The sequence below is a fragment of the Planococcus sp. VCh962 genome, assembly GCF_057748275.1.
This window is the reverse complement of sequence record NZ_JBYLHS010000011.1, coordinates 1-57671: the sequence shown is the minus strand read 5'-3', so window position 1 is coordinate 57671 and position 57671 is coordinate 1. Positions and strand designations below refer to the sequence as shown.

At 42.1% G+C, this 57671-nt stretch carries 57 protein-coding genes and 1 riboswitch (1 of these 58 running past the window's edge); of the genes, 10 read left to right on the top strand and 47 right to left on the bottom strand.

The genetic code is table 11. The features are described from left to right. From AC3AQ9_RS18920 to AC3AQ9_RS18900, 5 genes are all read right to left on the bottom strand, one after another. On the bottom strand, positions 1 to 349 hold the beginning of the coding sequence (locus tag AC3AQ9_RS18920; protein ID WP_488309046.1) for a phosphoglycerate dehydrogenase. The gene continues 596 nt to the left of window position 1, outside the view; 349 of the gene's 945 nt are visible here — the first part of the coding sequence; it begins with the start codon at positions 347 to 349; its stop codon lies beyond the left edge, outside the window. Positions 350 to 536: 187 nt separating this feature from the next. Further along, positions 537 to 1547: an SMI1/KNR4 family protein gene (locus AC3AQ9_RS18915; RefSeq protein ID WP_488309045.1), complete on the bottom strand. Its 1011-nt coding sequence runs from the start codon at positions 1545 to 1547 to the stop codon at positions 537 to 539. A 976-nt stretch (positions 1548 to 2523) separates the two neighbouring features. Continuing rightward, positions 2524 to 2838 (bottom strand): hypothetical protein, encoded by a 315-nt coding sequence (locus tag AC3AQ9_RS18910; protein ID WP_488309044.1) that lies wholly within the window; start codon positions 2836 to 2838, stop codon positions 2524 to 2526. Between the two features lie 185 nt (positions 2839 to 3023). Next, positions 3024 to 3362 (bottom strand): hypothetical protein, encoded by a 339-nt coding sequence (locus tag AC3AQ9_RS18905; RefSeq protein WP_488309043.1) that lies wholly within the window; start codon positions 3360 to 3362, stop codon positions 3024 to 3026. A 461-nt stretch (positions 3363 to 3823) separates the two neighbouring features. Further along, on the bottom strand, positions 3824 to 4510 hold the full coding sequence (locus tag AC3AQ9_RS18900) for a helix-turn-helix domain-containing protein (RefSeq protein ID WP_488309042.1): 687 nt from the start codon (positions 4508 to 4510) through the stop codon (positions 3824 to 3826). Positions 4511 to 5193: 683 nt separating this feature from the next. On the opposite strand from AC3AQ9_RS18900, the gene AC3AQ9_RS18895 reads away from it, so the two are divergent. After that, the gene (locus tag AC3AQ9_RS18895) at positions 5194 to 6201 is read left to right on the top strand and encodes a GNAT family N-acetyltransferase (protein WP_488309041.1); all 1008 of its coding nucleotides are present in this window, start codon (positions 5194 to 5196) and stop codon (positions 6199 to 6201) included. Between the two features lie 107 nt (positions 6202 to 6308). Here AC3AQ9_RS18895 and AC3AQ9_RS18890 read toward each other — a convergent pair whose 3' ends face one another. From AC3AQ9_RS18890 to AC3AQ9_RS18870, 5 genes are all read right to left on the bottom strand, one after another. Then, positions 6309 to 6743, bottom strand: coding sequence for an Hsp20/alpha crystallin family protein (locus tag AC3AQ9_RS18890; RefSeq protein WP_488309040.1), 435 nt, complete (start codon positions 6741 to 6743; stop codon positions 6309 to 6311). Between the two features lie 287 nt (positions 6744 to 7030). Further along, positions 7031 to 7507, bottom strand: coding sequence for a DinB family protein (locus tag AC3AQ9_RS18885; protein ID WP_488309039.1), 477 nt, complete (start codon positions 7505 to 7507; stop codon positions 7031 to 7033). A gap of 131 nt (positions 7508 to 7638) precedes the next feature. Then, positions 7639 to 9156, bottom strand: a complete 1518-nt coding sequence (locus tag AC3AQ9_RS18880; RefSeq protein WP_488309038.1) for a dihydrolipoamide acetyltransferase family protein — start codon at positions 9154 to 9156, stop codon at positions 7639 to 7641. Between the two features lie 22 nt (positions 9157 to 9178). Next, a complete protein-coding gene (locus AC3AQ9_RS18875) occupies positions 9179 to 10201 on the bottom strand; it encodes an alpha-ketoacid dehydrogenase subunit beta (protein WP_488309037.1) in 1023 nt (340 codons plus the stop codon). Between the two features lie 21 nt (positions 10202 to 10222). Beyond that, positions 10223 to 11182, bottom strand: a complete 960-nt coding sequence (locus AC3AQ9_RS18870; RefSeq protein WP_488309072.1) for a thiamine pyrophosphate-dependent dehydrogenase E1 component subunit alpha — start codon at positions 11180 to 11182, stop codon at positions 10223 to 10225. Between the two features lie 482 nt (positions 11183 to 11664). On the opposite strand from AC3AQ9_RS18870, the gene AC3AQ9_RS18865 reads away from it, so the two are divergent. After that, on the top strand, positions 11665 to 12804 hold the full coding sequence (locus tag AC3AQ9_RS18865) for a CapA family protein (RefSeq protein ID WP_488309036.1): 1140 nt from the start codon (positions 11665 to 11667) through the stop codon (positions 12802 to 12804). Between the two features lie 129 nt (positions 12805 to 12933). On the opposite strand, the gene AC3AQ9_RS18860 is transcribed toward AC3AQ9_RS18865, so the two are convergent. The 7 genes from AC3AQ9_RS18860 to AC3AQ9_RS18830 all read right to left on the bottom strand — a co-directional run bounded on the left by AC3AQ9_RS18860 (position 12934) and on the right by AC3AQ9_RS18830 (position 20852). Further along, positions 12934 to 13122, bottom strand: a complete 189-nt coding sequence (locus tag AC3AQ9_RS18860; protein WP_488309035.1) for a glycine zipper domain-containing protein — start codon at positions 13120 to 13122, stop codon at positions 12934 to 12936. A 295-nt stretch (positions 13123 to 13417) separates the two neighbouring features. Continuing rightward, positions 13418 to 15709, bottom strand: a complete 2292-nt coding sequence (locus AC3AQ9_RS18855; RefSeq protein WP_488309034.1) for a glycoside hydrolase family 65 protein — start codon at positions 15707 to 15709, stop codon at positions 13418 to 13420. Positions 15710 to 15769: 60 nt separating this feature from the next. Further along, entirely contained in the window at positions 15770 to 16453 is a 684-nt protein-coding gene (gene pgmB / locus AC3AQ9_RS18850) for a beta-phosphoglucomutase (protein ID WP_488309033.1), read from the bottom strand. 46 nt (positions 16454 to 16499) lie between these two features. After that, positions 16500 to 17198, bottom strand: coding sequence for a YesL family protein (locus AC3AQ9_RS18845; protein ID WP_488309032.1), 699 nt, complete (start codon positions 17196 to 17198; stop codon positions 16500 to 16502). 45 nt (positions 17199 to 17243) lie between these two features. After that, a complete protein-coding gene (locus tag AC3AQ9_RS18840; protein ID WP_488309031.1) occupies positions 17244 to 18080 on the bottom strand; it encodes a carbohydrate ABC transporter permease in 837 nt (278 codons plus the stop codon). Next, positions 18080 to 18955 carry a carbohydrate ABC transporter permease gene (locus AC3AQ9_RS18835; RefSeq protein WP_488309030.1) on the bottom strand — a complete coding sequence of 292 codons (876 nt, stop codon included), beginning with the start codon at positions 18953 to 18955 and terminating at the stop codon, positions 18080 to 18082. The genes AC3AQ9_RS18840 and AC3AQ9_RS18835 overlap by 1 nt, the downstream gene beginning before the upstream one ends. A gap of 643 nt (positions 18956 to 19598) precedes the next feature. Beyond that, entirely contained in the window at positions 19599 to 20852 is a 1254-nt protein-coding gene (locus AC3AQ9_RS18830) for an ABC transporter substrate-binding protein (RefSeq protein ID WP_488309029.1), read from the bottom strand. Between the two features lie 510 nt (positions 20853 to 21362). On the opposite strand from AC3AQ9_RS18830, the gene AC3AQ9_RS18825 reads away from it, so the two are divergent. Both AC3AQ9_RS18825 and AC3AQ9_RS18820 read left to right on the top strand, forming a co-directional pair. Continuing rightward, the gene (locus tag AC3AQ9_RS18825; protein WP_488309028.1) at positions 21363 to 22187 is read left to right on the top strand and encodes an STAS domain-containing protein; all 825 of its coding nucleotides are present in this window, start codon (positions 21363 to 21365) and stop codon (positions 22185 to 22187) included. Positions 22188 to 22225: 38 nt separating this feature from the next. Beyond that, entirely contained in the window at positions 22226 to 23443 is a 1218-nt protein-coding gene (locus tag AC3AQ9_RS18820) for an EAL domain-containing protein (protein WP_488309027.1), read from the top strand. 141 nt (positions 23444 to 23584) lie between these two features. On the opposite strand, the gene AC3AQ9_RS18815 is transcribed toward AC3AQ9_RS18820, so the two are convergent. The 6 genes from AC3AQ9_RS18815 to AC3AQ9_RS18790 form a co-directional block, all read right to left on the bottom strand. Further along, positions 23585 to 24709, bottom strand: coding sequence for a zinc-dependent alcohol dehydrogenase family protein (locus AC3AQ9_RS18815; RefSeq protein ID WP_488309026.1), 1125 nt, complete (start codon positions 24707 to 24709; stop codon positions 23585 to 23587). A 53-nt stretch (positions 24710 to 24762) separates the two neighbouring features. Further along, complete coding sequence (locus tag AC3AQ9_RS18810) at positions 24763 to 26211, bottom strand: aldehyde dehydrogenase family protein (RefSeq protein WP_488309025.1); 1449 nt, start codon at positions 26209 to 26211, stop codon at positions 24763 to 24765. 82 nt (positions 26212 to 26293) lie between these two features. Continuing rightward, positions 26294 to 27127, bottom strand: a complete 834-nt coding sequence (gene ahlS / locus AC3AQ9_RS18805) for an AhlS family quorum-quenching N-acyl homoserine lactonase (protein ID WP_488309024.1) — start codon at positions 27125 to 27127, stop codon at positions 26294 to 26296. 81 nt (positions 27128 to 27208) lie between these two features. Further along, complete coding sequence (locus AC3AQ9_RS18800; protein ID WP_488309023.1) at positions 27209 to 28312, bottom strand: zinc-binding dehydrogenase; 1104 nt, start codon at positions 28310 to 28312, stop codon at positions 27209 to 27211. A 161-nt stretch (positions 28313 to 28473) separates the two neighbouring features. Then, the gene (locus AC3AQ9_RS18795) at positions 28474 to 29055 is read right to left on the bottom strand and encodes a hypothetical protein (RefSeq protein ID WP_488309022.1); all 582 of its coding nucleotides are present in this window, start codon (positions 29053 to 29055) and stop codon (positions 28474 to 28476) included. 181 nt (positions 29056 to 29236) lie between these two features. After that, positions 29237 to 29812 carry a hypothetical protein gene (locus tag AC3AQ9_RS18790; RefSeq protein WP_488309021.1) on the bottom strand — a complete coding sequence of 192 codons (576 nt, stop codon included), beginning with the start codon at positions 29810 to 29812 and terminating at the stop codon, positions 29237 to 29239. 278 nt (positions 29813 to 30090) lie between these two features. Here AC3AQ9_RS18790 and AC3AQ9_RS18785 point away from each other — a divergent pair, with 278 nt between their 5' ends. After that, positions 30091 to 30618, top strand: a complete 528-nt coding sequence (locus AC3AQ9_RS18785; protein WP_488309020.1) for a DinB family protein — start codon at positions 30091 to 30093, stop codon at positions 30616 to 30618. A gap of 65 nt (positions 30619 to 30683) precedes the next feature. Here AC3AQ9_RS18785 and AC3AQ9_RS18780 read toward each other — a convergent pair whose 3' ends face one another. Beyond that, positions 30684 to 30839, bottom strand: coding sequence for a hypothetical protein (locus AC3AQ9_RS18780; protein WP_488309019.1), 156 nt, complete (start codon positions 30837 to 30839; stop codon positions 30684 to 30686). Between the two features lie 261 nt (positions 30840 to 31100). Here AC3AQ9_RS18780 and AC3AQ9_RS18775 point away from each other — a divergent pair, with 261 nt between their 5' ends. Both AC3AQ9_RS18775 and AC3AQ9_RS18770 read left to right on the top strand, forming a co-directional pair. After that, positions 31101 to 31589 (top strand): hypothetical protein, encoded by a 489-nt coding sequence (locus tag AC3AQ9_RS18775; protein ID WP_488309018.1) that lies wholly within the window; start codon positions 31101 to 31103, stop codon positions 31587 to 31589. Positions 31590 to 31747: 158 nt separating this feature from the next. Further along, positions 31748 to 32632: a GNAT family N-acetyltransferase gene (locus AC3AQ9_RS18770; RefSeq protein WP_488309017.1), complete on the top strand. Its 885-nt coding sequence runs from the start codon at positions 31748 to 31750 to the stop codon at positions 32630 to 32632. A gap of 62 nt (positions 32633 to 32694) precedes the next feature. Here AC3AQ9_RS18770 and AC3AQ9_RS18765 read toward each other — a convergent pair whose 3' ends face one another. The 6 genes from AC3AQ9_RS18765 to AC3AQ9_RS18740 form a co-directional block, all read right to left on the bottom strand. Further along, positions 32695 to 33156, bottom strand: a complete 462-nt coding sequence (locus tag AC3AQ9_RS18765; RefSeq protein WP_488309016.1) for a GNAT family N-acetyltransferase — start codon at positions 33154 to 33156, stop codon at positions 32695 to 32697. A gap of 89 nt (positions 33157 to 33245) precedes the next feature. Beyond that, positions 33246 to 34304 carry a Gfo/Idh/MocA family protein gene (locus AC3AQ9_RS18760; RefSeq protein WP_488309015.1) on the bottom strand — a complete coding sequence of 353 codons (1059 nt, stop codon included), beginning with the start codon at positions 34302 to 34304 and terminating at the stop codon, positions 33246 to 33248. 11 nt (positions 34305 to 34315) lie between these two features. Continuing rightward, positions 34316 to 35290: an ABC transporter permease gene (locus tag AC3AQ9_RS18755; RefSeq protein ID WP_488309014.1), complete on the bottom strand. Its 975-nt coding sequence runs from the start codon at positions 35288 to 35290 to the stop codon at positions 34316 to 34318. Beyond that, complete coding sequence (locus AC3AQ9_RS18750; RefSeq protein WP_488309013.1) at positions 35283 to 36797, bottom strand: sugar ABC transporter ATP-binding protein; 1515 nt, start codon at positions 36795 to 36797, stop codon at positions 35283 to 35285. Before AC3AQ9_RS18750 ends, AC3AQ9_RS18755 begins: the two co-directional genes overlap by 8 nt. A 66-nt stretch (positions 36798 to 36863) precedes the next feature. Further along, the gene (locus tag AC3AQ9_RS18745) at positions 36864 to 37832 is read right to left on the bottom strand and encodes a substrate-binding domain-containing protein (protein ID WP_488309012.1); all 969 of its coding nucleotides are present in this window, start codon (positions 37830 to 37832) and stop codon (positions 36864 to 36866) included. 121 nt (positions 37833 to 37953) lie between these two features. Continuing rightward, a complete protein-coding gene (locus AC3AQ9_RS18740) occupies positions 37954 to 38943 on the bottom strand; it encodes a LacI family DNA-binding transcriptional regulator (RefSeq protein ID WP_488309011.1) in 990 nt (329 codons plus the stop codon). Positions 38944 to 39145: 202 nt separating this feature from the next. On the opposite strand from AC3AQ9_RS18740, the gene AC3AQ9_RS18735 reads away from it, so the two are divergent. Beyond that, positions 39146 to 40114, top strand: coding sequence for a sugar phosphate isomerase/epimerase family protein (locus AC3AQ9_RS18735; RefSeq protein WP_488309010.1), 969 nt, complete (start codon positions 39146 to 39148; stop codon positions 40112 to 40114). A gap of 111 nt (positions 40115 to 40225) precedes the next feature. Here the strand turns inward: AC3AQ9_RS18735 and AC3AQ9_RS18730 are convergent, their stop codons facing one another. The 11 genes from AC3AQ9_RS18730 to AC3AQ9_RS18680 all read right to left on the bottom strand — a co-directional run bounded on the left by AC3AQ9_RS18730 (position 40226) and on the right by AC3AQ9_RS18680 (position 51102). Further along, positions 40226 to 41020, bottom strand: a complete 795-nt coding sequence (locus AC3AQ9_RS18730; RefSeq protein ID WP_488309009.1) for a sugar phosphate isomerase/epimerase family protein — start codon at positions 41018 to 41020, stop codon at positions 40226 to 40228. Between the two features lie 23 nt (positions 41021 to 41043). Continuing rightward, positions 41044 to 42138 carry a zinc-dependent alcohol dehydrogenase gene (locus AC3AQ9_RS18725; RefSeq protein ID WP_488309008.1) on the bottom strand — a complete coding sequence of 365 codons (1095 nt, stop codon included), beginning with the start codon at positions 42136 to 42138 and terminating at the stop codon, positions 41044 to 41046. 25 nt (positions 42139 to 42163) lie between these two features. Then, complete coding sequence (locus tag AC3AQ9_RS18720) at positions 42164 to 43012, bottom strand: carbohydrate ABC transporter permease (protein WP_488309071.1); 849 nt, start codon at positions 43010 to 43012, stop codon at positions 42164 to 42166. Beyond that, positions 43005 to 43886, bottom strand: coding sequence for a carbohydrate ABC transporter permease (locus tag AC3AQ9_RS18715; RefSeq protein WP_488309007.1), 882 nt, complete (start codon positions 43884 to 43886; stop codon positions 43005 to 43007). The genes AC3AQ9_RS18720 and AC3AQ9_RS18715 overlap by 8 nt, the downstream gene beginning before the upstream one ends. Before the next feature lie 118 nt (positions 43887 to 44004). Next, complete coding sequence (locus AC3AQ9_RS18710) at positions 44005 to 45297, bottom strand: ABC transporter substrate-binding protein (protein ID WP_488309006.1); 1293 nt, start codon at positions 45295 to 45297, stop codon at positions 44005 to 44007. Between the two features lie 11 nt (positions 45298 to 45308). Next, entirely contained in the window at positions 45309 to 46994 is a 1686-nt protein-coding gene (locus AC3AQ9_RS18705) for an alpha-amylase family glycosyl hydrolase (RefSeq protein WP_488309005.1), read from the bottom strand. Between the two features lie 373 nt (positions 46995 to 47367). After that, entirely contained in the window at positions 47368 to 48168 is an 801-nt protein-coding gene (locus AC3AQ9_RS18700; protein ID WP_488309004.1) for an SDR family NAD(P)-dependent oxidoreductase, read from the bottom strand. A gap of 360 nt (positions 48169 to 48528) precedes the next feature. Beyond that, on the bottom strand, positions 48529 to 49029 hold the full coding sequence (locus AC3AQ9_RS18695) for an SRPBCC domain-containing protein (protein WP_488309003.1): 501 nt from the start codon (positions 49027 to 49029) through the stop codon (positions 48529 to 48531). Between the two features lie 52 nt (positions 49030 to 49081). After that, positions 49082 to 49414, bottom strand: a complete 333-nt coding sequence (locus AC3AQ9_RS18690) for an ArsR/SmtB family transcription factor (RefSeq protein WP_488309002.1) — start codon at positions 49412 to 49414, stop codon at positions 49082 to 49084. Positions 49415 to 49558: 144 nt separating this feature from the next. Further along, complete coding sequence (locus AC3AQ9_RS18685; RefSeq protein WP_488309001.1) at positions 49559 to 50419, bottom strand: PPK2 family polyphosphate kinase; 861 nt, start codon at positions 50417 to 50419, stop codon at positions 49559 to 49561. 233 nt (positions 50420 to 50652) lie between these two features. Then, positions 50653 to 51102, bottom strand: coding sequence for a putative immunity protein (locus tag AC3AQ9_RS18680; protein ID WP_488309000.1), 450 nt, complete (start codon positions 51100 to 51102; stop codon positions 50653 to 50655). A gap of 255 nt (positions 51103 to 51357) precedes the next feature. Here AC3AQ9_RS18680 and AC3AQ9_RS18675 point away from each other — a divergent pair, with 255 nt between their 5' ends. Both AC3AQ9_RS18675 and AC3AQ9_RS18670 read left to right on the top strand, forming a co-directional pair. Further along, a complete protein-coding gene (locus tag AC3AQ9_RS18675) occupies positions 51358 to 52269 on the top strand; it encodes a DMT family transporter (RefSeq protein ID WP_488308999.1) in 912 nt (303 codons plus the stop codon). Between the two features lie 80 nt (positions 52270 to 52349). Further along, positions 52350 to 52571, top strand: coding sequence for a helix-hairpin-helix domain-containing protein (locus AC3AQ9_RS18670; protein WP_488308998.1), 222 nt, complete (start codon positions 52350 to 52352; stop codon positions 52569 to 52571). A gap of 74 nt (positions 52572 to 52645) precedes the next feature. Here AC3AQ9_RS18670 and AC3AQ9_RS18665 read toward each other — a convergent pair whose 3' ends face one another. The 6 genes from AC3AQ9_RS18665 to AC3AQ9_RS18640 form a co-directional block, all read right to left on the bottom strand. Further along, positions 52646 to 53521: a 5'-methylthioadenosine/S-adenosylhomocysteine nucleosidase gene (locus tag AC3AQ9_RS18665; RefSeq protein ID WP_488308997.1), complete on the bottom strand. Its 876-nt coding sequence runs from the start codon at positions 53519 to 53521 to the stop codon at positions 52646 to 52648. Positions 53522 to 53649: 128 nt separating this feature from the next. Further along, a riboswitch (purine riboswitch) is annotated at positions 53650 to 53752 on the bottom strand. Between the two features lie 367 nt (positions 53753 to 54119). Next, positions 54120 to 54518: an RDD family protein gene (locus AC3AQ9_RS18660; protein WP_488308996.1), complete on the bottom strand. Its 399-nt coding sequence runs from the start codon at positions 54516 to 54518 to the stop codon at positions 54120 to 54122. Between the two features lie 102 nt (positions 54519 to 54620). Next, complete coding sequence (locus AC3AQ9_RS18655) at positions 54621 to 55364, bottom strand: phosphatase PAP2 family protein (RefSeq protein WP_488308995.1); 744 nt, start codon at positions 55362 to 55364, stop codon at positions 54621 to 54623. 117 nt (positions 55365 to 55481) lie between these two features. Further along, positions 55482 to 55943, bottom strand: a complete 462-nt coding sequence (locus AC3AQ9_RS18650; RefSeq protein WP_488308994.1) for an SRPBCC family protein — start codon at positions 55941 to 55943, stop codon at positions 55482 to 55484. Between the two features lie 152 nt (positions 55944 to 56095). Continuing rightward, the gene (locus tag AC3AQ9_RS18645; protein WP_488308993.1) at positions 56096 to 56557 is read right to left on the bottom strand and encodes an NUDIX hydrolase; all 462 of its coding nucleotides are present in this window, start codon (positions 56555 to 56557) and stop codon (positions 56096 to 56098) included. Between the two features lie 67 nt (positions 56558 to 56624). Further along, the gene (locus tag AC3AQ9_RS18640; protein ID WP_488308992.1) at positions 56625 to 57182 is read right to left on the bottom strand and encodes a hypothetical protein; all 558 of its coding nucleotides are present in this window, start codon (positions 57180 to 57182) and stop codon (positions 56625 to 56627) included. Positions 57183 to 57671: the final 489 nt, after the last annotated feature.

The window sequence follows — 57671 nt, the reverse complement described above, 5'->3', positions numbered from 1 at the left end:
CCGACAACATTAAACCGAAAGCATGATCTGCCACTGCCTGGGCATTCAATCCGGGTGCGCTTGTAACTCTAATCCCTTTTTGATGCGCATAACCTACGTCAATATTATCTACACCCGCACCAAATTTGACAATGTACTTCAGATTCGGTGCTGCATCCATTATTTCCCTATCGATTTTGACAATATTCACGAGAATGATATCCGTGTTTTCTACTTCTTTTTTCAGCTCTGCTTTATCAATCCCTTTATCGGTATAAAGTACTTTTACTTCACCGATTTTCTTCAATTCATCAATTAAATTCGGATCAGCTCCGTAAAATGCCTCCCGCAGCATGAGCAGTATATTCATAGAATCCCTCCAACTTATAAATTTCTATTTATACTCTTTAAAAAATCCGCTTCCCATTAAACATACTACAGCGGCATACGAAATTCATAGAAAATATAAAATCCAAAAAAATTGCATATCCAATCGGTACCGTTATGTTCTTTTTCATTGTAAAAAGCACCGGTTCTTTTTTAACCGATGCTTGTTTTCAGCCTCTTACTATATAGGCGGATATCGGCTTTTCTCCTTCAAAACCTTCTCCGTTGTAAATAACGCCAAGTTCTTTCACAAAATAATATAAAATGGTGATATATTCTTTAAGGCTTCCTGCCAATACTGCTCGATCATTGTATTTATAATCGACTTCAATTACCTGTCCATACTGCCCTTCAGCCCCAGGATCTAAATCAATGGCGATAAAGTTCCCTCCTCCGTCCCGGTAAATCGGTATCTTTTGGGAGAGCATAAAATTATCTTTTACAAATCCTTCAGGTATGGATTGAACCTCTTCCTTTCGTCCAGGTTCCTTCACCACATCTTCGACTTCAACAAAGATGTCGTTTAAACCCATTAATGGATATCCCGTAATATGGGCATACGCTGGCATGCCGGCTTCTACTATTTCCATCCAATGTTCTAAATCATTGCCATTGCAGTACCGGTACAGCGACACAAAATCCTCAATCGATTCAGCTCCATATAACTCAAAAACCGTCGTAATGTCAGCTTCGGCATTGCCAGGCACTAAAGGCACGAGCAACTCACCAAATTTCTCTTTCAAAAATTCATGGTACTCTTGCCAAATCTCAATGAACGCCATATCCCTATACCAGGCTAAAAACTCTTTCATTCCTGGAACAGAATGATAAATCCCGAATTGATGTTCCAATTCGATTACTTCAGATGGTTTTTCTTTATTGCGGTACTCGTCAACCGATTCTATCTTCCACCAGACACATTTATAGATAAGCCCCGCCTCCAGCATTTCAGCCATTGCATAACGGACTATTTGCCCTTCATGTTCATATTCCTTCAATTCAAATGTATGGGGCTGCTTGTTTATTGGATGAACCAATTCAATTTGATTTGATCGTGCGATGTTATCATCACTGTTTTGAAACGGGTTTGGCATACCATCCTGCAGTTGAATACTGGAATGATCCGAAAATAACAAAGCGGATTCTTTAAAATACAATAGCTCCCATCCTTTTTCATACATGGATTTTCTCCTTTCTGCTTCGGCTTTCCTGGCCAAACAGTGAATATCATTTTTAATATTCCTATTCCATACCCCTCTTTAGCGAGGAATAGCCTTTGAGTATCGTAATCATCTCCTTTTTCTTTTGCAAATTCCAATTTTTTTATGCTACTTGATAAACCAAACTGCTTAAAGCGGCTATGCATTCGTTAAAAGCACGGTTCATACTTTGAGACAAGGGTGATTGTTTTGCTTCTGCCAAGCATTTTTTTCATTATCGGCTTTGTACTTGTTCATCTTTGTGCAAAGAATGTCAGGTTCCTTGATGCTCCTGAAAAAACGTGCTCATGTCACTGCTTTCCGGTGGATCTATTGCCTACGTTTTTCTCCACCTAGTGCCGGAATTGACCCATTACCAAGAAGTAGTAGAGGCGGCGAAGCTGCCAAGATGGCTTGAACGTTTACTCCCTTATTTAAGCGGTGACAATATCGCGGCATATGCCATTTACTTTATCGTTTTTTTCTTTCACTTTATTGCAATAACCAAATGCTGCATTGGCGGCGTGAAAATTTATATATAAAAGCTGGCCGCTGGATCTTAGCCTTTTCTGTCTTCTTTGGCTGGTTTTTAAATGTAACAACGCATTCCAGCGAACTGACAATCAGTCATGAATGATGAACTGCCGGAACAGAAAAAGAGCAGCTTTGTATCTTTTGCTTTAGGGATTGTTCTGGTTGGTTCCCTTCTTCAATTAATTCTATAATGTAAAAGTCTTTCCTTTATTTAAGAAGAAAATAAAAAATCACAGCCCTCAGTGAAACTGAAGAATGTGAATTTTGTTGAATAAAAACCATCTGACATCAAATAAATCAAGATTTTTGGACGGCTTCTTTTAACTGCGTTTTCAGTTTTTTGCTTTATACGAGCGAATGTAGCATTTAGCATTTTCCGCACTTTTCAATCTATTGATAGAATTTCTAAGCGGTGATTTTATTTTCAAGATCTTGAGATAAACTTAAGATGTTTGCTTTTTACAAGTTCAATAAACTGTATCTGCTCTTTGCCATCATTGAGCAAAAGCTCTACGTTTTTGGACCTTATTAAAAATCGTTTTACTTTTCCGTCATTCCATATAATGTAGTTATAACGAAAATCCTTCTCCATTTCTGCAAACCATTCCATTTTACTTAATCTCTCTATATTCCTTTCGAGTTTTGACGACGGGATATAGAAAAAAAGCATCGTTTCCACAATGCCTTCTATTATGCCCAATAGTATTTCAAAAAGAAATCCAATAATAGACTCTCCCACAGCCAACACCTCTGCTTGTTTAAACGATATGCCATGCACTTATATAATTAGATACATTATACTGTTTTTTAGAATAAATGAAATCTTAAAATCCACTTCATAAAATATATGTACTTTCTATTGCTTTTCTGCCTAGAAAAAACAGCCCCGTCTTTAAGACAGCACTGCTTGTTTGTACTTGCTATTTAGAACCCTAATCGTTTAAATTCCTTTGATGTGTATACGGGCGTTAAAGTATACAGATTTTGATGGGAAGTCTCAGCAATCCGCATCAACTCCTGAAAAATGCTTTCGGATACATCGTAGAGGAACATAGCATCAGGCATGCTTTTTAATTTAGTCGATGCCAAATCCCATTTTACTTCTTCGATTTCTACCCATGCACTTTTCGATTCAATAGAATTTTGAATGGTTAGTCTGCCAAATAAAGTGATGAATTTTTGGCCGTCCTCCTCGTGTGTGTCTTTCACGCGCGTAAAAGTATACTTTACATTTTCTGCAGATAAGGGCTGATTGCAAGGCATAAGTCCCATCTCCTTCTCAAAGTGTCGGCTTGGCTAGGCAACAAGAAGAAAAAATTTATTTAAAAAAATTATTCTGAAGCAAAATGTATGTAACTGTTTCACATATAAGGAATGCTATGATAAGGCAACTACCTAAACAACCTCTAGATTCAGTAACAGTTTTCAATTTTTTCACGCAGTAACTTTCAGCTGGAAAAGAGTTATTTTAAACACTTCACTATAAAGTCGGGAACATGGCCAAGGTATATATAGCATTCTTAGGGCTTCTGTTTTTTTGCATAAATAAATAGTACCGCATAAACCTCCTCTTGTGTCAGAAAATTTATAATTATTTATTTCTTCAGTTAAAAATACATCATTTTTCCCATATAATTACTTTTTTCAAAAGAGAATGCTTAAATTTGATACGGGCATTTAGACTTATCGAAATCAAATCATGGCTGCAGCTCACTTCAGAGTGTTCACCGATTTAAAATCCGATTTTCTTTAATATTTAAAAAGGCAAGGGCTTCTTTTGAGTTGGCTTCCAAATCTTCGCTGAAAATCGTCTTGGCGATCTCTGAAATTCCACTTCTTTTAGCTAGCCGGTTCAATTGATTTTCCATGAATGTCGAATTGCATAGAACGACAACTTTCTTCATATAAGGCAATAGCCAAATCAGCAATTCTTCCCACACATCGTTTACTTCAGGGCTAAAGACAAAAGGCTCTCCTTCAAAGACCATGGCTTGGTTGTCAATCAGTATTTTAATTTCCCCTTTGTTCAATAACAATGCCAGGCTTTTAACGTTTTGCTCGATTCTCCGCACATCCCCTTCACTTAATGGACCTGTTATTTTCCATGAGATAACTTGCTGAACTAAGTCAATATCGTAGGCGAAACGGCTATGCAATGGTTTTTTCAATTCTCTTTTTAAAAAGGCCGAGCGCGGCATAAATCGTTCATGCTCGAAAAGGTATGACAAATTCACATCGAGGGCATTCGATAATTTTTCGATATTCAGTAAAGATAAATTTTTCTCACCTCTTTCAACTGCCCCTACATAAGACCGGTCCAAGTCAGCTCGGATAGCTAATGACTCTTGCGTGATGCCAGCTTTTAAACGCAATTCTTTTATTCGGCTCCCAAAATCTTTTAATATTTCCAATGGAGTTCCCCTTGTCTTCGATTCTTTTTATTCATTATAAAACTCCATTATTTCGAAAACTACAAAAAAATTAATTTTATTTAAAATCAATAATCAGCTAACTGTTGGATTACACCTTCCTTTTCTTGAACTTGAGCATTCAGACCTTGGTGTCTTTTAATGTTCAACTGACAAATCAAAGGTCCTTGACCATTTAAAAATTCCGGTCCACACCTGCCTTACAATGTGCAATTGAGGGAACAGAAAACATCTTATCAACCATTATAGAAAGCCCATTTTGCAAATACTACGGACGATAAATCCCATTTGCTGTTTTAGTGAAACTTTTTTACTAGGTCTGAACCACTTAAGACCCTGTTTCAAGATTGACCGCGCTGTTTGCTTGAAATAAATTTTGTGTAAAAAAGCACAAAAAAACAAATGCAAGTTGGCGCTGGCAAAATATTTCAAAGTGAAACAAACAATGGGCTCTTTTACTGGATGGAATGTGTTCAGTGTATTTCCGATAATTTCCCTAGTATTCGCCATTTCTTTGCAATCTGTAATTTTCCTCTAGTTAAAGTTTTTAAGGTTCTTAAGAAAATTTTCTTATAAAATTACTAGTTAATTGGTAATAATAAATATATAATAAAATAAACTGATTATTTAATCTTTTCATTCTATAAGGACAGAGGTGAAGTAAAGTGAGGGATATTTATTTCGAAGAAAATTACGGACGCCTTTACGAAAAAATTGAGAGAGGAAAATGTGAAACTTTTTCTTTTAGAGGCAACCTCGGTACAGTAAACCATATATTCATTAAACGTGAGATTCCTCAGCAAATTTCAGGCCGATCATATTATGATTTGGTGACTCCTTATGGATATGGTGGTCCAGTAATTACCGATTGCCAAGAAAGTGATAAAAAGCAATTGGTGGATAATTTTAAGAATGCCTTTCAGTATTATTGTGAACAAAATCACATCATCAGTGAATTTGTCCGATTTCATCCATTGCTTGGCAATGCCAAAGACTTCACTAGCTGTTATGACGTGGTTTATCTGCGCAACACTGTCGGAACCAATTTGAAGGACTATGCAGATCCCGTGCAAAATGAATACTCCAGGTCGAAACGAAAATGCATTCGGCAAGCTTTGGAGGCGGGTGTGAAATTCACCGTCAAACCGGCCCCTGCCAGTCTGGTAGAATTCAAAGCTATTTACTACAGCACCATGGACCGCAATCAGGCCGATCATTACTATTATTTCGACGATGCTTATTTCGAGAATCTTCTTGAACAGTTCTCTTCGAACCTGCTATTAACAGAAGTAAGTTATGGTGATCAAATAATTGGGATGTCTTTGAATTTCATTTATGAAAAAACAATACATATCCATTTATCGGGTACGCTTCGGGAATTCCAGTATCTCTCACCGGCATTTGTGCTGCGCTATGCGCTGGCAGTTTGGGGAAAAGAAAATGGCATGGAATTGATTCATGAAGGCGGAGGGAGAACAAATGCACCAGATGATTCCTTATATTTACTAAAGAGACAATTTGGAAAAAACACATCATTCAAGTTCCATATCGGCAAACAAATTTGGAACAAAGAAATTTATCACCAGCTTTGCAAAGAAGTTGGAGTCGATGCCTATTCTGATTTTTTCCCTGCTTACCGCTCCAATCTGTCTTATGAATTTAAAAAAGTATGAAGAGGTTGGATACAGAAGTTTGACTTGCTATTAAAGCTTGATAATAGCGAAACAAAAAAGGCAGTCTGGAATAATTTCCAAACTGCCTTTTATATATGATTTTCTTTTTACTCGATGGGTATACGGTGCCCAACATGGTCGTTATGCAAGTCATGTGATTTTGGTACGTTAAGCGTTAAAACCCCGTTTTGAAAAGCAGCAGACACATGCTCTTCGTCAATTTCCCCGATATAAAAACTACGTCGAAAAGAGCCATATATGCGCTCTTTCCGGATATAACGCTCGTTTTGTTCATCTGATTCCACTTCCCGTTCTTTCTTGCCCCGGATTTCCAAATAACCGTCCCGGTATTCTACTTCGATGTCGTCTCTAGCAAATCCAGGCAAATCTACTTGCAGCTCATAAAGATCATTTTTTTCTTTAATATCCACTTGAGGATAATGGGTTTCTCCAAAAAACTTGTTGAAAACATCCGTTTCCACTGTACTTTCAAAAAGGCTGGGGAAAAACTCATTTCTTCTTTTCGGTCTGAGCCTAGCCACGGCAATCTCCACTCCTTTTCACGTTTTGGAAATCAACTGCTGCAAGACATAATCAGAAATGGCAAGGAAATAAGGCGAGCACTAGCAAGTTTTAAGCGGCTGTCCTTCTCCAGCATCACATATCTCTAACACGATTTTTCTAACTTATCGAAAAGCATGGTGAATAGACCTCTTCACCATGGATTATAATAAATATGATGTTTTTGTCAATTCATCAGCATTAAGCGTTTTAGCTTTTTTAGGATTCAATAGAACGGCAAGTTTTAGCCTGAGTATTTTCTTCGATTTCACCACGTTTCTCCTCCTGAAGGAGGCGGCCATGCATCTATCATCCGCCGCACAAGGACAGCCTGTCCGGCATGGTAGCTATTGTGATTAATAATGACCATCAACAAATCTGCCCGTGTCCTTCTTTTCCCGCCAAATCCTTCCTCCGAAAAGTCTTTGGATGCTTCCAATTCTGCCTGTTCCAACCCAGCGGAAAACTTTGCAATTTCACTATTCCACTCTTGTTCACTGGATGGCATTGTTTGTTCCGGCCAAGTTTCAGCTGCATGTTCTGGATTTCTTGGTGCTTCTCCCTTCAAATACGCCAGCATAAAATCCTGCCAAAAATTCATATGGCATAACAGCTGCCACACCGAATGTGGACACTGTTCGGGCTTTTCACCAGCTTTCTGCCAGTCCAGCCCTTCAAATACTGCAGCTGCATCCACATGCGCACTGGTTCCGCGCACTCCTTTTTGCAAAAATTCATTGGCCATATACCTTCCTCCTTCATTAATCCATAATAGCCGCCCTCTAATCAATTGATTTATGAGGACGGCTCGCTTCCATTGCAGTTCATATAAGTATTTGCTTCATTTACGAAGTGTTTTTCTTTATTTCCTATTTTTTAAGAATTTTTCTTTTTCTTTTTTCTTTCCTTCTCTTCTTTCTTTTTCTCCTCTTTCAAGAAACGTTTTGGTTTTTCCAGCACATCGATCAAATCTCCAAGAAATTTAGCAGCCGGTGCACCATCAACGGCCCGGTGGTCTATCGTCAGGCTTAACGGCAGCCGTTTTCTTTCCTGTACCTTGCCATCCTCCATTACAAGGTGTTTTTCAATTTGTCCAATTCCAAGAATAGCTGCTTCTGGCGGGTTGATAATCGGTGTGAAAAATTGGATCCGATACGCACCAAGACTGGTGATTGTAAAAGTGCTGCCGGTGCTTTCCTGACTTGATAATTTGCCGTCTCTTGCCTTTTCAGCAAGTTCAGCTAATCGATTATGCAGTTCGGCCGCTGATTGTTGGTCCGCATTATGAAGAACGGCTACTTGCAGACCATTTTTTGAATCAACCGCAAAACCTAAATTGATTTCTGGATTAGGAATCATTTGATTACCTTTGATATGAGCATTTAAATCCGGATGCTCCTTTAAGGTCTGTGCCACAGCTTTTGCAACTAGAGCTGTCCAGCCCACTTCTTCTGTTGACTTGCCTTTTCTAGTTTCAAGCTTTGTAACATCCGCCCAAGCCGTTTCTGTAAGCTGAGCACTGTTTTGAAGGCTTTCTGTCATCCGTCTGGCGATGACTCCCCGTATACCTGAAAACGGAATAGCGTCGATTAGCTGGTTTTCATCGCCTTTATCATCACTTGCCTCAGTTTGTTCATCGGATGTTTCTGCAATCATCGATTCTTCATTGTGCTCCTGCTCTTCTGCCGCTTGTTCTTCTGTTGAGGTTTTTTTCAACGGCTCTTCCTGTTCTTTCTTTATTGTTTCTTCTTGCATCACTTCTTCCTTAGCCGTTTCTTCTTCTGGCCTTTCTTCATCCTGCTTGCCTGTTGCAGATTTATCTTCTAGTGCTTCATTTGATTCATCCGCTTTCGCAGCCGCTTCTATCACTTCGGTTTGACCGGCTACTCTGCGGATATCCTTTTCTGTGATTTTGCCGTTTCTTCCCGTTCCTGCTACAGACTCGAGCGGAACGTTCAGTTCGCGTGCAAGCTTTCGGAGTCCTGGAGCCAAACGCATCGCTTTTGCCGGCTCTTTTTGTTCAGAAGCCGTTTCCTGCTTATCCACTTTCTCTGTCATTTTCTGCTCTTCGGGCTGCTGGTTTTCTGGTTCCACATTTTTTTTCGGTTCCACTTTTTCTACCATTCTTTGCTCTTCTGGCTTAGTTCCCTGAGTTTTTTCCGCTGGATCAATCGTAGCCAGCACCTCCCCGACTTTTGCTGAATCTCCTCTTTTAAAAACAATTTCCTTAATAGTCCCACTGGTTGCTGCTTCTATTTCCGATACTTCTTTTTCTGTTTGTATTTCAAGCAAAGGGTCCCCTTCTTTCACTGTATCCCCTTCGGAAACGAACCAGATGACCACTAAGCTTTCGTCGACATCCTCCCTTATTTTAGGTAATTTCACTTCAATCATCCCAACGCCTCCTGTTTTCCCGTTATCCTTCGTTCACTAATGCTTTTACTTGTTCAAAAATCTTGGCCGCGTTTGGAATCACAAAATCTTCAAGCGGACGGCTGTATGGAACCGGCACATCCGGATTGGCCAGACGCCGAGGCGGAGCTTCCAAATCGTAAAATACTTCTTCCGCTACTATTGCTGTCACTTCGGCTGTCATGCCATAGGATTGGTAATCTTCGTCAACAACGAATAGACGATGCGTTTTTTTGACCGACTGGATAATCGTTTCTTTATCAATCGGAGCGATTGAACGTAAATCGATGACTTCCGCCTCAATCCCTTCTTTTGCCAGTCTTTCCGCCGCTTCCATAGCGTAATGAGTCATCATTTGAATGCCCACAATGGTGACATCGCTTCCTTCCCTCACAACTTTCGCTTTATCAAGCGGCACTGTATAGGCTTCTTCTGGAACATGTTCGGCAGATGCATCCAGCTGTTCCATCCATCCCAACCCCTGCAGTGATTTATGGAACATGAACAGGACCGGATTGTCGTCACGGATGGCCGAAATCATCATGCCTTTCAAATCATATGGAGTGGAAGGAGCTACCACTTTCATGCCTGGCAAATGCCCGAATGTGGCATAAAGCGTTTGGGAATGCTGCGCTGCATCGTTATAGCCGCCACCTACCGCCGTCATAAGCACCATTGGCAAGCGGACATTGCCACCAGACATATAAGGGATTTTCGCCATATGATTGTATATCTGATCCATACAAACGCCAAAAAAGTCGACGAACATCAATTCTGCAATCGGCCGCATCCCTTCTGCTGCTGCCCCAATGGCGGCGCCAATAAATGCCGTTTCAGAAATAGGCGTATCCAATACACGCTGTTGGCCAAATTTTTCAATCAATCCTTGTGTCGATCCAAAAATGCCGCCATAGTTTCCAATATCTTCTCCCAGTACAAAAACATTCGGATCTCTTTCCATTTCAAGTGCAATCGCTTCAGCCATCGCTTTATTTCCTGTTAAAATCCGTTTTTTCGCTGTCTCCATTCTGAATGCGCCCCTTCCATTTTAAGATGTGAAAACATCTTTTAACGCTGATTCGGGTTCAGGATAGTTGCTGTCTCTTGCGAATTGATATGCTTCATCCACTTCTTGCTTGGCCTGTTTTTCAATTTTCTCGATTTCCTTTTCTGTAACCTCTTCTGCTTCTGCAAGCATTTTCCGCAGTTTCAAAATCGGATCTAATTGACGCAATCCAGGAACTTCCGCTTTGTCACGGTACAATTCCGGGTCTCCCTGGAAATGGCCTAGATAGCGATGGGTCTCAATCTCAATAATTGTTGGTCCTTGTCCGGCACGCGCTCTTGCAACCGCTTCTTCTGAAGCTTTATACATCGCAATCGGGTCATTGTCTTTTACATAAGCTCCGGCAATGCCATATGCGGCTGCCCGCAAATCATTCGAAGCTACGGCAGTTGAGGAGGCTTTCGGGACGGAAATGCCATAAGAGTTATCTTCAACTACTACAATAAGCGGCAAATTCCACAAAGCTGCCAGATTCAGCGATTCATGGAAAGCACCAGCGTTGGCAGCTCCTTCACCAATAAAGGCTACGGCTACCCAATCCCTGCCTTGCATTTTACTGGCAAGCGCCGCACCAGCTGCATGGGGAATTCCAGCGGCAACAATTCCGCCACAGGAAAATTTAACGTCCGGATCAAACAAATGCATATGACCGCCTTTGCCTTTTCCAAGCCCTGCTTCCTTGCCAAAAATCTCGGCAGTCATCTTTTTTAAATCAACGCCTTTTGCGATGGCATGGTGATGCGGACGGTGCGGTGCCGTCACTGTATCGTCTTTGGTCAAATGCACGCAAATGCCTGCTGCAGCTGGCTCTTGACCGGTTGATAAATGCATCTCGCCAGGGACCGGCCCTGCACCGATATTGAATACAGGCGACTTTCCTTCGGTATACACTTCCACCATCTGGTCTTCGTAATACCGGCTTTTCACCATATGTTCGTACATCCACTTCAGTTTTTCCACGGACACGGCAGGCTGTTTTTCCTCGAAAGTAGTCACTATTTTTCCTCCTTTTCGAAATCGTGAGCCTTGCAATTGCTGGAAACTAACTTACAAAGTGTAACTAATATTAATACTATATTTTTTCTGTTAATTGTCAATATTCCGTCAAATTTAACAATTATGGTTTCTTGCTAATTTTTCATAATAAATTTGAATAAATTTAAAAATAATTTATTCATGTCCTTTTACATGGCTGCTGTTAAGTTTTTTTAGTTATAGGACCGATTTTATTAAACTTTAAAATTACTTTCTTTAAGTCTTTACTTAATTATCAAAATTTCAAAAGGAATATCTTTTAATGCGTTACAAAAAGACTATTTATTCTAAAAAATTTATAGTAGGATATCAGTAAATAAACTATTCGGCCATTCTATTCCTTTTCCAATTCTTACGATAAAACATTTTTAATCTCAGGGGTGCTGCCAATGAAAAAGAACCAAAAACTTGCCATCCTGCCCTTCATACTACTAGCCCTACTGTTGTCCGGTTGTTTTTCCGAGTCAAAAGCTCCCCCGGCAAAAATCGCTGATTTTGAAAAAAGAAATGCTCCGATAGCTGTTATTCCTTCTAAACTTATTAAGACAAGTGAAGCTTCCTTATCAGCAGTCGGCGATATTTTGGTTCATGAGCGGCTTTATCGGGATGCCGAAACTGAAAATGGTTATGATTTCAATCCGATGCTGGCCGAAGTAAAATCTTTTCTCGAACAATCTGATATCACCATCGCTAATTCCGAAAGCATTGTCGGAGGAAGTGAAGTGGGATTATCCACTTACCCTTCGTTCAACAGTCCTTTTGAAGTGGCAGATGCCATGAAAAATGCAGGAATTGATGTTGTCTCAATGGCAAATAATCACACGCTCGACAGAGGGGAAAAAGCGATTATCAGTGCGCTGAAGTACTGGGATAAAATAGGGATTACACATACCGGCGCATCTGCATCTCTAGAAGAACGCAATATGATTCCAACCATCACAAAGAATGGCATTGTCTTCTCTTTTCTTTCTTATACGTATGGAACAAACGGCATCCCGACTCCTAAAGGAAAAGAATATCTGCTCAATCGAATCGATAAAACCAAGATGAAAACAGACTTGATAAAAGCAAAGGCCCTATCCGATGTAGTGGTACTAAGTCTGCATTTCGGAAACGAGTACGAAACAATGCCAACCGATGAACAAAAAGAGTTGGCACATTTTGCTGCCAAACAAGGTGCCGATCTTATTCTCGGACACCATCCCCATGTTCTTCAGCCTGCTGAATGGATTGAAACCATGGATGGAAGGAGAAGTTTTGCCATTTATTCTTTAGGCAATTTCCTTACCGGCCAAGAAGGGTTGGAAAGACAGATCGGAGGAATTCTCCATATCCATGCTGAAAAAACAATGGATGCCAATTCGACAACTATCATCTTGAAAGAGCCTTCTTTTACACCTACCTATGTGGAAAGCCAAAACCAGAAAAACTATAAGGTTAAATTATTGAAGAATGTCAATCCAGCTGCAAATCAAATGACCAAAAAGCATTTATCTCTTTGGGTAAAAGACCTTGCATTCGATGAATAAAAAGCAGCTCCAATCACTGAATTCTTTATTCTCACCTTAGTTGAACCACTTCCCGTTAAATCAGGCTGCACAGAAAGACGCCGCATTCAATTCAAGCGATTGAATGCGGCGTCTTTCCTTTTTTCGCCTTTAAACCTTTATCCGGTTTTGCTCCAGCGCCACTCCGCTTGCACAACCGATGGCAATGCCAAATCCGAGTCCAACTGCCACATTGCCAAAAATCATGCCGAGAATTGCGCCGATCAAAACACCTAAAGCAATGCCAATACCTATGAAGGGGGTCTTTTCCTTTTTTTTATCGTTAGGATCAGTAGCCATTATGCCTCTTCCTTTCTATTCTTAATTAGAAATGGATGGAATACCTGGAAACAAGCTGATCTATCATTTATTTAAATGGTGTTCAACCATGGCCAAAAGATAGGAGCTAAACCCTGCTTGGCCTTAACCGAAGCAGACATTAATTACAACACTATATACCTGTTGAACACTGCTATGAAACTGCTTTTAGAGAATCACTTGAATCTAACTGAATTTTAAAAAAGGCAGCCAAACAAGCCTGAAAATACAAGAGGATCGCTTTCACTAATCGAGTGAAGAGCAATCCTCTTTTTCCTTAATGCCGTTTTTCATATTGCTGTACTTTCACTTCTTTTTTTGTCCCCAGTTCAATTGGTTCATTACGATGAAATATGGTTACGTTTTCCCCTTCAATCAAGTGATAGCTGACGGAGTCCCTTTCAATACGCATATGAATTAACCGGTTATGAAATTGAAAATGAAAAGCGAAAGAATCCCATTGATCAGGAAGCGCTGGAGCTAAATGCAAGCCATCTTCTTTTACCCGTAAACCTGCAAATCCATAGACGATCGTGAGCCATGACCCTCCCATATTCGCCATGTGAAGACCATCTTTTGTATTGCCATGGCTATTATCCAAATCCAAGCGGGCTGTTTCCTGGAAATACCGATAAGCTTTTTCCTTATATCCCAGTTTTGAAGCCATGATGCTGAATATGCAATAAGACAGAGAGGAATCATGAGTTGTGATTTGTTCGTAATAATCATAGGAATTTTTTATCGTTTCAAAATCCTGTTCATCTTCCAGCAGAAAATGTGCAAGAACAGTATCTGCTTGCTTGCATACTTGGTATCTGTAAAGAGTGAGCGGATGATAATTCAGCAGCATCGGAAATTTATGCGGCGGTGTATTATCCAAATCCCAACGAGCTTTTTGTAAAAAACTATCATCTTGTGCATTGATTTTATGAGTTTCATTATATGGAAGAAACATCTTTTCTCCTGCTTCTTGCCATTCTTTCACTTCTTCTTCTGTCACCTGCAATTGCTCACTGAGTTTGTGGAAATGCGTTTCATCGGTTTCTTTAATCTGCTCGTATACACGCGCTGCCCACAACAGATTATGTTTGGCCATCACATTTGTATAATAATTATTGTTAACGATGCAAGTATATTCATCGGGGCCAGTGACGCTATCTATTTTGAACAGCCCCTTGTCCATATGCCCAGTATCTATCCACAACCGTGCAGTTTCGAATAACACTTCGGCCCCAAAGTCTTTTAGAAATGCCTCATCTTTTGTGACCAAATAATACTGGATATAACTATAAGCGATGTCAGCACTGATATGGTATTGGGCAGTGCCTGCTGGAAAGAAAGCCGAACTTTCAGGACCATCGATCGTCCGCCAAGGAAATAATGCCCCTTTCCTATGCCCAAGTACTGTGGCTCTGGCTCGGGCACTGTCCAAAATGGAATGCCGGTATAGAAGAAGATTTTTAGCGATTTCCGGATTGGTCATCAGGAACACAGGAAACATGTAGATTTCCGTGTCCCAAAAATAATGTCCTTCGTAACCTTCACCTGACAGCCCTTTCGCCGAAATATTGCTGTGGGGATCCTTGCCGACAGATTGCAGAAGCTGATATAGATTGAAGCGGATACCTTCTTGGAGCGCAGCATCCCCGTCAATTTCAACATCAGAATGCAACCAGAACCGATCCATATATTGCCTTTGTTCCATCAGCAAGTCTTCAAAACTTGTTCCTTCCAGCCGATCCTGAATCATGCGTCCTACTTCCACTACTTCAACCCCATGCCTAAGCGTATCGGTATAGACATTATATTTAGTAAATTCTATCGTCCGTTTTCCTTCACATACATAAACTTCTTCAACACGCCCTCCAATCCTTTGGCTTTCGTACCAATATTTTTCTGCCTGGATGTCCGTCGCGGTAACACAAGCTACTTCAAGCTGAGTAACATAGGTCAAGTCTTTTACAATACTATAGTCATCTTCTTTTTGTGCTTCCATTACATAAAGCCGTTTTTCATGCCTTGAGGCCACTCGCGGATCATGAAAATCCACATAATTGGCGACTTCTCCTTCAACCGCTGAAACAATCTTCACATGATGGATGCCATCAATCGGTTCTATGTTAACAGCAATTGCGAACAATTCTCTTGTAATGAAAGAAGTAAGTCTTCTGAAATGGATTTTCACTTCTTTTCCTTTTGGTGATCTCCAGTGGATCATCCGTTCTGCAAATCCAGCGTCCATATGTAAACTTCGTTCAAAGTGAATGATTTCTCCTTCAAACAAAGAAAACAATTCATCATCCAGATAAATCTTGACGATTTGGGCATCGATGACATTGAGGATTTTTTGCTGCATCACGGGAAAACCATACAATTTTTCACCATACTGAATCTCTGTTTCATCATGAAATGCATTAATATAGGTCCCCCGAATAGAGCTCAATGGTTCAGGATAACCTTCCTCGAAATTCCCTCTTACTCCCAAATATCCATTTCCCAAGGACAAAACGCTCTCATCGAGCAAAAGATTATGGTTATCCAATTCGCATTTTGTCAGTCTCCAGGTCATCGGTTTCACTCCTCAGTCGCTTCCTAAGATTGTATAAGAACCCGGAAGCCAGTTATCCACTCAACTTTTAGTGCTAATCTGCTGATAACGCTCGATAATTTTTTCAAATACTAATTTTGAAGTATCGCTGACCAGATAATCCGCCTTGAAAAGATGCGCAGCATCTCCTACTCCAACAGAAAACATATTCGCCGCATTTATAGCTTCAACTCCAGCTGCTGAATCTTCTATTCCAATGCATGCCGGATAGTTGATTCCTAAAGCGTCAGCGGCAACTATGAACGTTTCGGGATCCGGTTTCCCATTCTTCACTTTTTCAGCATCTACAATATAATCAAAATAAGCAGTCAATCCGAGTTTTTCCAGAACAAGACGAGCATTCTTGCTCGCTGAACCGAGGGCAATTTTAATGTTTTTTTCTTTATTGGCGTTCAGCAGTTCCTCAATGCCTGGAAGAATATGTGACGGGTCTATGGTTTCAATCAGCTCTAAATAATGTTCATTTTTTCGGCTGGCCCACTTCTGTTTTTCTTTTTCTGAGAGTTCAGAACGAGAGGGATTCAGTTTTAAAATCATATTCAGTGAATCCATCCTGCCTACTCCTTTAAGCTGTTCATTAAATTGCCGGTCAATCGGAATTCCGAGCTCACTTGCAACTTTCTTCCAAGCCAAAAAATGAAATTCTGCTGTATCCGTAATTACGCCATCCAAATCATAGACAAAAGCTTGTGGAAATTTCCCCATGGCCAACCTACTCTCTTTGCATCTATTTCTTCCGGAACTGTGCCGCTCAAATTGACGATTCTGCTCTTTTTTGCATCTTTAAAGAGAAACGGTAAAAAGCAAGAAAAGACAGATACGCACTGATTGACATTGTAAATAGAGGAATCATGAAGAATAATCTTGTGAAACTTACATAATACAAAGACAGATTGCTTACCAGAACGAATAAGCTCAATAGCGGATTTCCAAGCGTGACAAAGAAAGCATTTTTCAATAGAGTTCGAGTTTTCATTTGATAATGCACACTAAGTGAACAGAAATTAAGCGTATACACAAACAAACAAAGCCCCATCAGCATAAAAAGCAATGCAATCAATTCGTTTGCCTGCTTAAAAAAATAAAAATCGACCAGCCAGATCATCCATAATGCCAAGAGTACCACTCCAGCTATAAAGCTCTTGCGGTAATTCGCTTTCATATAAATAAAATATGCTTTTGTAATTGAAGGCTGCTCTTTTTGCAGGATCCATTCGCGGGCTGTTGCAAATAAGGCAATGGTACTGGGCATTGTCACTGCTGGAACCAGTAAGACAAGCGGCAGTAAATAGACCACAAACCCAGGACCAAATCCATTCATATAAACACTGAGCAAAACAAATATCAAAGGCAGATTAACGATAAACCATAAGACATTTGCTGTTGAAAAGCGCATGATCCATTCTGCAAATGCATATAAGGTCCCCGTTAACCCAGGCAAATCACGCATATCAAATCCCCCTTATGCCAATAAATCTTAAGTTGAATTTCTCCCTTACTTTACTGCTCCTTCTCCTATTCCTTTAATAATGTGTTTTTGCGCCATTGCATAGAAGATGATCACCGGGATAATGGTTAACGTTAATCCTGCCATCGCTAAATTCCACTGGATGGTAAATTCACCAAAGAAAAAGAATGTCGACAAAGGAATCGTCCGTAAGCTGGTATCAATCAATGTCAGAGAAGGCAAGAGAAAATCGTTCCAAATACTGATGACGTTCAAAATCATAACGGTAGCAGTGATAGGTTTCAGCATCGGAAAGATGATTCGCCAAAAAACCCCGAATTTCGAAGCCCCGTCTATGGTAGCCGCTTCTTCTAGCGTGATGGGGATAGACTTGATGAACCCATGATAAAGAAAGACCGAAAGACTGGCATGAAAACCAATATTCATGAAAATCAGCCCTTCCCGGGTGTTATACATAGGGATATTCAGGTTTTCAGTGATGGAACTCATCAATTGCATGAGCGGCATCATCAATGTCTGAAAAGGAATAAGCATTGTTGCAATTAAAGTCATGAAAATAATGGTACTTAGCCTACTGTCGGTCCTGACCAGCATCCAAGCGGTCATTGAGGAGAAAACCACAATCAGTAAAACTGAAACAATCGTGATATAAAGAGAATTGCCAAGAGCGCTTAGAAAATTCATCTTCTCTATGGCTTCGAGATAGTATTGAAAACTGAAATTTTCTGGCAGGGATAAAGCATTATCGTATAGTTCCTGCCGATCTTTGAACGAGTTGACAAAAATGATGTAAATCGGGGACAGGAAGAAAAGGGCAAGCAGAATCAGCAAAACCGCTTTGAAGATACCCAGGGTTTTCCTCATTACATCTCGACCTCCCGTTTTTTTGTCATATACACTTGAGTCAACGTAATGGCAGCTACTATTAAGAAAAATACAATGGCTTTCGCTTGGCCAAAGCCATAATTGCTGCTTCCGAAAATCTCCTGATAAATATTCATCGCAAATAGCTCAGTGGCGTTTGCCGGTCCGCCGCCTGTCAGCGACAAATTAACATCGTAAATTTTAAAAGCGGAAGAAAGAGTCAAAAATAAGCTGATGGTTAGGGCAGGCATTAACAAAGGCAGAGTAATTCTCGTAAACCGCTGCCATTTACTGGCTCCATCAATCTTGGAAGCTTCAATGACATCATTTGGAATCGCTTGGATCCCCGCAATGTAAATGATCATGATATAACCAGCCATCTGCCACGTAAAGACGAAAACTAAGCTGTACAAAGCAAACTCCGGATCAACTAGCCAGTTAAAGAAAACTTGATCCAATTCGGTGATTTCTCCAAAGAAAGTAAAGACGTCCAAAAATACGAATTGCCAAATGTATCCTAAAATTAGTCCGCCAATCAAATAGGGCATGAATAGCAAGGTCCGTGCCGCATTGGCAGACCGAACTCTGGACGTGACCAGCATGGCGAAAGCGAGTCCGATGATATTGATGGTAATAACCGACAATACAGTAAACAAAGTCGTCAACCAAGTCGACCGGAGAAATTGTTCATCTCCCCATAATTCGATGAAGTTATCCATTCCTACAAAAACTTTCGGATTTGCCCCGATTCCGTCCCATTCAAAAAAGGAATAATAGATGCCAATGAGAAAAGGGATAATTACCACGATCGTAAAGATAAAGAGCAAGGGAACAGTGAATAATACGAACCATTTGATATTGCTTCTTTTTGTCACGTCCACCCCTTCTTTCTGGTGATTGATAAACAGGGACTTAAAGGAATAGTGGACACGCCTGTACAGGCGTGCCCATAAATGCTGATGAGAAACTCTTAGCAATTTTTTCATTTCGCTCCAGGTGGGACGCTTTCCGCGGACATGGCTTCAGTCTCCTCGTCGCTGAAAACACTGCTCCTGCATCGCTGCGCTAGCTTCGTCGCAAAGACTTGCCCTCGCAGGCGTCGGCCAATGCCTTTCCTGTGGGGCCTTCAGCTCATGTCGCTTCGCTGCTTCCGCAGGAGTCGCCCACCTTCCGCTGCATTCAGCTTCCTTTTGTTACCTTTAGTGATTCTCTGCAAGAGGGAGCTGATTCGGAAAGCTCTCTAATGTTTTTACCTACTTTCTAGATATGGAGCCAACCAGCGGAGAAACCCGTACTACTCCCGCGGGGCAGCGTAGCGACGAGACAGCCGAGACCCTGCAACGCCCTTTCATGTCTCGAAGCTAGCGCAGCGACGAAGCGGCTTGGCGCTCGCCCGCGACAAGCAGAGCTAGTTGGCGGAATTTCGGTTAAGGGATGATCACTAATACAAAATTAACTTTCTCAACAAGCTGTGGACACGCCTGTACAGGCGTGTCCAAATCCAGTTTTATTTAATTCTTATTGAGCGCCTTTCCATGCTTCATCCATGCCTGCAATAAGTTCTTCACCCGTCATATCTTCTGAGAAAAATTGTTGGGCAAGCGGCGTTAAATCGTTTGGAACGATATTAGCAGGGTAGTAGTTGATGGCCCAAGGAATGGTGTCCCCGCTATTGCTGGCATCCAGAACGGCTTGCGATAATGGATCCAATTCGCCTGCATCAATATTTGTCAAAGCCGGAACAAATCCGAACTCTTCTACAATGTACCGGTGCCCTGTTTCGCTGGTAGCCATCCAATTTAAGAAGTCATTTGCTGCCTGGATTTCCGCTTCTTCTTTTTGGCTATTGATCACCCAGTTATTGCCCACGCCAACTGCCAATTTATCATTGCCCATCAACGGAAATGGCATCATCCCGATCTCAAAATCAAAATCAAATTCTGAAAGCATGCCGAACGCCCAGTTTCCTTGATGGATCATCGCAGTTTTTCCTGATGCGAAATCACCGATTTCCTGGTCGTATGTGATGCTAAGAGGATTCGGTGTATTGGCTTTTATCGTTTCCATGAATTTTCCAAACTCCTGGAATTCAGGTGTTTCCGCCATAGTCACTTCTCCTGCATTCAACCGATCAATAAAATCAAAATGGTCTTCTTGGAACGCGAAAGGATAATTGCTCATATGCCCGATCAAGAAATATGCATCTTGAGCAAGTCCGAAACCGTTAATGCCTTCACCTTTGAATTTTTCCAATGTGCTGGCAAAAGACTTATAGTCGGCTATGTCTTCCGGCTTTACAAGGTCTTTATTGTAGACAATCCCGAATCCTTCCACACCGTATGGAACACCGACTATTTTGTCATCTACTTTTAATTCCATATTGGGTGCTATATGCTGCACGTATTCCTCATTGCTCAAATCGTAAGCATAAGATTTTAATTGTTCAGCTTCAGTCTCATTTTGGAGCGTAAAAATAGATGGGCCCTGGTTGCTGTTCAACCGGATCTGCAGCTGCTGGAGATAGTCATCTCCCGTTGTACCGAGAACTTCCACTTCAACGCCTGTTTCTTCCGTGTATTCTTTAGCCATTGCGGTCAGCTGATCTGAAATTTCAACTTTCCGGTTGAAAACCGTAATTTTTTGGCCGCCCGTATCCCCTGATTCTCCTCCGCTTCCTTCACTACCTCCTTCGCTGCCTCCGCTGCACGCAGCTAAAATTAGCAGCACAAACGCCAATATTAAAGCACTCCACACATGTTTTTGGAACTTCATGCAAATTCCCCCTTTTAAAGTTTGAACTGCTATAGTAAATAAAACGAAAATCCGTTTTATCACAGCCAAAATCAAGTTTGTTGAAGTTGTTGTATATGGCTATAGTGCAGATCCGTTCTTCTCTGGATGAATAGGGCCATTTTTACTGGCGGGTACAAGCAATGGCCGTCTGATTTTGCCTTATGTATATAAAATTTATCTAGAATAATTTCAGCCCATATAGCTTCATCTTAAAAGCGTATTCATCCGTAATTATAAATTTAATATTCCGAATAGTCAATATCTTCAAGTTTTGCCCACTTTGAAAAGCATAGCGTTCAAATAAAGAGCTTACTTAAAGTGATTGTTGAGGCCGCGGCCCGCAGAAAGCTTTTGTATGAAGCGCAATGAAAAAGGCTGCCGAGAGCCTCACGACAGCTTGAGTTCTATTACTAAATTTCTAATTTTTAAAGCAATATGATTTAATTAAGTTATATTTTTAATTAAAACGATGGAAAAGAGGAAACTGCCTTGATAAAAGCATTGCAGAACGCTGAGGAATTAAAAATTTTTTTTGAAGAAAATAGAGAAGAGTTTGAAGCGAAATTATTATCAGAAGCTGTTAATGTAAAAGAGAAAATCGATGAAATCCTGGCTATTGGAAATATTGATCTTATTTCAAATGCCCATAAGTTAGTTGTTTACATTATTAATGGCCAGGAAGAAAAACTGAATCTATTTGCCAAGCAAGAAGGAATCGCTTGGGCAACGCATTCGATTGCTTTAACTTTCAAGTTGGAATGGATTCAAGCAATTCGACGGACGCTCTGGAAATTTATCGAGCAATACAGCCAGACTTCGGAAAACAAAATGCCTCTGGACTTTTTCCGTTTGGAAGAAGGACTCAATTCCGGAATCGATACGTTCTTAAACTCATTTTTCATAAACTATTCTACATATAAAGATTCGTTAATTTTGGCTCACCGCAAGCTGGTTGAAAATCTTTCAGTTCCAATCATCCCAATCAATGCATCGGTCTGCATCTTGCCGCTAATAGGGTCCGTCGACTCTTTCCGGACTAACATTCTGGAGGAAAAGGTTTTGACAGAAATCGGAAGATCCCGCATTCAGACATTGATAATTGATTTGTCGGGTATCGCTGATATGGAACCTGAAGTCATCCACCACTTGATGAAAATCATCGACGGCACCGCCATGATGGGCTGCAGATCCGTCATTACGGGGTTACGGGCTGAAGTTGTCAGAAAGATGATTCATTTGGATTTATCGTTTGACCCAAAAACAAAAACGCTTGGCACACTTCAGCAAGCGTTAAAAGAATACTTGATCGTCTGATTATGAAAATACAAGCTCCAGTTAAGGAGGCATAGCATGTGGATCCTTTAGATATTCTTGAAAATTTGGATAAGGTGAAGCCGGTTTTCCAGCCTATCATCAGCGCCGTTAAACATTCCATTGTTGGCTACGAAATTTTTGGCCGCTTTCAATCTGAAGGCGAGTGGGTAAGCCTGGCTGATTTTTTTCATGATATGGATGTACCGGACGAATATAAAGTTGAAGTTGATCATCACCTCCTCATCCAGGCAATTGACAAAATGCTTGAAGCGGACAATAAAGGCATCCTGTTTATTAACCGCAACGCTAAGCAATTACTGATTAATGGCGGTGAAGATTTTTTGCAGACATTGATAGAGTTTGAGGAAAAAGGTTTTTCAATGGACCGCTTGGTACTGGAAATTACAGAACATGATTTCGAAGAAGGTTTTGACGTTCTGAATCATTTGCTTATCTACTATAAAACCTATGGCATCCAAATTGCTGTCGACCATGTGGGTGCAAAAAGCTCGAATATTGATCGCATTCGGCAAATCAAGCCTAACATCCTGAAAATCGATACTGGCATCATCCGCCAAAATAACCCGGATGTTTTTCAGGATATCCTCTATTCCTTGTCGTTATTAGCGCATCGGATCGGAGCTAAGCTTTCTTATGAAAATATTGAAGATAATCACCAATTGAACTTCGCCTGGAAAAATGGCGGCCATTATTATCAAGGGTTTTACTTGGCAACACCGGATTTCATTCCTCAACTGGATGATGCGCTATTGATCGATGTTGGTGAAAAAGTAATCGGTTTTATTCATCGTGAAAAATCACTCGTCAAAGAACGGCTCGCTTTTGCATTAAACTGCGAAGAAAAAATGAAAAAATTGATGAATAAATGGCATGGTCCCGAAACGGCAGACTCCTTCATTGAAGCCGTCACCCATTCTTTTGATGAAGAAAGTTTCCGAATTTACATTTGTAATAGTGATGGCCAGCAAATGTCTTCAAACTTTAGAAAGCAAGAGGGCCATTGGGAAATAGAAAAAGAGCAGCTCGGTTCGCATTGGGGGTTCCGTCCTTATTTCCTGGAAAACATTTTGCATATGCGTACTTGGCATAAAGGCATTCTCTCCGATTCATATGCAGATATCGAAACAGCTGAAATGATTCGCACTTTCAGCTACCCATTATCCGACAAGTACTTTCTCTTTATTGATATCAGTTATTCATTTATTTTTGACCGTGATTATTTATTGATGGAATAACCGGGTTAAAAATAAAAAGGAACCGCACTCTCTGAAATCACAAGATTTCAAAGGATGCGGTTTCTTTTTGAATTGGCGATTGCAACCAACTATCAGCAATGCCAGTGTTTAGCCGTTTAATTTGCCCTTCGCTTACCCACTTTAAAATTTTATGATAATACGTGATGATTCCCCTTTTGCCAAAATATCAAATCCTTTGTTCACTTCGTCCAAAGTGATAAAATCCGTTATCAGCTTATCGACCGGCAGGCGGTCTTCCTGGAACAAATTCATGTATCTCGGAATATCCCTGCTCGGTACACAACTGCCGATGTAGGAACCCTTTAGCGTCCGCTCTTCAGCAGTCAGCGAGAGATATGGGAAAGAAAATTTGTGTTCAGGATGCGGAAGCCCTGTTGTGACAGTAGTGCCCCCCCTCTTCGTGACAGCGTATGCCACTTCCATTGCGGGAACCACTCCTGCTGTCTCAAACGCAAAATCCAAGCCGCCTCCGGTAGTTGCCCGGATCTGCTCCACTACATCGGGATCTTTGGAATTGAAGGTGTCGGTCGCACCTAATTCTTTTGCCTGCTTGAGTTTGGTTTCATTAATGTCTACAGCAACAATTCGGCTGGCGCCTGCAGCAAGAGCTCCAAGCAATGCACTAAGGCCAACGCCTCCAAGGCCGACAATAGCTACGGTGCTGCCCAGTTTCACACCTGCCGTATTGACGACTGCTCCAACACCCGTAATAACTGCACAGCCGAATAAAGCGGCTTTTTCAAAAGGGATGTCTTTGCTGACTTTTACCACGGAATTCCGGGAAACTACAGCATATTCCGAGAAAGCGGAAACACCGACATGATGGTTCACGACTTCATTGCCATAATGCAGCCGTTGGCCACCGCCAATCAGCGTGCCTGCCGTATTTGCGGCAGCTCCTGGCTCACATAAAGCGGGCCGCCCTTCTCTGCAAGGCCCGCACTGACCGCAGCTGGGTACGAAAACGCAGGCGACATGGTCTCCAACTTCCAAATCGACAACGCCTTCCCCTACTTCCACAATGACCCCGGATGCCTCGTGCCCCAAAGCCATAGGCAATGGCCGAGGCCGGCTGCCATTCATCACTGACAAATCGGAATGGCAAAGGCTGGCAGCTTTAATTTGAATCAGCACTTCTCCCCGTTCCGGAGAATCCAATTCCAATTCTTCAATTTGGATTGGCTGGCTTTCTTCATATGGAGTCTGAGCTCCTATTTCACGCAATACAGCGGATTTTACTTTCATTTAATCCTCTCCCCATTAAAATTTTCTGGAATGCTTCAACGTTGCGCCATCCATCAATAAAGCTTAATTCCTACAAATTTCAAATCCGTCATTTCCTCGATGGCGTATTTGACGCCTTCTTTGCCGATGCCGCTGCTTTTTATGCCGCCGTACGGAATATGGTCATAGCGGCGTACCGATACTTCATTGATCCACACTCCACCTGTCTCTATCGCATCTGCCATGCGCATCGCCCGGTTGATATCAGTGGTAAAAACGCCGGCATGCAGGCCAAAATCCGTGTTGTTGGCATGGCCAACAACTTCTTCTTCAGTTGAAAATGGCATAACGCTGACAATCGGTGCAAATACCTCGGCACAGACCACTTTCATCTCAGGAGTCGCATTGCTAATGACAGTAGGCTCAAGCAGCGACCCTTTGCGACTTCCTCCTGTCAGGATTTCCGCTCCTTGTTCTTCAGCTTCTTTCACCCATAATTCCGCGCGCTGTGCAGCTTCTTCTGTAATCATCGGTCCCATATCGGTAGTTTCATCCAACGGGTCTCCGGTTTTAAGCGCGCTTACTTTTTCTACAAGCTTGTCCAGGAACTGCTCATAAATGGTTTCATGAACATAAATCCGCTGAGCGGAAACGCATGCCTGTCCGGCATATGTATAGCCGCCGAGCACAATGGCATTGACCGCCACATTAATGTCTCCGTCATCAAAAATAATATTCGGCGCATTCGATCCCAATTCAAGCGTCACTTTTTTTCGCTTCGCCATTTCATGGATTTTCCATCCTACGGCACTGTTGCCGGTGAAAGAAACTTTTTTGATGTCTGGATGGGTCACCAAAGGTTCCACAAGTTCTTGCCCTGGGCCCATGACAATGTTCAAAGCGCCTTTCGGCAATCCCGCCTCTTCTAATAATCGATACAGCAGCACCGATGAAAAAGGAGTTTTTTCAGCAGGCTTCAGAACAACGGTATTGCCCACTGCAAGGGCAGGCGCTATTTTATGAAGAGCCAGGTTCAATGGAAAATTAAATGGAGTGATGGCTGCTACAACACCTAATGGGACTCGCTTAGCTATGCCGATTTGATTTTCTCCACCGATGGCACTGTCGAGCGGAATCGCTTCTCCGTAAATTGCTTTCGCACCTTCTGAAGCAAAGCGCAGAACCTGGATCGCACGCTGCACTTCCACCCTGCTTTCCCGGATCGGCTTTCCGGCTTCCAGCACAAGCGTACGGGCAAACTCATCTATGCGTTTCTCCAGCAGATCCGCGGCTTTCCGCAAAATCTCCGACCGTTGATGGGCTGGCATCTTTTTAGTCGTTTCGCTATAGGCTCGCTGGGCCGCGTCGACAGCATCTTTGACATCTTCGGGAGTGGCGCAGGAGATTTTACCGATTACTTCATTGGTATAAGGGTTAAATACATCCAGGTCTTTTCTTCCATCTTTGCTGATTTCGACGCCATTGATGATGGAGCCGTAATATAGATTCTTAACTTCTATCATCCGTTCTTCCTCCTTCTTATTGAAAAAACCAGCCCCGCAACATCCCGAATTCAGTTGTCAGGGCTGGTCCATTTAGGCGGCATTATTCATAAAAGCCCTCGGTGGATTTGATGAAATTCCGGAATTGATTGGAATCATGGCCATACCATACTTGTGAGTTGGTGCGCTCGGCATATTTCTTGATCTTTTCCACAGCATTTAAATAGCCCAGGGAGTCATAAATAATTCCCGGTATTTTAACGGGCGGCCCATAATTCTCTGCAGAATAAACGGCATCCGATGCTAAAATAACACCGCCTTCTCCCGGAAGGTCAATATGCAGCCCGAGCAATCCCCACGCATGGCCTGAACCGAAGTTCAAGATTTTAACACCTTTCGCCAGTTCCAGCTCATCTTCATGAGGCATGACCGTTTTCCATTTTAAATCTTTTCCGATCCACGCATTAATATCCGCCCATATGTAGGCGCCCATATCTTTCGTCATCGCATATTGTTTCATCGTATTTTTCAATTCCGAATCGTGAACGATGATAGTGGCATTTGTAAACAGTTCCAGACAGCCTGCATGATCCAGATGGAGGTGGGAAGCCACTACGTATTTGATATCGTCGGGACGCACATTCAACTGCTCCAGCCGGTTAATCAAATAGCAGGATTCATCTTGGAAAGCCGGGAATAATTTTTGGACGCCTTCCGGCCATCTGCCTTCTTTCCCCATGCCTTCCGGATTGCAGCCCGTATCAAATAAGATTTTCCCTTCCGGATGGTCGATTAATACGGCATACACCGGGAACTCGATGAACTCTGCCGGGGGATTTGGATTATCTATACTCGCCGGATTGTGCGCAGCCACCATAAAGTTCTTGTCCATTTTCATTGTTCCTGTATCCAATACGTATAATTTTGGTTTATCCATTGGATGACCTCCGTTTAAATGTTATTTTCTAGACGAATCGGTCCGGCTTTTCTTAAAACCTTTCACAAATGCGAAACGAGCTTATTTCTCCATAATGATCGTGGCTCTCGTCACTTCTCTTGCAGCGGATTTATCCAAAGCCAATTTGATATCATCCATTGAAAATTCTGCGTCTATCATTCCGTCGAAGGGGTATTTGCCTTGGGTATCTGATAGAAATTTCAACGCTTTATACAAATACCAGGGATTGTAACGCACCACTGGTATAATTTGAATGGATTTTCTGGTAAGCAGTCCCGGATCGAATTCAACAAGCTTACCCGGAGTGATATTCCCGATCGTTACGTATTTTCCGCCTGGCCGGATATAGTGGATTCCTTCAGCGAAAGCTGCAGGGACACCTGCCACTTCCATGGCGAATTCGGCTCCTTTTCCATCTGTTAGGTTGAGCACTGCTTTTGCCCGCTCTTCAACTGTTTCATAGTCATTTAAATTAATCGTATGGTCTGCACCGAATTGTACGGCTTGCTGCAGCCGGCTTTCCACGCCATCGACCACAATGACCGTGGCCCCTTTTTCCTTTGCTACCGCAGTGGCATTCAACCCTAAACCTCCAGCACCTTGAATCACGATGGTTTGCCCATAAGTCACACCGGCTTTATCCAGACCGAAATAAACCTGTGACAAAGCACAATTTGCACTGGCTGCAGAAGCTTCTGATACATTATCGGGAACTTTGTAAAAATACTGGTCTGGGTGGATGTAATAATGTGAAGCAAAGGTTCCATGAAAATGAGGGCTTACTTCCGGTGCCTGATTCCAAAAATCGTAGGCATGTTCACATAAATGAAAATGCCCTTCTCTGCAGGCCGCACATTTTCTGCAGGTAATATAGTAGGCTGAAACGATCCGGTCTCCTTCTTTGATTGGAGTTCCCGCATAATCCGTATCAACCCCTTCTCCGAGTGAATGGACTTCTCCAACCATTTCATGGCCCAGCACACCCTTTTTTTTCGTTGGATGCTGCCCTCTCCAAATATGCAGTTCCGATCCGCAAATATTGGAACGCAATACCTTCAGAAGAATTGCACCTGGCCCTGGCTGTGGCAAGTCATACTCCCGGTAGCTCAGTTTTTCCGGCTCATCCATCACTGCGACTCTTCCTTTTTGAGAATTCTCCTTCACATTTCTCCACTCTCCTTCCGCAAATGAAAAGCGCTTACTTTTTCATTATACTTAGCAGAATATGGAATAACAACATATTATTCTGATTATTCACAATAATTTAACATAAATAAAGAAGCGGCTACTTTTAATCAAATTCAGTAGAGCTATTGCAACTAAGACTATTTATCTTGAAAAGTCATAACATCTTTGGAAATCTCAGTTTTGGCAGTCCTTAATAGAAAGTTTGATAAGAGAAAACCTGCCGCAATAGCAATGCCCATAACAATTAATGAAGCAATTGCTGCAAGCTTCATAACCATCAAAAAGAGAATTGCTACCGTTATCATCGTCATAATGGAAATTGCATTCCAAAGCATACGGTCTCGCACTTTATTAAACAAAGCCATGGATGGAATGTTTTCAGCTTCACGATGAGCGGCTTCAGATATTCCCTTCAACCGCAGCAAATTATATGAAATACCTAATATACTATTGAAGAGCAGCGCTGCCAAAGATACGTTAATCCATCCAACTCCCCATCCCCAAGCTGAAAACACTAGATAAAAAGCAGAAGCCAAAGTTAGAATTGTACTGATTGGGAATAAGATATCCAATCTTATGGCAAGGGCAGCCCATTGCCGTATTCCCGCTGCGTCTTTTGCATGGAGCATTGAAATCATGGCGGTAAAAAGCATTCCGATAGCCATAAAAATCAGGGCCGCTCCTAAAATGTGAAAAAACAGCATAATATTATAAAGCATGGCCTCATTCTCCTTTGGCGTTCGAGTTACGGTCATCATAGCAGGATTTTCAATTCTCTGGAAAACCCACTGTCGGCCAGCAATGCCGTGAATCAAAAACCACCTTTGAAATAAACTGGCTTATTTCAAAAGTGGCAACTTGATTATGGAATTGGTTAAAAGCATTTCAGAAAAACTCGGTCTATCTAAACGAAACAGTATCCGAAGAAGTTTCCGTTTTTGTTTTTGACAACATGAAATGTGCCAAAGCAAGACCGGCGACTACAGCGATTGCCATTGTAATCAAGGATCCCCATAAATTAAGCTTGACGGCCATCAAAAACAGAATCCCGACTGCCAGCATAGCCATGATTGAAACCGAATTCCAAAGTACCGGATCTCTCACTTTATTCACCAGGCCAGCGGAAAGCGCTGCATTCTTTTCCTCATTGGCAGCCGCTAGAATTCCTTTTAACCGGCGGAGGTTAATAACCGGTCCCAAAAAGCTGTTCCCCAGAAGTGCCACCAAAGATACGTTAATCCAGGCGTTTCCCCATCCCCAAGCTGAAAAAACCAAATACAAGGCGGGCAGTAAAATCAATAAAGTGCTTAACGGAAATAAAGCATCCGTTTTAACAGCCACTCCAGACCATAGCTTGACGTCCTCAGTTTCTTTGGCATGCAGCATCGAAATCATGGACAATGCCAAAATGCTAATTGCCATAAAAATAGTGACAGCACCTAATATATGGAGAAATAATACGAGATTGTAAAGCATTTTATTCTTCCTCTTCTCCAGTTAAGTCATCAGACTCGCTTACTCACTATCGAGTGACCAGGGTTGCCAGAAAAACATGCACTGTACTTGCTTTCGAGTTTTCTTCCCCTTCCTTTAAGTTATTTTCTTAAAATGCAAGACCAGAGCTATGTATAATTTCATGATTATTATACGCTTTTATTGCCTTAAAAACTATAACTTATCTAAATATTCAGAATCAATTATAATGAAGTGAAGCTTTAAGCTTCTGTTTATTCGCTCAGGAAAGGGGAAAGCATATGGAGTTTAAACTACAGGAGGCAATAGAAATTTTAGACCGCACACCAGGTACGTTGAAATATTTTTTATCCGACTTATCGGACGGTTGGCTGCATGCCAATGAAGGCGAAGGAACATGGAATGTCGAAGAAGTAATCGGTCATTTGATTGAAGCGGAGAAAACCAATTGGATTCCCCGCTTGGAAACAATTCTTCAGGAAGGCACAAATCAGCCATTTCCTCCATTTGACCGTTTTGCCCATTTGAAAATCCAGTCCCCCAATTCATTTGAAGAAAAACTACAGGAATTTGAAAATGTCCGCATGCATAATATTAAGAAGTTAAAGGGACTTATCGACTCCGAGAAGCAATTCGAGCTGACCGGCATGCACCCTGAATTTGGACCTGTTAAATTGAGTGAGCTAATTTCAACATGGGTAGTCCATGATATGACGCATATTTCCCAAATTGTCCGTGTCATGGCTGAGAGATACCGGGAAGACGTCGGCCCATGGGCAAATTATCTTGGCGTTTTAAAGAGAAGTTGATACAAGGCATACACAAAAAAAGCCGACCAACAAACAGTTGTTGGTCGGCTTTTTTGAGGAATGGCTTATATTTTAAAATATCTCCACAAAAGCCGGTTGATCATTTTTCTTATGATTCTTTTGCCGATTCTGCTTCCGATTGTTCCATTTCGAACGGCTTTAAAATCACCTGTCAGCCGGTCGATTTTGTAAAGTATTCCTCTTGTCTTATTAAAGCTCATTCTTCCGCCTCCTCGAATTGCATTTATGATTATTCCTATTATTTAACATCCCATTCTAACTAGCAAGAAATGAAGATTAAATTTTATTTCTTTTTTCTTCTTTCCCTAGGTTTCTTGATAAAAATATGATATTATAAGTAATATCTGAATTTTCCAATAATGTTTTTTTTACAACATTTGCAGTTCTCAATTCATATATGCGGGTCAACCAATAGTATTATGCTTTTATTTGCCTGCACTTATTCTAGAGGGGGAGTTCCAATGGTTAAGAAAAAACTGTCTATTGCCACTAAGCTGCTAGCGTCTGCTTCTATATTTTTAGCAATCAGTTTCACTACGGAACCTGCTGAAGCCCATAATGGAGAAGGCAATTGGCCTTCGCATGCCATCGGTTCAATGTCATGTGCTGGAAAAATGGTTAAAGCGGAGCCTCCTCGCTATGTAACCGCCTGGAAAGGCCGCGAAATGGATACGGTTTTTTGGAAACCGGTCCTTTATCGGTACAATGGTTCAAAGTATGAGCAGTATAAATCGCTTGCCGATTGGCCAGGCTATGCTTACGTTACTCTATATGGATTTAATCCAGATACTAAACCGGGCTGGCGCAATGCTTCGAATGATGGAAAATTGAATTTCACTTCATACAAAAGCTTGCCCGCTGGAAGCTATAAAATTTTGAACCAGATTCATTGGGTGAGTACGGGTTCTACACACACGGAATGGTCACCAAATTCGTGCAGCTTGAAGTAAAAAAACCAGTTCAATAAAGCCGTTGGTGAAATCAGTGATTTTGCCAACGGCTTTTTACAATGGCTCTTTTTACAGCAAATTGAATGCACTCTTCCCTTGTCCACAGTTATAATGGTCAGGAAAAACATACAATTCGTAAGAAGCAAGGAGTGCCGGCAATGGAAAAAACAATCCGTGTATTAAGCCTTGAAGATTTACCTTATTTAGAAGCAATGCAAACGGGTATGGAAGATGATTACGTTAAACGTATCTTTAAGCGGCTTGTCACCTCCAGTCATAACCGCCTGTTCGGTTTATTTTTAGATGATCAACTGGCAAGTGTATGCGGCTACTCACTATTTGCCAACCATTATGCGATGCTTGGCAGGATCCGCAGTGATATTCGGTATAGAGGCAAAGATTTGGCCACGGTTCTTACTTCCCACGTCATGGAAGAAGCATTCAAACTTCAGGAAGTCCAATGGGTTGGAGCAAATACACAAGAAAAAAATCTTCCTGCCCGCCGTGTTTTAGAAAAGCTTGGACTCACTCTTTATGCCGCCATACATGGAGCGACCACAAAAGATGTGTCACAGCTGGCTAAAGATGCTCCTGTCTGGAAGGAAGTTACAAACCTTGATCGGAAGAAAATATGGATTCATGACTTATATGTGAAAACGGGCGCCATTTTTCCATATGAATGCTATTACCTTTTTCCATCTTCCGATGAACTGTTTACAGAGGACGAACTGAAGATATGGTCATTTTTCGAAAATGAAGATGCCACACGAGTAGTCATCGCCAAAAGGGATGTTAAAAAATATCATTATTTGCATGCCATTTATCCGTGGAATGATTTATCGGAACAACCTGGCCTGTGGGAAACCATTGATGCCGCTTATCAGCAACTTTGCCAGGAAGTTGGGAGCGATACGCTAATCTGGATGGATTTGACGAAAGAGCAGGCTCTTGCCCTTCCGGAAAACCATAGCTTTGAACTCTCTTCCCCTTGGATGCTTTACGGACAGGAACGGATAAAAGAAGAAGCAGAAAAAATCACTTAAACAAAAAGAAGAACCGGAAGCTTCCTGATCCGTTTCTTCTTTTTGTTTAGGTATTGTATGGGTTAAAAGTAAGAAGGAATCGGCTCATTTAATAATCGCTTGTATAAATCCTTTTCTGCCCGAATCATACAAAGCCCTTGGCCGGAATGCTGATATGCTTCTGGCAATGCGCGAAACCCAAACCGTTCATAGTAGGCAGTGCCGATTTCACTGTAGAGCATAAAAGCTGCATTTGGATGCAGTCTCAGACATCCTTCGATTAATTGCTTTCCTGCACCTTTCCCACGGAATTCCGGATCTACTACAATCGATCCAATTCCAAACAGATAAGGCGAGAACCTGAGCAAAATTAATGAAGCGACGACTTGTTCATCGCCAGTCGTTAAAACATAACGTTTGCCATTCGCTTCTTCTTTTTTATTGTCTTTTATGTAATGCTCAAGCGAACGGCCTTTCGCCCATTCCCGGTAACCTTGTTCATAAATTTTCCTGTACTGACGTTCGGTTGCCTTCTGGAACTTCACTGTTCTCCCTCCTTTTATCTATTCTGCCCCTGACATTGTATAGTCCGATTTATTAAATGAACAGACAGGAACCAGAAAAAAGCCTCTCCTTAAAAATACTGGAGAGACTCACTTTCAACAGTTACCACACGTTCGGTTTCTGCTGCTTCTAAGATGGCTAAAACTACTTTTAATGACGTCAATGCCTCTAGTCCTGTAACAAGCGGCGGTTGATCTAAACGGATACTTTCAATAAAGGCATCAATCATGCCGGTGTTGGTCTGATTGTCATTGGTTTGAATGCTCTCTAATTCGTAATTGACTTTTTCACCGTCTTTTGTCAGCACTTCCAATTGATACTGGTCGCTATTGTATATTTTCAGAATGCCTTTTTCGCAATACAGGACCGTGCTATTATCTTCTTGTCCATAATGGGTCCAGGAAAAAGAAGCTGTCCCTAAAAGCCCTTTTTTTGTTTTCAAGCTGCAGACAATGTTGTCGCATACTTCAATCGGCTCGCCAAGTTCATTAACTTTATCCAGTGCTCCTTGAAAAGCGCTGACTTGCTCAATTTCATCATCCAGCAAATAATGCAGCAAATCCACTTTATGAATCCCTAAATCTCCCGCCACGCCAAGTCCAGAACGTTCTTTCTTAAAAAACCAAGTAGAATTGGATTTGTTATGGCCCCATTGCTCCGGACCGGAATGACCGAATGTTGTCCGGAAGGTCAATACTTTTCCCAGTTCTCCGCTTGCAATAATTTCTTTAGCTTTTTGATGGGCACGCGTAAAGCGTTGGTTGTGGTCGATCATTAATTTCTTTCCTGACGCTTTTTCGGCGTTAAGAATTTCTTTGGCATGCTCGATGGTCAGTGATATGGGCTTTTCACACAGCACATGCTTGCCGCTCGATAATGCTTTGGATGAAAAAATGTGATGATGCTCATTTGACGAACAATCACTGATAATCTCGATTGTCGGATCTTCCAGCAGTTCTTCAACCGTTTTTGCAACTTTCCCACCGAATAATGCTGCTAAAGCCTCCGAACGGTCCAGATTGCGGTCATAAAATACAATTTCATCTACATATGGATTCGCGGTATATTCTGGTGCATGGCGCAGCTTGGTGATGGAACCGCACCCGATAATGCCCACTCGATATCCCATTTTATTACCCCCTACTCTCTTTTTTGGAATACTACCGCAATGATGATGATCAACCCTTTTACAAATCCCTGCAAATGCGGTGAAACGTTCATCAAATTCATCATATTATTCAATATGCCCAAAATCAGAACACCGAAAAGCGTGCCGATAATTTTGCCGCGCCCGCCTGTCATACGCGTTCCGCCGATAATAACAGCTGCGATAGCGTCCAATTCGTATTGAGCACCTGAACTGGAAGAAGAAATGGAGTTTAAACGGGATGTCTCAATCACAGCTGCCACACCAACCAATGTTCCAATCAAGGTATAAACGCCAATTTTAATGCGGTCTACCCGGATTGCTGACAGCAAAGCAGCTTTTTCATTGCTGCCAAGTGCATAGACGTAACGGCCGAAACGGGTTTTGTGCATCAATATATAAACGGTTGCAGTCATAACGATGAAGATGATGACGGGAATATCAAATATCCAGAAATCACTATTTGCAATGGCTGTAAATCCGGTAACTTCCCCGGATACGCTGCCGCCATCAGCAATATAAAGGGCAAGGGAACGTGCACCTGCCATCATCCCAAGCGTCGCAATAAACGAGGCAATCCTGCCTTTCGCCACCATCAACCCGTTCAGGAATCCCGCAAAAGAACCAACCAGCAAGGCGGTGAAAACTCCCACGAGAATGCTGCCGGAAGCATTCAATGCCAGGACAGAAATTACTCCAGCTAAAGCAAGAACAGATCCAACCGACAAATCGATGCCGCCTGACAGCATAACTACCGTCATTCCCATCGCAACAATTCCGATAATCGAAACTTGCATCAATATATTAAGCTGATTGTTCATATCCAAAAATCTGGGGTTCATAATGGATGAGGCGATAAAAATAACAACAAATGCAATGATGACACTGTATTCCGACCAAAGCCAGGAAAGACGGCTTTTTGCAGTTGACCGTTGGGGCTTGTATTCTTTCACATTAATATTAGCCAATTCTTGCAGCCTCCCTTTTCGAGCCAGTGGCATAATTCATGATTTCTTCTTCCGTTGCTTCGTCGCCGGTGAATCTGGCAGTTATTTCGCCTTGATACATCACATTGATGTTATGGCAGATTCTAAGGACTTCCGGTGCTTCCGATGACAAAATGATGATTGATTTCCCCATTTTGGCCAATGCTGTTATCTCGTGATAAATTTCCTGCTTTGCTCCAACGTCAATTCCTTGTGTCGGGTTATCGAATATCAAAACGTCTGCGCCAACTTCAAGCCATTTGGCGATAATCACTTTCTGCTGGTTTCCTCCACTTAGTTTGTCGATGGTAATCCGGGGGTTATGCACTTTGATATTCAGCATTTCCTTGTACTTCTGGAATTTCGCTTTTTCGGTCTGCTCCCGTATAAATCCGCTTTTCTCAAAATTCCCCATTGAAGACAAACTCATATTGTGAATGACGCTCAAATCTTTGATAATGGCGTTTTCTTTGCGGTCTTTCGGCACAAGCCCAATTCCAGCTTTGACCGCTTTTCTTGGATGATCTATTTTTACAGTACGGCCATGGACCCGCACCTCACCCGTGTATTTTTTCCGGTATCCAAACAAGCTTTCAAAAAGCTCCGTTCTGCCATCACCGCTAAGTCCTGTAAAGCCAAGAACTTCTCCTTGCTTAACGGTAAAATTGATGTTCCTGAACAATCCGGGACTTGTTAAATTGACCACTTCCAAAGCTACAGGGCCAAATTGATGCTCATGTATAAAACGGTCTTGTGAAATTGATTTGCCGACCATTAGTTTCGTAATCGTTTCAATGTCTTCTTCTTCAACATTGCCGCTTTTGACCCGCTCACCATCCCGCAGAACTGTAAAACGGTCACACACTTCCTTGATTTCCTTTAGTTTATGGGAAATATAGATAATCGAAACCCCTGATTGTTTTAAATTCTTCATCAGCTCAAACAGGCGGTTCACTTCATGTTCAGCTAATGACGTTGTTGGTTCATCCATAATGATCAATCTGGAATTATGAAGCAATGCCTTTGATATCTCAATCAATTGCTTGTATGAGGTAGCGAGATTCCGGACATATTCCTTTGGATCCACATCCACACCAAGCTTTGTCATGATGTCATGTGTTTTCTCGCACATTTCCTCTACTTTTAGAAATCCGGCTTTATTTCGAAGCTCAGATCCTAAAAACATGTTTTCGTAAACCCGAAGATCAGAAACCATATTCAATTCCTGGTGAATAAAACTGATGCCCTGTTCTTGTGAAACCCGTGGATTCGACATATTAATCTCTTGGCCGTCTATAAAAATCGAACCATTATCCGGTTGGTGGACACCACCTAAAATATTCATCAAAGTCGACTTCCCGGCGCCATTCTCCCCTAGTAACGCATGTATTTCCCCTTTTTCGACTTGCAGCGTTACACCTTTTAAAACAGGTACCGCATTAAATGACTTTTCGATATTCTCCATGAGCAGAAAAGGATGTGTAGCCATAGCGTAGACTCCTTATATAGGAAAAGAGGAAATACAATGGCCATCATTGTATTTCCATAGATTCCTTTAGAATTTAGATTCTGGATCGTAATATTCATCAACATTTTCTTTCGTTACTTGCGTTGCTTCTTTAACAACCATTTTTTCCGCCGGCTCCTCACCTTGTGCTATGTCTGCAGCAATTTTCACGGCGTCTTCAACCATTTTCGGGGAATACAGGAACGTCGCTTTCATCAAACCGTCATTTTTCATATCTTCAAACACTTCTTTTGCACCGCCTGCACCTGTCACAAACTTGATATCAGTACGGCCGGCTTCTTTGATCGCCTGTAATACACCTAATGCCATCCCGTCATCTTGTGTAAAAACTGCATCAATCTGTGGGTTAGCCTGCAAGATGTTCTGCATCACTTCCAATGATTTTTCAGTCGAGAAGTCACCGCTTTGTGAAGCGATGATTTCCATCCCTTCCTGGCCTGCCACTGCTTCTTGGAAACCAGATCCACGCTGCTCGGTGACCGAACTTGGAGGCCCAGTAATTTCAACGATTTTTCCTTTGCCATTCAATTGTTCGATGAAATACTTGCCGGCATTGACACCGATTCCTTCATTGTCGCCTTTTACCACCACTGTCGCTGCGTCGTTTTCAAGTTCCCGGTCAACAATGACCAGCGGAATGCCTGCATCTTTTATTTTTTGTCCCACTGGCGTTAAAGCTGCAGATTCAATCGGCAGCATGACAATCACATCAACATCTTGGGCAATTAAATCATCCACATCGTTTGCCTGCTTGTTCGGGTCTGCCGCGTTGGTCATTACATAATCTATGCCTTCACTTTCTTTTAATGCCTGGGCTTGTTTTTCAGCACTGTCAATCAATGCACCCATCCACCCGTGTGTTGCAGAAGGCAAGGATATACCAATCGTCAGCGTATCGTCTTCCGCTCCGCCGCCACCTGATCCCGCTTCTTCATTTCCTCCGCAGCCTGCTAAACCGAAGACTGCGACCAACGATAAAATCAACAATTTCTTCATTCTATTCACCCCTTTATTTTTTTAAACAGCTCTCCCCTGAATGTAAACGATTACATTCTCAACTAAGGCCAGCGCTCCATCATCAAAAGTTTTTAATAACAGAGCGCTGGCTTTAGCTGTCTTACCCCGATGTCGATTCACGAATGACCAATTCGTGCTCCAATATGATATTATCCACTGTTTCCCCTTTGATCTTGCTAATCAGCATCCCGGCTGCAGTGGTGCCCATCTTATACATTGGCTGTGCAACAGTTGTCAACGTAGGATTCGTCATATTCGAAAAATCAATTTTGTCAAAGCCGACAACTGCAATATCATTCGGCACCTGCAAACCTGAAGCATTTATCTCCTTCAGCGCCCCGATTGCAAGCAAATCGGATACTGCAAAAACGGCAGTTGGCCGATCTGGCAGCGCTAGAATCTTTTTCATGGCTTGCTGCCCATGTTCAAAGCTCAGTTCTGGCGTATAAATCATATAATTTTTATCCAATGCAATGCTGTTTTCCTGTAATGCCCTTTGATATCCCATCTTCCGCTCTCTGGCATATAAGAATTTTTCATCGGAGTTTATGAGAGCGATTTTCTTATGGCCGATTTGGATCAGATGCTTTACTGCCCGATAAGAAGCTTCTTCGCTATTAATGGTTACATAAGGAATTCCAATGCCACCTCCATATTCACTGCATTGAATGATAGGGTAAGTTTCTGCTAACTGCTTTAATGTCTCGACATTGACAGCGGGATCCATTGAAATAATGCCATCCGCCATTTTTTTTCGGACAAGGTCAAAGTAAATATTTTCTTTTTCCGGATTAGAATCGGTTTCACATAATAGGATATTATAGCCTTGGCTAAGAGCCATGTTTTCAATGCCTTTAATAATTTCCAAGTAGAAAGGATTCGATATATTCGGGATTAAAACCAACAAGATCCGGCTTTCAGAATTGCGAAGATTTCTCCCTAATATGCTTGGCTCGTAATTCAATGTCTTTATCGCTTCTTCTACTTTGACTTTCGTTTTTGAGGAAACTGTATTTTGTCCATTTAAAACTCTTGAAACGGTTGCTACCGACACTCCTGCTTGCTTTGCTACCTGTTGGATATTTGCCATAATGTTTTTCCTACTTTCCATCATTCCCATGCATTAAAAATGAAATCGATTACATTTCTATAGTAATTTGTTCAGAATTATCTGTCAATATGTTTTTACAAGGAAATATTTTTGTTGATTTACTTGAAGAATTTATATATGTTAATTATGTAACGGATTACATTTCTGTATTTTCTGATTCTTATAAAGGGAGGTTTTTAAGTTGAAACTAGGGATTTTTACCGTTCTATTTTCCGACCGAAACTTTGAAGATATGCTCAGCTATGTGTCAGCCAAAGGAATCGAGGCAATAGAACTTGGCACCGGCGGTTATCCAGGAGACGCGCACTGCAAAGTGGATGAATTGCTGAATGATGACCAAAAATTACAGCGCTTTAAACAGCAAATCAGCGATTATGGCTTAATCATCAGTGCATTAAGCTGCCATTCGAATCCGCTCCATCCACAGAAGAAAATCGCTGAACCGGCTGATGAGCTGCTGGTCAAGACATTGCAATTAGCTTCTAAACTAGGGGTTCCGGTAGTAAACACCTTTTCGGGATGTCCGGGTGATCATGAAAATGCTCTTTATCCAAATTGGCCTGTTGCTGCTTGGCCCCACGACTTCCAAGAAATATTGAAATGGCAGTGGGAAGAAAAATTGATTCCTTATTGGAAAGAGAAAAACGACTTGGCAGAATCGCTCAATGTAAAAATCGGATTGGAACTCCACGGCGGATTTTCGGTACATACCCCCGCCACTTTACTTCGGCTGCGCGAAGCCTGCGGTTCTGCGATTGGAGCTAATTTGGACCCCAGCCACATGTGGTGGCAAGGCATCGACCCGGTCGAAGCCATAAAAATACTTGGCCGTGACAATGCCATCCATCATTTCCATGCGAAAGACACCATTTTCGATCAGCAAAATGTGAACCGGAACGGCTTGACGGATATGACGGAGTATTCCCAAATGCACGACCGAGCATGGTATTTCAGAACCGTAGGATTTGGGCATGACCAAAAAACTTGGGCAGATATCATCAGTGCACTCCGGCTCTACAATTATGATTATGTGGTCAGCATCGAGCATGAAGATGGCCTTATGTCCATTGAAGAAGGGTTCACAAAAGCTGTTGAAAACTTAAAGCCGGTTTTGGTCAAAGAGTCTGTCGCTCAGATGTGGTGGGCTTAGAATAAAAATGGCTTTGGTTTGGCATACCTTGCGCCAAAGCCATTTTATGCGGTCTTCTTTTCTGCCTAATGGTTATCGATGCCTGGTGGCACTTAGGCGCATTTGCAGAAATCAAATAATCGATTCTCTCAAATACTGGAGTGAAGCAAGATAAGCTTGTTGGAGATTGTCGCCTTTTACTCTGCATTCAAGTATCAAATCCCCTTGATAGCCATCCGTCTTCAGGCCGGCAAAGAGCCGTTTAAAATCAATGGATCCGCTTCCCGGCTGGAAACGCTGGTTATCTGCCAAATGGATATGCTGGATCAAATCGCGGTGATCATGCAGTGAAACAGCTGTATTGTCTTCTTCTATATTCATATGATAAAAGTCCGCAATGATTTTCACATATTCAAAGCGGTTTTCTTCAATATAGCTTTTTGCTTCCGCTAAGGTGTTGATCATATGGTCCTGATAGCGGTTTAGCGGCTCTAAAAAAATCAGCGTATCCGTTTCCTGGGCTGCACTGTTCAAGTAAACCAAAGACTTTGTTATGGTCTCCCTGTCTTTCTCTTTGCTGCGCGGAGAAATCATTGGCGGCAACCGATAAGTGAACATCCCCCATGCAGCAGGCACGACAATGCCTTTTCCCCCTATCTGCTGAAGCGCTTTTAAGATTCCTGTTATTTCCTTTAATCCATTAAGCCTCTTTTGTTCATTGAAATCACCAATCCAGCCATCATATCCCCCACAAGCAGTTGTAACGGAAAGACCCGTTTCTTCTTGTGCTCTTTTAACTTCTTCCAAATTTTTGACCAGCAGCTTGCCGTCGATTTCGTAGCCATCAAACCCCATCTTTTTAATATAGCGAAATTTTTCATTAATCACTTCGGGAAAGAACGGCTGGTTTTGTGTGCCGATTTTCATTCAAGATTCCTCCTGTCAACGGCTTATGCTTCCGGCACCACTTTAAAGTTATGAAAAGACTCCTGTTTCAAATCAATCGCCATTTTAATGCTTAATTCCGGATGCTGATCGACAAATTGAATATACGCTTCTGCGCTTTCCTGGAAAGGAATAACTGGATCGATGATGTCTTCGCAATTTAGGTGGCCGGACATCAGCAATTCCCAGCAAGTATCTTCAATGCGTTTCCGGTTCCATCTGGGATAATCCGGATTGGGCTCACTGGCTGCTCTGGAGAAGAAAATTTTCGCATTATTGAAATGGGCTTCGCGCCCGAAATTTAACCCTTCCGGAAAAGTCTTGCCAAACGCCACATAAGAAATGATACCTCCATAGCCGATGCCTTTGAGCGCTCCTTGGAGGGCCGCTGCATTGCCGCTTGTTTCGATGATGGCGTCAGCCCCCAGTTTATTCGTCAGCTTTTTAATTTCAAAGCCGGCATCAACTGCTTGAGGATCTAAAGCTACGTCAGCTCCGTTGCGAAGAGCCACTTTTCGGCGATGGGCAAGCGGGTCAACAGCGATAACCAGGATAGCACCTGCCCGTTTGGCTAATTGAACCGCAATTTGGCCAATGGCTCCCAGCCCGACGACCACTGCATAGTCTCCGGCACGGACATGTGCATCGCGTACTCCGCTAAGCGCAAACTGCGCTGGATCATAACAAATCGCATTCTGCCACTTCGCTCCTTCAGGCATTTTGCGCAAACGCGGATTATTGATGCCATCGACAATCAAGGTCTCCATAATCGGTCCATAAGTACAGACCAAATCGTCAATTTCATACTTTGTTACATTCGGCCCCGTTTCAATCACTCTTCCTACAACCATATTGCCAAGTGGAAATTCACCAAACACGATTCCTTTCGCGGAACCTTCTTTTCTCGGCATGAACATCCGCCATTCCTCCGAAAATTCTTCTTCCATGAAAGGCGACTGTCCTCTAAAATCAGTTACTTCTGTCCCGTGCTTCGGGGAAGCGATCTCAACCGCGATTTTCACTTCATTAGGTAAAACCGGACGATCCTCATAATCAATCAATGCAGCGACTCTTGGTTTGATTGCTACAAGCTTTTTCATCTGAACGAAACTCTCCTTTTATGTTTTAACCTTTAACCCCGCCTTCAGTTGCGCCGCCTTTAATGAACCGTTCGGTGATCCCGTACATGATGACAACAGGCAAAGCCGTAACAATGGAAGCCGCCATCATTCTGCCCCAAACGTAATCCGGCGTACTGAACAAGGCATTCAACCCGATTGGAAGTGTAAAATTTTCTGAGCTTGATAAGAAAATGGAAGCGAACAAGAAATCGTTCCAGGCAATCATGAATGCATAGACAAAAACGGAAATGATGCCTGAAATGGATAACGGAATGATGATGTAAAAAATGATCTGCACCCGGTTTAAGCCGTCAATCATCGCCGCTTCTTCCAGGTCGTCGGGAATCGTGTCAAAATAACTTTTTAACATATAGATGGCTGCAGGCAATGTCTGAACTATTAACGTAATGACTAATGCCGTTCTCGTATTGTACAGGCCAAGGCTTGAAATGATTTTAAACAAAGGAACGACCAGCAAAAGGCCCGAAAACATATAAACGACATAAAAGCTGGAATTAATAGTCGTGCGTCCGAAGAATTTCAGCTTCGACATGGCATAAGCGCCAAAAATGGAAAATAATACGGATATCGCTGCCACAATCAGGGACACGATTAAACTATTATAGAAATATGTGATGTACGGGAAAAGAACAGGATTGAAGATATCAAGATAATGTTCAATTGTCCATTGTTTCGGGAGCAATGTGGGAACTTGTGCAATCGCTTCAGCCGAGCTTTTCAGAGACACCATCAGCATAATGAAAAACGGAAAAAGAGAGAGGCCCAGAACGATGGCCAAGCCGATGTAAAAGCCGATTTTTCTTGTCACTTTATCCCGCTTGCTGCTAGCCATTGCCATCAGCATTCACCCGCTTTCTCATTAAAATAATGACGACGAACAGAATGATAAAGAGAATAACTGAAATTGACGCAGCTTTCCCGAGATCATTAAATGCAAATGCCGTTTCATACAAATAGATGCCAAGTGTATTGACTTGGTTAGTCAACAGGTAGACGTCTTCAAACATGTAGAACATCCAGATAGCCCTAAGCGTGACGACAATGACCAAAACCGGCATAATGGCAGGCAGCGTCACAACTTTAAACTTTTCCCATGCTGAAGCTCCGTCTATTTCTGCTGCTTCGTACAAGGTGTTGTCGATGGTCTGCAAAATAGCTAAAAATGAAATGAATGCGTACGGGAAATACCTCCAAATAGCAAAGATCACCACCAGCACAAAGCTGCTGGTCGGCCGGTCAAACCAAAGTGGCGCCTGATCGACTAGACGGAGAACATCCACGGTTAAATAATTTATAATTCCATAGTTATTGTTGAACATATACTTCCAGGCAAAGACAAGAGAAATTGAAGGAGCTACATAGGATGCAATAATCAACGAACGGGATATCTTCCGGAATTTAAATGGCCGGTTAAAGAAAATGGCAACAGCTAATCCCACTACCGTACTGCCTACTACTGTAAGAAACGTGTATAAAAAAGTGATGCCAAGCGATCTCAAAAAAACTCCATCTGTCAGGATTTGTTTGTAGTTTTCAAAACCGATAAAAGTGGGATCCAGATTCGGATTGATGGACTGCTCAAAAAAACTGATTTGAATATTAGAAAGCATCGGATAAGCGACCAGCAATAAAATCAAAAATATACTCGGAAAGAGCAGTATAGCCGCAAGCTTCGTGTCTGTTTTTCTTTTGGCTTTTCTTTTCATAGTTTCCCCCTCTTCCGGTGCCGTCAAAATCATCCGTGGCAAGTCTATTAAAACTGAGCCTCTGATTTTGAGGCTACAATAAGGAGGGGATGGCCTAAAGGCCTCCCCCTGTCTTTCTTTATTTCAAAATGCCTTCTAATGAAGTTTCTGCTGCTGTAATCGTGTCGTCAACATTTTGACCGCCAACGGTTACGCCATTCACCATTTTCGGAATCTCTCCCGAGCTTGTAATATCCCCCATTTTCAAAAAGTTCTTGCCATCAACCAATCCGAAAATCTGAATGTCATTGAAAGAAGAAGCGATTTCAGTTGAAAGGTCGCCAAACGAATTCACTACTTCGTTCGCTTGGTATTTTTCATTTTCGGTGACCAAATCGCTGACCGGCTGTGCTCCCCCTGGCGACATCAACACCCAGTCCGTCATATTTTCCGGCTGCGCCATGAAAGTTAAGAATTTTTGTGCTGCTTCTTTTTGTGCATCTTCCAAGCCTGAAGTGACAGTTAATGCCGAAGCGGAGCCATAAACTGCTTTCGTTTCATTTTCCGGAATAGCGAATCCGATATTTTCCGCTTTTCCTTGTTCAAAAATTCCTGGAAGAATATAAGTAGAGTAAATCGCCATTGGAACCGATTCGTTCATGAAGGCGTCGTTGACTTCTGTTGTATCGTTTGAACCCGGCATTGTATATTGAGACAAGTCTTTATAATATTGCAGAGCTTCTTTCATCTCAGGTGTATTCAATGTCAATTCTCCGTCTTCATTCAGCACGTTTGCGTTGTTTGACAAGGCAAATTGCGAGAAGACTTGCTCGGAGAATCCTCCTTCTACAGTCGGTATGGCAATTCCATATTTCTTGTTAGGCGCATCGGAGAACGCTTCTGCTATTTCCATGACTTCCTGCCAATTCTCAGGCTCTTCAAATCCTTTGGATTCAAGCATCTGCTTGTTATACCAAATTCCTTGGACCCATCCGCTGACAGGCAAACCGGTATAGCTGTCACCATCTTCAGTGGCCAGCAATTTCAATGCCCCTTCATAGAAACTATCTTCTCCCGCTTCTTCAATAACAGATTGGACGACTTCCCGATCAATCAACTGGTCTTTATCCATAACTTTTGCGTAATCCTGCCCAACTTCTACAATTTCCGGCAGTTGTCCTGCGCTGGCTAGCGTAACAATTTTTGTATTATAGGCATCTTCTTCAACGGGTACTTGCTCAATGATAATATTCGGGTTTTCCTTCTGGAACCTTTCAATCAAATCAGTAATGACGGCTAAACGCTCTTGCTCTACTGATGAATGCATGAATTCAATCGTAGCGCTTTCCGTTTCTCCTGTTTCTTCACCGCCGCAGGCAGCTAAAAGTCCTGTCAGTAAGATTACGAACAACAATAAGTATTTCCGATTCATTTTATCTCCTCCTAATCGATTGGTTTTAACCAGAAAAATTGATAAGGCTTCAATTCAACTCCTTCTTCAAATTTCATATTTTGTTGCGTGATTATATTGCAGAAATGCCCAATTACCGGCAAAACGACTGATTGATTTGCCAGATTGTGCAGAAGCAGAATCCGTTCATTGTTTTCATCAATTCTGTAAAATGCAAAAGCCGATCCTTCGCAATGCAGCACTTCCATTCCGGCATTTGGATGGAAGTACGGTTCGGCTTTTCGTATTTCAATCATTCTAGCCATTTCTTGAAAGACTTGATTTCTTACTGTTCCGCTTTGACGAAGTTGCTGTTCTATTTCATCCATCCTGTATTTTTGGCGATTGATCGAGCGGGGCGCGCCCGTTTTTTCTACTCCATCGTAATCATTGCTTGACCCTAAAATACTTTGAATATAAATAGCAGGAATTCCGGGCATTCCGAGTAAAATCGAATGCGCTACTAAAAACCGTTGGATGCGGAGCTTTTCTTCGTCGTTTCTTTTATTCAATGCATCAAAATAAGTGGCGTTGATTTCATAGGGAATATCTTCACCGGCTTCGTTTTTCTTATAAGAAATCATGGCTCCTTCTTTTTTCAATTCCTCTGCCATCTCAATAATTTTACTTTCATGAATGATTCCGCGAATCGGATTCAGGCCAATTCCATCATGAGAAGCCAAAAAGTTGAAGAAAGCCGTTTCACCGCCCAGATCTGGAAGGTTTTTTGCCCAATTTGTTAAAGCGCTGGTATCCCCAGAATGGATAGAGTATAAAATCAAAGGCGGCAAAGGAAATTGATAGACCAGATGTGCCTCGTCATGCCCGTTTCCAAAATAGGAAATATTATCTTCATGAGGTACGTTGGTCTCTGTAATGAGCAAAGTTCCTTTTGCCGCTTCGTCCACTACTTCCCTGAACAGCTTTATAATCTCATGTGCCTTTTCATGATGAAGGCTCGCAGTGCCTATCTCTTTCCAGATAAAACCGATGGCGTCCAACCGGATATATTCGGCGCCCTGCTCTATATAAAAAAGCAGGACATCGATCATCTCTGCAAGTACAGCAGGATTGGCAAAATTCAAGTCAATCTGGTCTTCGCTGAATGTTGTCCAGATGTGTTTTTCTTCCTCTGTCGGCAAAGTGAATCGGGTCAATAGCGGATGCGTCCTAGGACGTGTCACTTTACTTAAATCCACAGTCGGATCCACTTCTATAAAATAATTCCGGAAGGCAGGATTTCCCTTCAAATATTCCTGGAACCATTCGCTTTCAGCAGATACATGGTTGCATACTATGTCGAACATGAGCCTGGCAGATGCGGAAAGGTTCCTGATATCTTCCCAGTCGCCCATTTCGGGATTCACTTTTTTATAGTCAATGACAGAAAACCCATCGTCTGAAGAATACGGATAAAACGGAAGAATGTGGACGATTTCAAATGCAGTTGCAAAATAATGATCATAAACCTTCTTTAAGGTCTTCAAAGTCGGCTGATGCGGTTCTTTAAATTGGTCCCCATACGTAATCAAGACTATGTCTTTTTCATTCCAGGATTGCTTTCTGGTTCTTAAAGGCTCCTGTCTTGTCTTTTGGATGGAATTCATTATTTGAAAATAAACAATTTCAATATTCTGATTTTTGTAGATAGAAAAAAGCCTTTCTTTTATTCGTTCCATGGGTACCCCCAATTCTGAAGTACTTCTGCCAACAAAAGTAATGCTTTCATTAACTTTATATTCAATTCCTTTTCAATGATGCTTTTGGTTAAAACATATAATAGATAGCACTTTATGTCAATTTGATTATTAGAATTTTCTGTGAAATTTTAAGTGGTTGCTAAAAAAATTAAGAGGAATTCTTCCTATAGCTGAAAGAGGCATAAGTCTGAGAGCACGCATTCGTAATATTGCCCATTAAAATTCATTGCTATTTTTACTCGTAAAAAACAGCAAAGGAGCAGTCTCTTCTCCATATCCAAATCCAAGAAGCTGCCCCATTCACTGGCTATTATTTCGCGGTCATCTACTAACAATAATCCATGGCTGTTTATTATCTCATAAAGTTACCGCCTGAAATTTTCAATGCTTCGCCTACAATATTGCGGGAAGCGTCCGTGAGCAAGAAAGCGATCATATTCGCCACTTCTTCTGTTGTCGAAATGCGTCCTGACGGAATGGCTGCAGCTGCCTCCTTCAGCCCTTCCTCAAAAGAGATTCCTTTCTTTTCCGCTTTCTTCCTGATGCTGCTCCAAGCCATTTCCGTATCCACATATCCGGGGCAAACTGCGTTGACTCGGATATTGTGCTCAATCGCTTCCAATGCCATCGATTGCGTCCATCCGATGACTGCAAATTTACTGGCGGCATAGGCAGTGTTGCCATGCGCACCGCGAAGACCTGACAGCGAAGACAAGTTCACGATATCTCCTTCTTTTTTCTCCAGCATCCTGTGATAAACCAGTTGAGTTAAAAAAAGAGTGGATTTGAAATTTACATTCATGACTCTTTCGACCGTTTCTTCATCCAGCTCTTCCACTACGCCGCCCCCGCCAATGCCAGCGGAATTTACAAGTCCATTAATAAATCCTAGAGCCTTTTCAGCGCTTGCCACAAGTTCTTCCCGTTCTTTTGGATCCGTAAGGTCAGCCGTTTTAACGAAGATATTTCCTTCCCCCGAAACTGGAATCAGCTGCTGTTTCAACTCAGTTAGCTTTTCTTCGTTTCTTCCTGTAATGGTCAGCCGGGCGCCCATACCGGTTAGGACTTTTGCAGTTTCGTAGCCGATGCCTCCACTGGCACCTGTAATTAAAACATGTTTATGTTTTAGTGCATCACTCGAAAAAATAGACATGAACATTCCTCCGTTCGCTTCGTTTTAGGCGATGAATGTTCATCTTTTCCCTTTCTGTTGAGTTCATCAAACATGATGCACCAGAATGATAAGCGAAAAAACAAAACGCAATAAAAAAATAATGTGTCCGCGAGAAGAATTGTTTAATGCTGAAGGAAATCAGGAAAAGAGTCATTAATACAAAAGAAGGTGGGATCAATATGCGTATGTCCTGTATGGGAAGCATTCTTATTTCAATTATTCTATCGATCGTCCTGACCATCCTTATCAATTTACTTTTTCTTTAAAATAAACAAAACAGCTGTTCTTGAAATGAAGATTCAAGAACGGCTATTTTGTCTGTAATGCCTACTTTTATGGTTACATCTGGTTCAAATATTGTTCAAGCCGGTCAAAAGTTTCCGTCATGCCTTCCACTACGCCCATATCCATGACTTGTTTCAAATCTTCTTCGGATTCAAATAATGTCCGGCTGATAATCCGGGTTCCATTGCCTTCTTCTACAAATTCAACCGTTATTTTCATGGTTGGAAAACCTTCAGCATTATTTCCATTTTCATCAGAGAAAATATCCTCATAGACAAGCCGCTCGGGTTTTTCCACTTCCTGATAAATACTTTTCCCCCAAGCTTCTTCTCCGCCTGCTGATCGCATACAATAATGCCAGATTCCTCCTGGCCGAACATCCATTTGATAAGTAGTCGTTGTCCAGCCGACCGGTCCCCACCAATTTTTGATATGTTCCGGATCAGTATGCATTGAAAAAACAAGGTCTCGCGGGGCCATGAAAAATCGTTCCATCACCATTTCCAGTCCTTCCACTCTCGTAAAGGCCTCATTTGATCCTTTATTGACTGACATTGGAATTCCTCCTTGTGATTTGCTTGATCTCTTTGGCTTCAGTTCCCGGCAATTACTGTTTTTCTTCCTCCTCTCCTTTTTTCTGGACTTCTTTTAAATAATCATCCAATCGATCAAAGCGTTCTTCCCAAAGATGGCGATACGTATCCGTCCATTCCTGCAATTCCTGAAATGGCTTCGGATTTAATTGGTAGACACGCCGGTTTGCAATCGGATGGACAATCACGATGCCGGCCTCGCTAAGCACGCGCAAGTGTTTTGATGCCTGCGGCTGCCGAAGTTCAAGTTTTTCAGCAATTTCTCCGACAGTAAGCGGGCCTTGTTTCAATAGTTCAACGATGTTCCAGCGGTTTGGTTCTGCTAATGAATGCAATAGTGTTTTCATAACTCAATTATACCTCCGTAGGAATATTCCTGTAAAGGTATATATATTTATTATTCAGTCTATTTTATTATTTTAAGACGTTTATCCATGAAAGAAACCGCTATACGCCATATCTAAAAAGGCTCAGGCGGTTACGTTCCGCATTTATTCTTTTTCCAGCATAGCTATCGCTTCTTCCAGCTTCTTCTTTTCATCACCAGAAATTGCCGGATATTGAGGATTGATTTTTTCAAGCAATTCAACCATCACTTCTGAAATGATATAACGTGAATACCATTCGTTATCCGCCGGCAACACATACCATGGCGCATAATCAGTAGAAGTATGGTTGATGATATCTTCAAAGATGTTCTGATAGCCTTCCCAATGCTGCCGCTCTTTTACATCGTTAAACGAGAATTCCCAGTTTTTATCCGGGTTTTTCATCCGTTCAAGCAGCCTTTCTTTCTGTTCTTCCTTCGACATATTAAAGAAAAATTTCACAACGGGAAAACCGTTTTCCACTAAGTATCTCTCGAAGTCATTAATTTGGCGATAGCGGACTTCCCAAATATTTTCATGGATCAATTCGTTCGGAAGCGGCGTTTCCTCCAGTAAATCGTGGACTCTTGGGGCAATGACTTCTTCATAATAGGAGCGGTTGAATATGCCGATTTGTCCCCTTTCCGGCAAGCCCTTATGAAACCTCCAAAGGTAATCGTGTTTCAGTTCCTCTTCCGTAGGCTTCTTGAATGAAGTCGTTTTTAAGCCCTGTGCTGATAGATTAGAAAAGATATAACTGATGGCTTCGTCTTTCCCTGCCGCATCCATTGCCTGCAAAACAACGACGATGCCTTTTTCCTCTTCTGCACGCAGCTTTGTATACAACTCTTTCAATTTCTCCAAGCTTTCAGGAATCAATTGCTCCCGCAGCTCATCTTCTGAAGGGATTTCTCTTTCCCGGGTATTGTAATTCGAAAATTCCACTTTCTCATCCTGTTTCATTAAATACTTAGTCGTATCCATAGTTTTCCTCCTTCGTTTTATTCTTGGGGGATAAATCTATCTTACAAAGGGTCGCTGGCCTTAATAAAAGCATGATTACATTGTGCCATTCTTTTTTAAAGTACCCGCCTTGCAGAGCCACAAACTGTTTCGAACACGATAAGTTTGATCGGTTTTGAATATTAAATGACCGATCAAAAAGAACGGCAACCTTTTGATTGATTCAAAAAGTTGCCGTTCTTTTTAGTTCTATGTTAAAGCCGTATCAATTCTTTCAGGCGTTCATATTGCCAGTTCCGTTCTTCCGCGACAGCCGATTCATCAAAATCCGTCTCAAATGCCACGGCCTTGACTGCATATGTTGAAGCGTGAATAGCATGGCCAATCATATGAGGAGTAGATCCGGCTTGGCCCGCTGCCCGGGCGGCAGCTATTGCTGCTTCACCGGCTGCTTCACGCGCAGCCGCATGTGCAGGGAACGCTGCTTTCCGGGCATCGCCTACCCGAATTTTCCCTCTAGCCCATTGCCTGGACGCTTCAATGGCTTTTTTTAACCGGTCATCTTGCGGACGCTGCTGTTCATAATAGGATAGAACATGTTCAGCACAATCCGACGCCCAATATGCTGCAGTTTGATGATTTGTTTTCTTCAATAATTCATCGATGGATTTTTTTGTCTCTGTATCTGTGAATTCTCGTGTCATCAGTTCCCATCCCCTTTAGCTAACTCCCAATTCCCTTTCAAGTATAGAGGAAAAGACCGAATAAAAAAATAGAACTATTGAAATATCTAATTCGATTAAAGACGTTTTCGTATGGAAATCCTGATTTGAAAAGAAAGACATTTTGCCAGTTTGAGAATATAATAAAGGCTATTGCTTTTTAATATTCGGCAGCTTTTCTTATGCAGATGAAAAAGATGGATAGATGGCCGTTCAATGATCAATGGAGGAATTTTCTTGAATACAAAAGCTTTTTCTTTGGCATTATTTACAGTTTTAATATGGGGTTCTTCTTTTGCTGCCATTCGTGTCAGCCTGCAGGAAGGATATGAGGCCGGTCAATTAGTGCTCGTACGCTTTGTGATTGCTTCAACCCTCTTTCTCATCTATGCCTTGTGGCCAGGAACGAAATTCCGGCTGCCACGGAAAGGCGATTTTCTCAGCATTCTAGTACTAGGCTGGATTGGTATCAGTGTTTATCATCTTTGCGTCACGTTTGGAATGGAGACTATCTCAGCAGGCACAGCCGGCATGCTCATCGGTTCAGGTCCTATTTTCACGGCTTTGATTGCGGCGGTTTTTTTAAAAGAACGCTTGACTCCGCTTGGCTGGCTAGGTCTCGGCATCGGATTTATCGGGATTGTGCTTATTGCCTTCGGAGCCGCCGGGGCTTCCCTGACACTCAATATTGGCGCGCTGCTCGTTTTGATTGCGGCTTTTGCCACGTCCGTATTTTTTGTTTTCCAGAAGAAATTATTGACCCGCTATACAGCGATTGAGTTAACTGCTTATTTCACTTGGGCCGGAACTTTGCCATTCTTTATTTTTTCACCGGGAATTTTCACGACGCTGCAAAATGCTTCTCTGGAAGCTCATTTATCGACCTTGTACGTCGGCATTTTTCCGGCAGCTATCGCTTATGTAACCTGGTCTACAGCGTTGTCTTTGAGCAACGCCAGTTCCGTTACCAGCATGATTTATCTGGAGCCGGCTATTGCGATACTTGTCGCCTGGATATGGCTGCATGAACTGCCGACTTCCCTTTCACTAATCGGCGGAGTCATTGCGATTGCCGGTGTGCTAATCGTCAATGTCTTAAGCAGAAAAAGCCAGCGAAGGCATTCAAACCGCATAATTGAATCTTCCTGAAGCACATAGTATAAAATGCAAATCAAAGATAGGAATGCGCTTTTCGTTTTCTGTTATTAAAGTTAATGGAGGCTTAAGGAATGGCAGACAAAAATTCAAACACCGGACACAGCTTACCGCATGGAATAGGGAAACCTGCAACACGCGCCTTTATATTAGCCGGTTATACTCGCCTCGAGCAATTCACCACTGTTTCGGAAAAAGAGATTTTGGAGTTGCACGGCGTCGGCCCGAAAGCGGTCGGCATTATTCGTGAAGCACTGGCTGAAAGAGGGTTCTCCTTTTCTCCAAAAGACCATTGATTGAAAAAGCCTAGCAAAGGATGCAAATCCTTTGCTAGGCTTTTGTTTTATTTTCCTGCAATGCATTAATATGGTTATTGCTCAGTGGTGAGTACCGATATGTACTCTTTAACAACTTCATACACATAATCCTGATTAGCTGCAGCCGTATCCGGATTGTAGGCACCGTCGTTTGTTTTGTTGTTCGATAAAACCCGGATCCCAAGAAACGGAATGTCATATGCTGCAGAAATTTGGGCAGCTGCTGCTGTTTCCATTTCTTCCACAGAGGTGCCATATTTCTCATGAATCCAGTTGATGCGGTCCACTTCATTGTTCCAAAAATCAGCAGAACCGATTGTACCTTCTACAACTTTTCCTTTTGAATACGTATCTTTCACTGCATTGGCCGCAGCCAATAGTTCTTTGTCACCTTCATAATAACGGATATTTTCAGCATCTGGATCTTCTCCTGCACTGCCTTCTGAAGCCATCAAATCCATGGGTTTCCATTCCGTCGGCTCAATGCCTTCGCCTTCAGCCAATTCACCCGTTTTCAAAGCCCCTATATTTACAGAACGCTCGCCGAGGACAATATCAAAGACGTTTAATGCCGGATCGTGTCCGCCTGATGTCCCTTGATTGATGATTGCAGCTGGATTGTATTTTTCGATTGCCAGGGCCGTAGCGGCACCAGTGTTTGCGAAACCTTTGCCTGTCTTCGTTACAATTACTGGATAACCTTCCACTGTACCGATATAAAACTCAAAGGTTGAACCGGATTCCTCAACTTTCACGTTTTCAAGCCGTTCCGCAAATTTTTCCGCTTCAATCGGCATTGGTCCTTGGATTAGAATAGGCCGCTGCGGCTTTTCTTCCGCTTTTGTCTCGGCAGTTGAACTGCATCCTGCAAGAATTAGCAATACGGCCATTGCCAAGATCAAAATCTGATGTACTTTCACTTTTTTCATGCTGTCTTCCTCCTAATTGTCAATTACTCTCGTGCCTGGACCAACAGAAAAAGGGCCAGAACAGATAGCATGTATGCTACCTCCGGACCTTTGAAGTTAAAGTATTATTGGCATGGCAAAACCGAAGAAAGCCTACTACTTTAACCCGTAGTCCAGTTCATTTTTGGGAACTTGGTAGAAACGCCCGGACCATATTACCGAGCATATACGAGAATCATTATGTATTTTTTGTACTTGGTTAATATAGCAATGAGATGAAATGCCGTCAACCTATAAACGAACATTTGTAACTAATAGACCATTTATCGTTCGTCTTTGACTCTTTAATCCCGCTTTTTCCTTTCATTATTTCAAATCCCCTGTCTCATTACTTCTAATTGCTTACTGCCGATTATACTCCTCGAAAATTTCCAGCAACATTCTATTCCGTCAAATCGAAAAACTGTACTACCATTAGTTTTGTACCATACGTGAAGACACCGAGTACTCTTGCACAACTGACAGCATCAACCTGCTACGGAACAGCCGATTTTTCTTTGATAAAAAAATACCGCTGATTTTGATAACTCTCAAAACCAGCGGCAGAGCTGTTCAGCATTTAAATTGATTGTTGTTCCCTAACAACTGTATGAGCATAGACATCGTGCGGCAACCTTGCACCTTCCAGCCTTTCAAATCCTTTGCGATTTTTGATTAACTCGATTGGACTTTTGAAGTCCCGATATAGAAAACGTTTAGCGATTTGTTCACCGCTTGGTTTATGGCCGCCTTCACTTTCCAGCACCAGCCCCTGTGCTTTGTATCCGAGTGTTTGTCCAGATTTGGCTAATTGTCCATACTCCAGTCCCCAAACAACAAGCGTCGGCACTATTAAAGAATACACGGGATTGGTTTTGACTTTCTTCGGTACCGCTGCTTCCAGCACAGCTAGCGCTGCCGTTGCCGCGATAAAATCAATGAACATTGCCTTAGAACGTTTCTTAGATAAAGCTTTCATCCAATTCCCCCTTTGTGATTTCTTCTACATTAAGAGTAGAGGAAGCAAATGGCCTTTACAACAAAAAAGCGAGTGGACTGAACCTTCTCGCTTTCCCATCATTTATTTTGCGGGAAACCTCTTTTTAATTGCCTTCAGTATGGACACAAGCATATCCCGAATTGCATGTACTGGACGCACGCCGCTTTTGCTTTGCCATTGAATCCACTCAAGCGCAATCAGGCACAAAATCAGCCAAATGGCGCCAGCTATAAAGCCGGCTAGCACATCACTCGGAAAGTGTGCCCCCAGGTAAACCCGGCTCATGCCAATTAATGACACTAAAATAGCCATTAAAAAGATGGAAATCCACTTGAAGAGTGCACTTCCATTTCCGCGTATTACCAAATACATGATAAATCCGTAAAAAATAAGTGAACCCATGGAATGGCCGCTTGGGAAACTGAAGCCGATAGCATCAATTTCAGGATTGATGGATGGTCGTCCCCTCTCGTATAACTGCTTGAGCATTTTGGTCAATAAGCCACCGATTCCAACTGCCACCAGAAAAAAAAGGATGCCCCATCTGTCCCTATACTTAAACCACAACACTAAAACCGTCACTGCGGACAAAGTGGTTAAAAACCACACCGATCCCATCTCAGTGATGAAAATCATCGCACTATCTAAAAATGGATGATCGATTGCTTTAAAGTATCCGATAATCGATCCATCGAAGCTTCTCATTTCATTTTCCATAACGTCTTCAGCCAATTCGGTAAATATGACAAGGAACAGAGCCGCAATCCCAAGGCCAAGACCCAGAAGCAAGAAGGTGACACCGATTTTCGTATTCTCTTTGATCATCTAATCGCCCCTCGCCTAATTCCTAAGCTGTTAAACATATACCCCTTATCCGCAAGACATATTCGCCAAAAAGGAAACAGCCACCCCTCAAATTTATTGGCAGGAGCAGCTGCTTTTTTATAATGCTGTCGTCTTTGACGATTCACAAATATCTTTCAAGTTTTTCAATGATTGGTCCATGGCATTATTCATCAGCTTTTTAATAATCAGCTTATCCGCCACTTTCATCAATAAACTATGCGGAACTTCGTATTCTTCAAAAAAGTCGACTCTAGTTCCATTTCCTTCAGGCGTATAAGTCCAGCTTTGAAGTGAATCGATTGAACCTTTCACCATGCCTTTCCATGTATATCCATTGCCATTGCGCAAATTTTCTGTAACAGCTACGATAATAGGCAGCTGCATTCCGAGGATGGTGATGTCCAAATCCATGGTTGTTCCCGTTTCGCCTTGCCCTTTTAAATTCCGTGGTTCAGACAAACCCGCATACCACTGATACCAACGGGTCGGATCGGTTGCATACTGATACACTTCATCGATGGGACGCTCAATCATAATACTTTTTTCAACAGTCACCATAACTTCTTCCTCCTCACAATTATCCATCGGTTAAAAGGCAATAACGGTTCTCGTTGTTTGATTAAATCGTAATCCTACTCCAAAGGATTGTAAAAGAAAAACCACCAGTCAAAAGAATATTTTCGGCGGCTATTTTTTTATTGCGAGCGGTCTTAGCATGAATAATGCTTCTCCAAAAACTCTTCCAGAATCATCCGGTGGCTGCCAATCATCTTGTCTGGCAATTCAGCTGGATAAAAGAACTCAAAACTCACCGATTCCGATTCCTCAATGACCAGTTCCCCTTCATAGCCTTCCGAATAATATGCTATTGTCACGAGATAGAACTCATCCCCGTTTTCAGCAACAACAAAATGATCCGGGCCGGAATAGACATTGATAAGGTGCAGTCCGTTGACCGTCAATCCCGTCTCTTCAAGCACTTCGCGACGTGCAGCCTGTTCTGTTGATTCGCCCAGTTCCATCAATCCTCCCGGCAGCCCCCAAGTGCCATGCGGAAACTTCCGCTCCTGCAGCAATAGCCGTCCCTTTTCATCCGTAATGACCGTCACTGCACCTGTAAATATTACCGGCCTGCGCCCGATTAATTCTCTTAATTCCTCAACGTAGCCCATTCAAAAACTCCTTTTCATTAAATCCGTTTGTTATATTATACTCAATAAAACCCGGCTGCCGCTCAAATTAAAAAGCACCATCTCGAGAAACGATAACCCGTTCAATTGTGCGGGACAAAATTTGAAATAACATGCCTTTGAACCGAAAATTTATATCCGAATTTGCGGTTTTCAAATGCCGATATACCAACATTTCAAGGCAACTAGCTTTAGTTTCGACATACGTTTTGACAGGAGAATCAGCGGCCTTAGCTTTATATTGTAAGGTCGGAAGGACTGTTTCAATTCCCTTAAAATACCATGCTATAATAGATGTGAGAAGCAAGCAGTGAATCAGAAGTCTAAATATTCTTCCTATCAACCAACTTAAATTCAAAAGAGGATGAGGTGTTTTCATGCCAGTAACCATGTGGGGTAAATTATCTTTTGCGGCTTTAATTCTGCTTTCACTTGAAGTAGTTTTGGCATTTTTTATGATATTTGTGAACTTCCTAGCAGCGATGACTGTGATTTTACAATTTACCCCCTTTTTAGCTACATTAGGAGTAATGTTCGGAATTGCAGGGATTCTTAAAGAGAAAAAGAAAGCGAAGCGCATACCGCTCTTAACGTTACTCATGAGCATCGTTTTACTCGCCTTGTTTCTGTTAATCTTGTTCGGTTTTCAATTTGGAGGCTGAATAATGGCAGCAGCAAAAACCATGAAAGTTTTAATCAATAGTTAGACGCCGTTATTAAGTTGCAAGGATGCAACTCACTCAATAACGGAGGGTGCTATTCAGAAAGACGCTTTCGGCACTTCCGGTTTAATTAACAGGCTGTCGCTACTATTCATTTGAAAATAGAAAAGGCCTTTCACTAGGAAAGGCCTCAGACTGTAGACAAAGTGTGCTTGAAATGAATAAGACGGTATAAACCCCAACCGGACCGGCCACTTCGCTTTCCGTGGGCACGGCCTCAGCCCATAGCTGTCAACTTAAGACTTTCCCCGAAACCCTTCCGGTCATTTTTTCTGTCCGGAAGGGTTTCATTCGCTTGGACAGCGGAAATGGAAATAACTAAGAACGCCAAATAAGCCTCCCGGCCAGGAGGCGTTGGGGTTCTGCTACATGGC

Coding starts and splice junctions, on each gene's coding strand:
- AC3AQ9_RS18915 (WP_488309045.1), bottom strand. CDS start 1,547: ATGTATGAAAAAGGATGGGAGCTATTGTATTTTAAAGAATCCGCTTTG.
- AC3AQ9_RS18905 (WP_488309043.1), bottom strand. CDS start 3,362: ATGCCTTGCAATCAGCCCTTATCTGCAGAAAATGTAAAGTATACTTTT.
- AC3AQ9_RS18885 (WP_488309039.1), bottom strand. CDS start 7,507: ATGGCCAATGAATTTTTGCAAAAAGGAGTGCGCGGAACCAGTGCGCAT.
- AC3AQ9_RS18880 (WP_488309038.1), bottom strand. CDS start 9,156: ATGATTGAAGTGAAATTACCTAAAATAAGGGAGGATGTCGACGAAAGC.
- AC3AQ9_RS18875 (WP_488309037.1), bottom strand. CDS start 10,201: ATGGAGACAGCGAAAAAACGGATTTTAACAGGAAATAAAGCGATGGCT.
- AC3AQ9_RS18870 (WP_488309072.1), bottom strand. CDS start 11,182: ATGTACGAACATATGGTGAAAAGCCGGTATTACGAAGACCAGATGGTG.
- AC3AQ9_RS18865 (WP_488309036.1), top strand. CDS start 11,665: ATGAAAAAGAACCAAAAACTTGCCATCCTGCCCTTCATACTACTAGCC.
- AC3AQ9_RS18860 (WP_488309035.1), bottom strand. CDS start 13,122: ATGGCTACTGATCCTAACGATAAAAAAAAGGAAAAGACCCCCTTCATA.
- AC3AQ9_RS18855 (WP_488309034.1), bottom strand. CDS start 15,709: ATGACCTGGAGACTGACAAAATGCGAATTGGATAACCATAATCTTTTG.
- pgmB (WP_488309033.1), bottom strand. CDS start 16,453: ATGGGGAAATTTCCACAAGCTTTTGTCTATGATTTGGATGGCGTAATT.
- AC3AQ9_RS18845 (WP_488309032.1), bottom strand. CDS start 17,198: ATGCGTGATTTGCCTGGGTTAACGGGGACCTTATATGCATTTGCAGAA.
- AC3AQ9_RS18840 (WP_488309031.1), bottom strand. CDS start 18,080: ATGAGGAAAACCCTGGGTATCTTCAAAGCGGTTTTGCTGATTCTGCTT.
- AC3AQ9_RS18830 (WP_488309029.1), bottom strand. CDS start 20,852: ATGAAGTTCCAAAAACATGTGTGGAGTGCTTTAATATTGGCGTTTGTG.
- AC3AQ9_RS18815 (WP_488309026.1), bottom strand. CDS start 24,709: ATGAAAGTAAAATCCGCTGTATTGCGTGAAATAGGAGCTCAGACTCCA.
- AC3AQ9_RS18810 (WP_488309025.1), bottom strand. CDS start 26,211: ATGATAGAAGTTAAGAATCTATATTACGGCTCCATCATCAATGGCGTC.
- ahlS (WP_488309024.1), bottom strand. CDS start 27,127: ATGGATAAACCAAAATTATACGTATTGGATACAGGAACAATGAAAATG.
- AC3AQ9_RS18795 (WP_488309022.1), bottom strand. CDS start 29,055: ATGCTTTATAATATTATGCTGTTTTTTCACATTTTAGGAGCGGCCCTG.
- AC3AQ9_RS18790 (WP_488309021.1), bottom strand. CDS start 29,812: ATGCTTTACAATCTCGTATTATTTCTCCATATATTAGGTGCTGTCACT.
- AC3AQ9_RS18785 (WP_488309020.1), top strand. CDS start 30,091: ATGGAGTTTAAACTACAGGAGGCAATAGAAATTTTAGACCGCACACCA.
- AC3AQ9_RS18780 (WP_488309019.1), bottom strand. CDS start 30,839: ATGAGCTTTAATAAGACAAGAGGAATACTTTACAAAATCGACCGGCTG.
- AC3AQ9_RS18775 (WP_488309018.1), top strand. CDS start 31,101: ATGGTTAAGAAAAAACTGTCTATTGCCACTAAGCTGCTAGCGTCTGCT.
- AC3AQ9_RS18770 (WP_488309017.1), top strand. CDS start 31,748: ATGGAAAAAACAATCCGTGTATTAAGCCTTGAAGATTTACCTTATTTA.
- AC3AQ9_RS18760 (WP_488309015.1), bottom strand. CDS start 34,304: ATGGGATATCGAGTGGGCATTATCGGGTGCGGTTCCATCACCAAGCTG.
- AC3AQ9_RS18750 (WP_488309013.1), bottom strand. CDS start 36,797: ATGGCTACACATCCTTTTCTGCTCATGGAGAATATCGAAAAGTCATTT.
- AC3AQ9_RS18745 (WP_488309012.1), bottom strand. CDS start 37,832: ATGAAGAAATTGTTGATTTTATCGTTGGTCGCAGTCTTCGGTTTAGCA.
- AC3AQ9_RS18740 (WP_488309011.1), bottom strand. CDS start 38,943: ATGGCAAATATCCAACAGGTAGCAAAGCAAGCAGGAGTGTCGGTAGCA.
- AC3AQ9_RS18730 (WP_488309009.1), bottom strand. CDS start 41,020: ATGAAAATCGGCACACAAAACCAGCCGTTCTTTCCCGAAGTGATTAAT.
- AC3AQ9_RS18725 (WP_488309008.1), bottom strand. CDS start 42,138: ATGAAAAAGCTTGTAGCAATCAAACCAAGAGTCGCTGCATTGATTGAT.
- AC3AQ9_RS18720 (WP_488309071.1), bottom strand. CDS start 43,012: ATGGCTAGCAGCAAGCGGGATAAAGTGACAAGAAAAATCGGCTTTTAC.
- AC3AQ9_RS18715 (WP_488309007.1), bottom strand. CDS start 43,886: ATGAAAAGAAAAGCCAAAAGAAAAACAGACACGAAGCTTGCGGCTATA.
- AC3AQ9_RS18710 (WP_488309006.1), bottom strand. CDS start 45,297: ATGAATCGGAAATACTTATTGTTGTTCGTAATCTTACTGACAGGACTT.
- AC3AQ9_RS18705 (WP_488309005.1), bottom strand. CDS start 46,994: ATGGAACGAATAAAAGAAAGGCTTTTTTCTATCTACAAAAATCAGAAT.
- AC3AQ9_RS18700 (WP_488309004.1), bottom strand. CDS start 48,168: ATGTCTATTTTTTCGAGTGATGCACTAAAACATAAACATGTTTTAATT.
- AC3AQ9_RS18695 (WP_488309003.1), bottom strand. CDS start 49,029: ATGTCAGTCAATAAAGGATCAAATGAGGCCTTTACGAGAGTGGAAGGA.
- AC3AQ9_RS18690 (WP_488309002.1), bottom strand. CDS start 49,414: ATGAAAACACTATTGCATTCATTAGCAGAACCAAACCGCTGGAACATC.
- AC3AQ9_RS18685 (WP_488309001.1), bottom strand. CDS start 50,419: ATGGATACGACTAAGTATTTAATGAAACAGGATGAGAAAGTGGAATTT.
- AC3AQ9_RS18680 (WP_488309000.1), bottom strand. CDS start 51,102: ATGACACGAGAATTCACAGATACAGAGACAAAAAAATCCATCGATGAA.
- AC3AQ9_RS18670 (WP_488308998.1), top strand. CDS start 52,350: ATGGCAGACAAAAATTCAAACACCGGACACAGCTTACCGCATGGAATA.
- AC3AQ9_RS18665 (WP_488308997.1), bottom strand. CDS start 53,521: ATGAAAAAAGTGAAAGTACATCAGATTTTGATCTTGGCAATGGCCGTA.
- AC3AQ9_RS18660 (WP_488308996.1), bottom strand. CDS start 54,518: ATGAAAGCTTTATCTAAGAAACGTTCTAAGGCAATGTTCATTGATTTT.
- AC3AQ9_RS18655 (WP_488308995.1), bottom strand. CDS start 55,364: ATGATCAAAGAGAATACGAAAATCGGTGTCACCTTCTTGCTTCTGGGT.
- AC3AQ9_RS18650 (WP_488308994.1), bottom strand. CDS start 55,943: ATGGTGACTGTTGAAAAAAGTATTATGATTGAGCGTCCCATCGATGAA.
- AC3AQ9_RS18645 (WP_488308993.1), bottom strand. CDS start 56,557: ATGGGCTACGTTGAGGAATTAAGAGAATTAATCGGGCGCAGGCCGGTA.
- AC3AQ9_RS18640 (WP_488308992.1), bottom strand. CDS start 57,182: ATGCTCATGAGTAACGTTAAGAGCGGTATGCGCTTCGCTTTCTTTTTC.